The 55,885-nt window shown below is 70.8% G+C and carries 50 protein-coding genes, 1 tRNA gene and 1 other RNA gene; 28 read left to right on the top strand and 24 right to left on the bottom strand.

Annotation, left to right across the window (positions count from 1 at the left end):
• Positions 1-5: 5 nt before the first annotated feature.
• Positions 6-102, bottom strand: an RNA gene (ffs, locus tag ACIQNU_RS42740) — signal recognition particle sRNA small type.
• 71 nt (positions 103-173) lie between these two features.
• Between ffs and ACIQNU_RS42735 the strand changes: the two genes are divergently transcribed.
• From ACIQNU_RS42735 to ACIQNU_RS42710, 6 genes are all read left to right on the top strand, one after another.
• Positions 174-261: transfer RNA gene (locus tag ACIQNU_RS42735), tRNA-Ser, on the top strand.
• A 71-nt stretch (positions 262-332) separates the two neighbouring features.
• Positions 333-497, top strand: a complete 165-nt coding sequence (locus tag ACIQNU_RS42730; RefSeq protein WP_401377841.1) for a hypothetical protein — start codon at positions 333-335, stop codon at positions 495-497.
• Between the two features lie 397 nt (positions 498-894).
• Positions 895-1,926: an ABC transporter substrate-binding protein gene (locus ACIQNU_RS42725; RefSeq protein WP_401377838.1), complete on the top strand. Its 1,032-nt coding sequence runs from the start codon at positions 895-897 to the stop codon at positions 1,924-1,926.
• A 56-nt stretch (positions 1,927-1,982) separates the two neighbouring features.
• On the top strand, positions 1,983-2,951 hold the full coding sequence (locus tag ACIQNU_RS42720) for a FecCD family ABC transporter permease (protein WP_401377854.1): 969 nt from the start codon (positions 1,983-1,985) through the stop codon (positions 2,949-2,951).
• A complete protein-coding gene (locus tag ACIQNU_RS42715) occupies positions 2,948-3,748 on the top strand; it encodes an ABC transporter ATP-binding protein (RefSeq protein WP_401377835.1) in 801 nt (266 codons plus the stop codon). The genes ACIQNU_RS42720 and ACIQNU_RS42715 overlap by 4 nt, the downstream gene beginning before the upstream one ends.
• Before the next feature lie 238 nt (positions 3,749-3,986).
• Positions 3,987-4,280 carry a hypothetical protein gene (locus tag ACIQNU_RS42710; RefSeq protein WP_401377832.1) on the top strand — a complete coding sequence of 98 codons (294 nt, stop codon included), beginning with the start codon at positions 3,987-3,989 and terminating at the stop codon, positions 4,278-4,280.
• A gap of 293 nt (positions 4,281-4,573) precedes the next feature.
• On the opposite strand, the gene ACIQNU_RS42705 is transcribed toward ACIQNU_RS42710, so the two are convergent.
• Together ACIQNU_RS42705 and ACIQNU_RS42700 are read right to left on the bottom strand one after the other, a co-directional pair.
• Complete coding sequence (locus tag ACIQNU_RS42705; RefSeq protein ID WP_401377829.1) at positions 4,574-4,897, bottom strand: hypothetical protein; 324 nt, start codon at positions 4,895-4,897, stop codon at positions 4,574-4,576.
• Positions 4,894-6,261: a Shedu anti-phage system protein SduA domain-containing protein gene (locus tag ACIQNU_RS42700; protein ID WP_401377826.1), complete on the bottom strand. Its 1,368-nt coding sequence runs from the start codon at positions 6,259-6,261 to the stop codon at positions 4,894-4,896. Before ACIQNU_RS42700 ends, ACIQNU_RS42705 begins: the two co-directional genes overlap by 4 nt.
• Here ACIQNU_RS42700 and ACIQNU_RS42695 point away from each other — a divergent pair.
• The 4 genes from ACIQNU_RS42695 (at position 6,260) to ACIQNU_RS42680 (ending at position 11,302) form a co-directional block, all read left to right on the top strand.
• Positions 6,260-8,602 (top strand): McrB family protein, encoded by a 2,343-nt coding sequence (locus ACIQNU_RS42695; protein WP_401377823.1) that lies wholly within the window; start codon positions 6,260-6,262, stop codon positions 8,600-8,602. The genes ACIQNU_RS42700 and ACIQNU_RS42695 overlap by 2 nt on opposite strands.
• 4 nt (positions 8,603-8,606) lie before the next feature.
• Positions 8,607-9,893, top strand: coding sequence for a PE-PGRS family protein (locus ACIQNU_RS42690; RefSeq protein ID WP_401377820.1), 1,287 nt, complete (start codon positions 8,607-8,609; stop codon positions 9,891-9,893).
• A gap of 159 nt (positions 9,894-10,052) precedes the next feature.
• The gene (locus ACIQNU_RS42685) at positions 10,053-10,886 is read left to right on the top strand and encodes a hypothetical protein (protein WP_401377817.1); all 834 of its coding nucleotides are present in this window, start codon (positions 10,053-10,055) and stop codon (positions 10,884-10,886) included.
• 23 nt (positions 10,887-10,909) lie between these two features.
• Positions 10,910-11,302 (top strand): hypothetical protein, encoded by a 393-nt coding sequence (locus ACIQNU_RS42680; RefSeq protein WP_401377815.1) that lies wholly within the window; start codon positions 10,910-10,912, stop codon positions 11,300-11,302.
• Here ACIQNU_RS42680 and ACIQNU_RS42675 read toward each other — a convergent pair.
• Both ACIQNU_RS42675 and ACIQNU_RS42670 read right to left on the bottom strand, forming a co-directional pair.
• Complete coding sequence (locus tag ACIQNU_RS42675; RefSeq protein ID WP_401377813.1) at positions 11,299-12,549, bottom strand: sensor histidine kinase; 1,251 nt, start codon at positions 12,547-12,549, stop codon at positions 11,299-11,301. The genes ACIQNU_RS42680 and ACIQNU_RS42675 overlap by 4 nt on opposite strands.
• Positions 12,540-13,205: a response regulator transcription factor gene (locus ACIQNU_RS42670; RefSeq protein ID WP_401377810.1), complete on the bottom strand. Its 666-nt coding sequence runs from the start codon at positions 13,203-13,205 to the stop codon at positions 12,540-12,542. Before ACIQNU_RS42670 ends, ACIQNU_RS42675 begins: the two co-directional genes overlap by 10 nt.
• Positions 13,206-13,330: 125 nt before the next feature.
• Here ACIQNU_RS42670 and ACIQNU_RS42665 point away from each other — a divergent pair, with 125 nt between their 5' ends.
• From ACIQNU_RS42665 to ACIQNU_RS42635, 7 genes are all read left to right on the top strand, one after another.
• Positions 13,331-14,641, top strand: coding sequence for an ABC transporter permease (locus ACIQNU_RS42665; protein ID WP_401377807.1), 1,311 nt, complete (start codon positions 13,331-13,333; stop codon positions 14,639-14,641).
• A 62-nt stretch (positions 14,642-14,703) separates the two neighbouring features.
• The gene (locus tag ACIQNU_RS42660; RefSeq protein WP_401377805.1) at positions 14,704-16,161 is read left to right on the top strand and encodes an ABC transporter permease; all 1,458 of its coding nucleotides are present in this window, start codon (positions 14,704-14,706) and stop codon (positions 16,159-16,161) included.
• 8 nt (positions 16,162-16,169) lie between these two features.
• Entirely contained in the window at positions 16,170-16,889 is a 720-nt protein-coding gene (locus tag ACIQNU_RS42655; protein WP_401377802.1) for an ABC transporter ATP-binding protein, read from the top strand.
• A gap of 80 nt (positions 16,890-16,969) precedes the next feature.
• Entirely contained in the window at positions 16,970-17,998 is a 1,029-nt protein-coding gene (locus ACIQNU_RS42650; RefSeq protein WP_401377799.1) for an AI-2E family transporter, read from the top strand.
• A 592-nt stretch (positions 17,999-18,590) separates the two neighbouring features.
• Positions 18,591-20,786 carry a SpoIIE family protein phosphatase gene (locus ACIQNU_RS42645; RefSeq protein ID WP_401377796.1) on the top strand — a complete coding sequence of 732 codons (2,196 nt, stop codon included), beginning with the start codon at positions 18,591-18,593 and terminating at the stop codon, positions 20,784-20,786.
• Positions 20,787-20,877: 91 nt separating this feature from the next.
• A complete protein-coding gene (gene aspS / locus ACIQNU_RS42640; protein WP_401377793.1) occupies positions 20,878-22,641 on the top strand; it encodes an aspartate--tRNA ligase in 1,764 nt (587 codons plus the stop codon).
• Positions 22,642-22,797: 156 nt separating this feature from the next.
• Entirely contained in the window at positions 22,798-23,376 is a 579-nt protein-coding gene (locus ACIQNU_RS42635) for a Uma2 family endonuclease (protein WP_401377791.1), read from the top strand.
• A 64-nt stretch (positions 23,377-23,440) separates the two neighbouring features.
• Here the strand turns inward: ACIQNU_RS42635 and metG are convergent, their stop codons facing one another.
• Together metG and ACIQNU_RS42625 are read right to left on the bottom strand one after the other, a co-directional pair.
• On the bottom strand, positions 23,441-25,159 hold the full coding sequence (gene metG / locus ACIQNU_RS42630) for a methionine--tRNA ligase (protein WP_401377788.1): 1,719 nt from the start codon (positions 25,157-25,159) through the stop codon (positions 23,441-23,443).
• Between the two features lie 157 nt (positions 25,160-25,316).
• Positions 25,317-26,429 carry a VWA domain-containing protein gene (locus ACIQNU_RS42625; protein WP_401377785.1) on the bottom strand — a complete coding sequence of 371 codons (1,113 nt, stop codon included), beginning with the start codon at positions 26,427-26,429 and terminating at the stop codon, positions 25,317-25,319.
• Positions 26,430-27,035: 606 nt separating this feature from the next.
• Between ACIQNU_RS42625 and ACIQNU_RS42620 the strand changes: the two genes are divergently transcribed.
• Positions 27,036-29,138 (top strand): PhoX family protein, encoded by a 2,103-nt coding sequence (locus ACIQNU_RS42620; protein WP_401377782.1) that lies wholly within the window; start codon positions 27,036-27,038, stop codon positions 29,136-29,138.
• A 114-nt stretch (positions 29,139-29,252) separates the two neighbouring features.
• Here the strand turns inward: ACIQNU_RS42620 and ACIQNU_RS42615 are convergent, their stop codons facing one another.
• Entirely contained in the window at positions 29,253-30,221 is a 969-nt protein-coding gene (locus ACIQNU_RS42615) for a LysR family transcriptional regulator (protein ID WP_401377779.1), read from the bottom strand.
• 187 nt (positions 30,222-30,408) lie between these two features.
• On the opposite strand from ACIQNU_RS42615, the gene snpA reads away from it, so the two are divergent.
• Positions 30,409-31,098 carry a snapalysin gene (gene snpA, locus ACIQNU_RS42610; protein ID WP_401377776.1) on the top strand — a complete coding sequence of 230 codons (690 nt, stop codon included), beginning with the start codon at positions 30,409-30,411 and terminating at the stop codon, positions 31,096-31,098.
• A gap of 104 nt (positions 31,099-31,202) precedes the next feature.
• Here the strand turns inward: snpA and ACIQNU_RS42605 are convergent, their stop codons facing one another.
• The 6 genes from ACIQNU_RS42605 to ACIQNU_RS42580 all read right to left on the bottom strand — a co-directional run bounded on the left by ACIQNU_RS42605 (position 31,203) and on the right by ACIQNU_RS42580 (position 36,608).
• On the bottom strand, positions 31,203-32,207 hold the full coding sequence (locus ACIQNU_RS42605; protein WP_401377773.1) for an endonuclease/exonuclease/phosphatase family protein: 1,005 nt from the start codon (positions 32,205-32,207) through the stop codon (positions 31,203-31,205).
• 62 nt (positions 32,208-32,269) lie between these two features.
• Positions 32,270-32,815, bottom strand: a complete 546-nt coding sequence (locus ACIQNU_RS42600; protein ID WP_401377770.1) for a hypothetical protein — start codon at positions 32,813-32,815, stop codon at positions 32,270-32,272.
• Between the two features lie 122 nt (positions 32,816-32,937).
• Positions 32,938-33,852, bottom strand: a complete 915-nt coding sequence (locus ACIQNU_RS42595; protein WP_401377767.1) for a hypothetical protein — start codon at positions 33,850-33,852, stop codon at positions 32,938-32,940.
• Between the two features lie 226 nt (positions 33,853-34,078).
• Positions 34,079-34,930: an ABC transporter permease gene (locus tag ACIQNU_RS42590; RefSeq protein WP_401377764.1), complete on the bottom strand. Its 852-nt coding sequence runs from the start codon at positions 34,928-34,930 to the stop codon at positions 34,079-34,081.
• The gene (locus tag ACIQNU_RS42585; RefSeq protein ID WP_401377762.1) at positions 34,927-36,027 is read right to left on the bottom strand and encodes an ATP-binding cassette domain-containing protein; all 1,101 of its coding nucleotides are present in this window, start codon (positions 36,025-36,027) and stop codon (positions 34,927-34,929) included. Before ACIQNU_RS42585 ends, ACIQNU_RS42590 begins: the two co-directional genes overlap by 4 nt.
• Positions 36,028-36,194: 167 nt before the next feature.
• The gene (locus ACIQNU_RS42580) at positions 36,195-36,608 is read right to left on the bottom strand and encodes a hypothetical protein (RefSeq protein WP_401377759.1); all 414 of its coding nucleotides are present in this window, start codon (positions 36,606-36,608) and stop codon (positions 36,195-36,197) included.
• Positions 36,609-36,924: 316 nt separating this feature from the next.
• Here ACIQNU_RS42580 and ACIQNU_RS42575 point away from each other — a divergent pair, with 316 nt between their 5' ends.
• Both ACIQNU_RS42575 and ACIQNU_RS42570 read left to right on the top strand, forming a co-directional pair.
• Positions 36,925-38,118, top strand: a complete 1,194-nt coding sequence (locus tag ACIQNU_RS42575; RefSeq protein ID WP_401377757.1) for a PP2C family protein-serine/threonine phosphatase — start codon at positions 36,925-36,927, stop codon at positions 38,116-38,118.
• A 99-nt stretch (positions 38,119-38,217) separates the two neighbouring features.
• On the top strand, positions 38,218-39,168 hold the full coding sequence (locus ACIQNU_RS42570; RefSeq protein WP_401377754.1) for an SDR family NAD(P)-dependent oxidoreductase: 951 nt from the start codon (positions 38,218-38,220) through the stop codon (positions 39,166-39,168).
• A gap of 21 nt (positions 39,169-39,189) precedes the next feature.
• Here ACIQNU_RS42570 and ACIQNU_RS42565 read toward each other — a convergent pair whose 3' ends face one another.
• Complete coding sequence (locus ACIQNU_RS42565) at positions 39,190-40,491, bottom strand: hypothetical protein (RefSeq protein ID WP_401377851.1); 1,302 nt, start codon at positions 40,489-40,491, stop codon at positions 39,190-39,192.
• 269 nt (positions 40,492-40,760) lie between these two features.
• Here ACIQNU_RS42565 and ACIQNU_RS42560 point away from each other — a divergent pair, with 269 nt between their 5' ends.
• On the top strand, positions 40,761-42,095 hold the full coding sequence (locus ACIQNU_RS42560; protein ID WP_401377751.1) for a molybdopterin-dependent oxidoreductase: 1,335 nt from the start codon (positions 40,761-40,763) through the stop codon (positions 42,093-42,095).
• Between the two features lie 415 nt (positions 42,096-42,510).
• Here the strand turns inward: ACIQNU_RS42560 and ACIQNU_RS42555 are convergent, their stop codons facing one another.
• From ACIQNU_RS42555 to ACIQNU_RS42545, 3 genes are read right to left on the bottom strand one after another with little or no spacing between them, the layout of a single operon-like run.
• Positions 42,511-43,344: a class I SAM-dependent methyltransferase gene (locus tag ACIQNU_RS42555; RefSeq protein WP_401377748.1), complete on the bottom strand. Its 834-nt coding sequence runs from the start codon at positions 43,342-43,344 to the stop codon at positions 42,511-42,513.
• The gene (locus tag ACIQNU_RS42550) at positions 43,341-43,997 is read right to left on the bottom strand and encodes a DUF2064 domain-containing protein (RefSeq protein WP_401377745.1); all 657 of its coding nucleotides are present in this window, start codon (positions 43,995-43,997) and stop codon (positions 43,341-43,343) included. The genes ACIQNU_RS42555 and ACIQNU_RS42550 overlap by 4 nt, the downstream gene beginning before the upstream one ends.
• Positions 43,994-44,737, bottom strand: coding sequence for a glycosyltransferase family 2 protein (locus tag ACIQNU_RS42545; protein WP_401377742.1), 744 nt, complete (start codon positions 44,735-44,737; stop codon positions 43,994-43,996). Before ACIQNU_RS42545 ends, ACIQNU_RS42550 begins: the two co-directional genes overlap by 4 nt.
• Before the next feature lie 124 nt (positions 44,738-44,861).
• On the opposite strand from ACIQNU_RS42545, the gene ACIQNU_RS42540 reads away from it, so the two are divergent.
• Together ACIQNU_RS42540 and ACIQNU_RS42535 are read left to right on the top strand one after the other, a co-directional pair.
• Entirely contained in the window at positions 44,862-45,602 is a 741-nt protein-coding gene (locus ACIQNU_RS42540) for a response regulator transcription factor (protein ID WP_401377739.1), read from the top strand.
• Complete coding sequence (locus tag ACIQNU_RS42535) at positions 45,602-46,699, top strand: sensor histidine kinase (RefSeq protein ID WP_401377849.1); 1,098 nt, start codon at positions 45,602-45,604, stop codon at positions 46,697-46,699. The genes ACIQNU_RS42540 and ACIQNU_RS42535 overlap by 1 nt, the downstream gene beginning before the upstream one ends.
• An 84-nt stretch (positions 46,700-46,783) precedes the next feature.
• On the opposite strand, the gene ACIQNU_RS42530 is transcribed toward ACIQNU_RS42535, so the two are convergent.
• From ACIQNU_RS42530 to ACIQNU_RS42510, 5 genes are all read right to left on the bottom strand, one after another.
• Positions 46,784-47,824, bottom strand: a complete 1,041-nt coding sequence (locus ACIQNU_RS42530) for an NAD-dependent epimerase/dehydratase family protein (protein ID WP_401377737.1) — start codon at positions 47,822-47,824, stop codon at positions 46,784-46,786.
• A 53-nt stretch (positions 47,825-47,877) separates the two neighbouring features.
• On the bottom strand, positions 47,878-49,143 hold the full coding sequence (locus ACIQNU_RS42525; RefSeq protein ID WP_401377734.1) for an RNA polymerase sigma factor: 1,266 nt from the start codon (positions 49,141-49,143) through the stop codon (positions 47,878-47,880).
• The gene (locus ACIQNU_RS42520) at positions 49,140-49,553 is read right to left on the bottom strand and encodes a YciI family protein (RefSeq protein ID WP_401377731.1); all 414 of its coding nucleotides are present in this window, start codon (positions 49,551-49,553) and stop codon (positions 49,140-49,142) included. Before ACIQNU_RS42520 ends, ACIQNU_RS42525 begins: the two co-directional genes overlap by 4 nt.
• Before the next feature lie 182 nt (positions 49,554-49,735).
• Positions 49,736-51,079, bottom strand: coding sequence for an FtsX-like permease family protein (locus ACIQNU_RS42515; RefSeq protein WP_401377729.1), 1,344 nt, complete (start codon positions 51,077-51,079; stop codon positions 49,736-49,738).
• A 6-nt stretch (positions 51,080-51,085) separates the two neighbouring features.
• The gene (locus tag ACIQNU_RS42510) at positions 51,086-51,949 is read right to left on the bottom strand and encodes an ABC transporter ATP-binding protein (protein ID WP_401377726.1); all 864 of its coding nucleotides are present in this window, start codon (positions 51,947-51,949) and stop codon (positions 51,086-51,088) included.
• Positions 51,950-52,225: 276 nt separating this feature from the next.
• On the opposite strand from ACIQNU_RS42510, the gene ACIQNU_RS42505 reads away from it, so the two are divergent.
• From ACIQNU_RS42505 to ACIQNU_RS42495, 3 genes are read left to right on the top strand one after another with little or no spacing between them, the layout of a single operon-like run.
• Positions 52,226-52,633, top strand: coding sequence for a GntR family transcriptional regulator (locus tag ACIQNU_RS42505; protein WP_401377723.1), 408 nt, complete (start codon positions 52,226-52,228; stop codon positions 52,631-52,633).
• Positions 52,630-53,544: an ABC transporter ATP-binding protein gene (locus tag ACIQNU_RS42500; RefSeq protein ID WP_401377720.1), complete on the top strand. Its 915-nt coding sequence runs from the start codon at positions 52,630-52,632 to the stop codon at positions 53,542-53,544. The genes ACIQNU_RS42505 and ACIQNU_RS42500 overlap by 4 nt, the downstream gene beginning before the upstream one ends.
• A complete protein-coding gene (locus ACIQNU_RS42495) occupies positions 53,541-54,620 on the top strand; it encodes an ABC transporter permease (RefSeq protein ID WP_401377718.1) in 1,080 nt (359 codons plus the stop codon). Before ACIQNU_RS42500 ends, ACIQNU_RS42495 begins: the two co-directional genes overlap by 4 nt.
• 378 nt (positions 54,621-54,998) lie before the next feature.
• Here the strand turns inward: ACIQNU_RS42495 and ACIQNU_RS42490 are convergent, their stop codons facing one another.
• Complete coding sequence (locus tag ACIQNU_RS42490) at positions 54,999-55,469, bottom strand: NUDIX hydrolase (protein ID WP_401377715.1); 471 nt, start codon at positions 55,467-55,469, stop codon at positions 54,999-55,001.
• A 113-nt stretch (positions 55,470-55,582) separates the two neighbouring features.
• Here ACIQNU_RS42490 and ACIQNU_RS42485 point away from each other — a divergent pair.
• The coding region (locus ACIQNU_RS42485) for a helix-turn-helix domain-containing protein (protein ID WP_401377712.1) at positions 55,583-55,885 on the top strand (303 nt) is incomplete at its 3' end.

The raw sequence follows: 55,885 nt of genomic DNA, 5'->3' as shown, positions 1-55,885 counted from the left end.
CGAAACACAAGGGCCCCTCACGCACCCGCCAGAGCCGACCTACCCTTGCTGCCTTCCGGCCCTGGGGGAGTTCAGTCAGATAGCGCCACGTGAGGGGCTGCGCATAGGTTACCCGATCCCGGCCCCCTGAACGAGTTCGCACCCACTCCCCGCCGTCATGTAATGTTCCCGGCGGAGGATTCGCCTAGTGGCCTAGGGCGCACGCTTGGAAAGCGTGTTGGGTTCACACCCTCACGAGTTCGAATCTCGTATCCTCCGCCATTGCTCTCACCGGGCAATACGTCGAAGGGCCCCATCGTTCGCGGTGGGGCCCTTCGACGTGCGTGGCGGCCGTGTCCTTGAGGACGGGCGGTGAGGTGTTGGTAGCGGCGGCGCATGCGAGCGGACTGGCCGTCCAGGGCACGACGGTGATCAATGCGCGGGTGGTCGACGACGGCGACCTGATCACCGGGGGCGAGATCATCTCCGGGTTGGAGGTCGCGCTGTGGCTGGTCTAGCGCTACGTGGGTGCGGAACTGGCTCAGCGGGTGGAGACGGTGTTGGAGTACGGGAGGCGCGGCACGGTGTGGCGGCGACCCTGAACCGTGAGATGCGCTGCGGGCGGTCTCGTCAACTGCCCGGCCCCACAACGGTCGCCTCACCGTGACGGAAGCGAAGGACGAACGGAACGGCGCCACCCTGAGCGGTGGCCAACAGGCCGCCGCCGAGAGCTGACTCAAAAGACCTTCCTGAGAGCAATCGGCTGCCCGGTGGGCGCCGTCCGCTCCCGGGGGTCCCGCGCCCGAGGCCGCCTGGTCGGGCTCCTCACCGACGGCGAGTGGGAGGGGAACTGAGGTGGCTTCCGTCCCGACTACTCGGACAGAACATCGGATCAGCCAGTACCAAGGAGCACGCATGTCCAGGAAACGGCCGGTCGCCATCGCGGTCACCGCGCTCTGTCTGCTCGCGGCCGGATGTGCCGACTCCTCGACCGGGACGGCGGGCGGCAAGTCCCCCGGGGCCGGGTCCGGATCGGGCTATCCGGTGACCGTCGAGAACTGCGGTGAGAAGCAGACCTTCACGAAGGCGCCCGAGCGTGTCGTCGTCATGAACGGCATGTCCGTCGCCGAGGTCTCCTCTCTTCTCGCGCTCGGCCTCGGCGACCGGATCATCGCCAACCAGCAGTCGTACGGCAGGTCCGAGGTGGCGGGGCGGGCCGAGGCCATCAAGGCCCTGCCCACCGGCGGCGTCAAACCGAACGAAGCCTTCGACGTCCCCCGCGAGGCGATGCTCGCGCTGCGTCCCGATCTGGTCCTGTCCGTCACCTCGTACGGATTCGACGCGAAGAACGGGTTCGCCACCCGCGCCGACCTCAGCTCGGTGAGCGCGAACAGCTACATCTCGCCGCAGGGCTGCGAAGACGACCCCTCCAAGATGACCGTCGCCGACAGCTACGCACTACTGCGCGATCTCGGCAAGATCTTCGGCGTGAGCGACCGGGCGGAGAAGCTGATCGCCGAGTCCGAGAAACGCATCGGAACGATCTCCGCCGAGGTCGGCGGCGAGGACAAGCCCAAGGTAATGGTGATGTTCTCGAACATGGCCATGGGCGGCAACGAATTCAGCGCGGTCGTCGCCAACGGCATCATCAACGACATCCTCACCAAGGCCGGCGGCTCCAACGCCTTCGCGGACGCCTCCAGGACGACCTTCACCGACCTGAGCAAGGAGAAGGTGGCCGCCACCCCCGTCGACGCGCTCGTCGTCATCAGCTACAACGACCCCCACCCCGAGGCGTACGCCAAGAAACTGCTCAAGGAGTTCCCCCAGTGGCCGGCCGCCAAGAACAACACGTACACCGTCCTGTCGGACTCGATGTACCTCGGGCCGAGCAACGATCTGGCGGTCGACAAGCTCGCACGGACACTCCACCCCGACGCGCTCTGAACCGGCTTCCCCTGCCGCTCCTGCTGACGGTGCTCCTTGCCCTGCTCGCCGTGGTGATGGTGGTGGGCGTCAGTATCGGGGCGGTCACCGTCCCGGTCGCGGAGGTGTGGCGCATCGTCTTCCGTCATCTGACGGGCGGCGGCGTGACGGGCGATCCCGCCACGGACCAGATCGTGTGGAACTTCCGTACGCCGCGGGTCGTACTGGCGGCGCTGGTCGGCACGGGGCTCGCGATCGCCGGGGTGATCCTCCAGGCGGTGGTGGCCAATCCGCTCGCGGACCCGACCGTTCTGGGCTTCTCCTACGGAGCGTCACTCGGTGCCGTACTCGCCATCACCGCGGCCGGCGGCGCGACACTGGGCGGGCTCGGCGTCTCCTCCGCGGCCTTCGTCGGCGCTCTGGCCGCCGGGGCTCTGGTCTTCGTCCTGGGGCAGAAGAGAGGCCGTATGGCACCGACCCGGCTGGTGCTCTCCGGGGTCGCCGTCGGGTACCTCTTCCTCGCGGCCACCAGCTTCTTCCAACTGCGCGCGACGCCGACCGAGTTGCGTACCGTCATGTTCTGGATGCTCGGCAGCGTCTCGGGAGCCAGGTGGGATCAACTGCCCGTGGTCGCCACGGTCGTCCTCGCCGGCACCCTCGCGCTCTCGCTGTTCGGCCGCCGGCTCAACACCCTGCTGGCCGGGGACGAGTCCGCGACGGCGCTCGGCGTCGACGTCCACCGGCTGCGGGGCCTCCTGCTGGTGATGTCCGCCCTCATCACGGGCACGGTCATCGCCGTCGCGGGAGGGATCGGTTTCGTCGGCCTGATGATCCCCCATCTCGTACGCCTCGGCACCGGAGCCGACCACCGCAGACTGATTCCCCTGACGGCCGTGGTCGGCGCCGTCTACCTGGTCCTCGTCGACCTGCTGTCCCGCACGCTCGACCGCCCCGACGAACTACCGATCGGCATCCTCACCGCCCTGCTGGGCGCCCCGTTCTTCCTGTGGCTCCTGCGCCGCGACAAAGGGCTGGACACCGCATGAGACTCACCGTCGAACAGCTCCACATCACCCTCGACCGGCAGCCGATCCTGCGCGATGTGGACCTGGAGGTCCCGCCGGGCGCCGTCGTCGGCCTCGTCGGCCCGAACGGCAGCGGCAAGTCCACCCTCCTGCGCGCCGTCTACCGCTCCCTGCGCCCCAGGTCCGGCGTCGTCCGGGTCGGCGACGACGACATCTGGAAACTCTCCGCCAGGGACGCCGCACGCCGGACCGCCGCCGTACTGCAGGACGGCGGCGGTGTGTCGGGGCTGAGCGTCACCGAGATCGTCGCCCTCGGCCGCACCCCCCATCACGGACTCCTCGGCCGGGACAGCGCCGACGATCACCGTGCCGTGGACGACGCCCTCCTGAGATGCGGCGCGCACCTTCTCGCCGACCGGGACTTCGCCTCCCTGTCCGGGGGCGAACGCCAGCGCGTCCAACTCGCCCGCGCTCTGGCCCAGAACCCGCAGGTCCTCGTCCTCGACGAACTCACCAACCACCTGGACATCCGGGCCCGTTTCGAACTCCTCGAACTGATCCGGTCCACCGGCACCACCACGCTCGCCGTACTGCACGACCTCGACCTCGCGGCCCGGCTCTGCGACCGGATCATCGTCCTGAACGAAGGAGTCGTGGTCGCGGCGGGGGAGGTCCTCGACGTCCTGACGCCCCAGATCCTGGCGAACGTGTTCGGAGTGGCCGCCAGCACGGACCGCCATCCCGACGGAGTGGTACGCATCACCTATGCCGCTCAGCCTCTCGACGTCGGCTGGGAGGGGAGGAGGGCGGATCGGTAGGCGGGGGGCTCAGCTGGTTGACCGATCTGGTCGACGATGCGGTGCCGGGACACGAGCAACATGAGCACGGTGGCTGCCGTGTGCCGGGCGTCGTGCAGCCTCACGCAGTCCGAATCGATCCACAGGTCCAGCAGTCCGGGCAGAGGCATCGGCGATGCCGGCTGGCTCCGTCGTTGGTCTCGTCGACGAGGAAGCCGCGATTCGGCGACAGCCGCCGCGGCGCTCGTAGGATGCCTGGATGCCCAAGCCGAGACGGATGAGCCGCCGCGCGTGGGTTGCCGCGTGGGCGGTGCTGTGCGCGGCCGGCCTCGCCGCCACTGTCCAGCTGAACGCCTCCTCGGTAGCGGACCCGCAGCCCGAGAAGTCCGTCAGTGCCGAGTGCGCCGAGTTGATCGCGGACTTCGAGACGCAGTTGGCCAAGGCGGAGCAGGAAGGCAAGGGCGACGGAGTGCTGGCCTTCTCGCGAGTCCAGGTCGACACCGAGGACGACTGCCGTGCCGATATCCGCAACCACTTCCGTGGTGATCAGTGAGCCGCGGTACCTGGCTCGCCGCGATGGCAGGGCTGACTTTCATCGGCGCCGTGGCGATCATTGCCGCTGGCACCACGTCGGAACCGAAGCCGCATCCCGCGCCGCCACGGGTGTACTCCTCTTGTCTGGCGGCCGACACCAAGCCGGTATCTGCGGACGAAGACCCGTGTGACGGCCGCTGAAGAACGTCCGAGTGACCGTCCGCCGCATGGCAGACCACCCAGGTTCAGGGGCATGCCGCCGATTCGTCTCGAATGGGATGCACTAGCGGTGGCCCGTGCCACTTGCGAGCGTCAGCTACGCCCCGGGCGCAGGTGGCGAGAGGCGGCCAGGCAGGAGGACAGCCATGTCATCTCCGAACGATCGATGATCAGGTCGTCGACGGTGATCAACCCGTCCATGACCCCGTCGACCCGTATCGAATGATCACCGACCCGGAACATCTTCCAGTCCGCGTCGCTGTGCCAGAGCCGGGCAGTCTTCTCACCCCGGCGCTGAGCGAATACGAGTTCCTCTCCGTGCTCGTTCAAGAAGTAGCCGACGTAGTCCTTACTGCTGATCGCGCCACCGCAGAGGCGCGCCAGAAGCGGTTCGATCGCAGGAGGGGTGTCATTCATGCCGTGGGTTCCTCAATCGGTTCCGGGTCCTGCTCTGTCGACGAGAGCGCCAGCATCCGGGCCGCCGACTCCAACAGGGTCTCGTACGTGATCACTTCTATGCGTGCCATGTGCGTGTTGTAGGTCCGCAGCGTCTCCGCGACGTCCTGGGGCGTGATACTTCCACTCACGTACTGCGGGTGCCCGATCACGACTGTCGCCGAGGCCCTGCGCGTATCGATGCCGTACCGCGCGAGGATGGCAGGGCGGTTCTCGTCCAAGGTCCGGAGGTAGTTCTGCGCCTGGGAGACTGCCTGGTGCACTGGTGCACCCAGCATCAGGTGGCCGCTGCGCCGGATGACCAGTTTCTCGATGTTGGCGCGTTTGAGTTCCACCACGTGCAGGGATCCGTCGCCCCGCAGAAGCGGAATGTCGAGAATGGTGTCCGGGGTGTACTGACGGCGGGCCAGTTCGGCCATGTAGGCGCCACCGAAGATCCAATCCTGGTTCTTCAGGCAGGCGTGGAGGGCACCCTCGGAGCTGTCAGGGTCGTTCACCGTGGCGCGAAGCGACGAGAGGCCGGCCCGCCTGGCCCTCATTTCGAGCAGTTGGGCCAGCACGTCGGCGTCAGCGTCCGTGAGGACATCGCTCATCATCCGGGCCGTCTCGGCGGAGGCTGGTCGGGGCAGATTCCGCAGGATCAGCTCCATGTGCCCGTACTCCTGAAGGCGCTTCAGGTACTTGGTGGACAGCCGGATTCCGCTCTCTCCGCTTCCGATACCCAGGTGGTCGGTGGACCGGGCGATGCCTCGGAACAGGGCAAGGGCGTCGGCGGCGCTCGCATCAGGATTCTCGGCGCACAACGCGTCCAGGACGGCCACCGCCCGCTCGGCGCCCAGGGCAGCCATCCGCCGCATGTACTTCTCGCTTCGCTGCCTCGCCTCCTCGTCGTAGTAGTTCTCCACGGTGTCGAGGAAGAGTTCGCCGCCCGCATAACCGGCGAACCTCTGAAAGCGCTGGGCGAGCGGGATGTCCTCGTGCAGGAGAGCCTCTTGAGCGACATCCTCCAGGGCATCCACCAGCGGTCTGCCCTTGCCGTACTTCCCGCCGAAGCCACCCCCCATGATGCCCAGCACCGTGTCAATGCGCTCCCGCACGCTCACGTGCTTGCTGAGCTTCTGCGCCTCTTCGACCATGCGCCGGAGGGTGAAGCTGGATCGGAATGGCGTCATACAGGTGACTCTAGAATCGCGCACTGACAACCACGGCTGGTGGGCTTCAGGGGCGCGAAAGGAGGGGCGCGTCGGGCAGCGAGGCTCGGCCGACAGGAACCGTTTCCTGATGTTGCTGTTCCGGTTCGGCCCGATGCCGAAGAATGCGTACATGGCAGAGGGTGAACAGTTCCGGGAAGGGCTCGCTGCGCGCATCGCGCACTTTGATCGGGAGGGGGCGCAGCAGGCCGCCAACCTGGCGGAGGAAGAGCGGCAGCAAGTGCTGGCCCTGTTTCCGCTGGAGAGCTGGAAAGGGCTGGACCTGGAGCAGTACGCGTTGGGACCCGACGGCCGCAGGAGCGGGCTCTCCTTCTGCCGGCTGATGGAGTACGGCACCGACAACTTCGGCAGTATCCGCGGCGGCAGCGCGGCGAAGCACATCATCTACCAGCACCGGTCGCGCCAGTGGCGAGTGGTGCCCATCGGGTTGCGCGGGCTTGAGGTGGAAGCGGCGTGGGCCCAGGTGCGCTCCGAGTTCGTGACGGCCTTCGACTCGGCGCGGGAGGGGGCGTACGAACTCCTGGACGACCTGGAATCGCTGTCGTACGGACAGGCACTGACCACCAAGGCACTGGCGGTCTACTTCCCCGGTGAGTTCCTGCCCATCTTCTCAGCCGCACACGTCCGCCACTTCACCGCGCTTCTGGGCGGCAGGCCGCGTGCGTACTCCTCCGGTGTGCGTACGTGGCGGGCCAACCGCGAGCTGCTCGAACTCTTGGGTGAGTACGAGGAGTTCGAGGGATGGAGTCCGCATGAGGCGATGGAATTCCTGTACGCCTTCCACGATCCGCGTCCGCATGACCGCGTGATCTGGAAGATCGCGCCCGGGGAACGCGCGAGACTCTGGGACGAGTGCCTCCAGCACCGTCGTATCCGGATCGGCTGGGACGAGGTCGGCAGTCTGACGCAGTACGAGAGCGACCAGGAGCTGAGGGCCGCACTGGATCAGCAGTGGCCGAGGAGCACCGGGGGAAACCTGCGGCTCGCCCGGCAGATGCTGGCCTTCCGTGACTTGGAGCACGGCGATCTCATCGTCGCCAACCGAGGAAAGTCGGAGGTGCTGGCCGTGGGCACCGTCAGGGGAGGGTACGCGTACGATCCCGGCGAAAAGACGCACCAGCACACCGTGGACGTGGACTGGGACACTTCGTACGCCCAAACCTTCGATGCGCCCCGGCACGCCTGGCAGCAGACGCTCGCCAAGGTGCCTGGCACCTTGATGCGGGAGATCCGGCGCGGGCGGGCCCAGCGCGACTCCGACGAGCACCTCGGCCTGGTCGGGGATGCCGAGGGGGCCGGTAACGCCAGTGTCGTGGAGAAGACAGCGGCGGTGGAGGGCGCCGGGCTGCCCGACAAGGAGTTGCCCGACGAGGAGCTTCCGGACGACGTACGGAAAGTACTGGATCTGCTGGAGCACAAGGGGCAGGTCGTGCTTCAGGGGCCTCCCGGCACCGGCAAGACCCGGCTGGCGCTCAATGTCGCCCTCGCCATTGCGGGACGGGCGGACCTGATCGAGGCGACTCCGGGGGAACGGGCCGCAGCTCTCGCAGACCTTTCCGCAGTGCCCGAGATGGTGAAAGGGGCCGCGAAGGCGGAAAGCGCCGATAAGACGGAAGGGGTCGAGATAGCAGAAGGCTCTAAGGAGCCGGGGGCTGCACGGCTCACGATGGTGACCTTCCATCCGTCCTACGGATACGAGGACTTCGTCGAGGGTTTCAGGCCGGACACAGCAGCGGACGGGGCTGGGCTCCATCTGCAGATGAAGGACGGGGTCTTCCTCCGGGTCTGCACGGCGGCCGAGAAGGATGAGAAGGGCGACATCTTCCTGATAATCGTGGACGAGATCAATCGCGGTGATCTGCCGCGCATTCTCGGCGAGTTGATCACCTTGCTGGAACTCGACAAGCGAGGATCGGTCTCCATCACCCTGCCGACCAGCGGGCGGCAGCAGACCGTGCCGCCCAACGTCCGCATTATCGGCACCATGAACTCCGCCGACCGCAGCGTGGGCCACATCGACTCCGCGATTCGGCGCAGGTTCGCGTTCCTCGACGTACCGCCGGACCTGGACTCTCTGGACGGCGAGGTCGAAGGGCTTGGGCTGGCAGCCTTGCTGGAGGGTCTGAACGAGCGGCTCGACGCACAATTCGGCCCGAATCATCTGCTCGGCCAGGCATACCTCCTCGCCGACGACCGACCACTCGTCACCTCGGAGCAGCTCTCTCACGCCTTCCACAACGAGATCGTGCCGCTCGTGACGGACTACTGCCTCGGCCGCCCCGAAATGCTGCGGGCCGTGCTGGGCGAGCTGGTGGACGACAGGACGGGACGGGTCGTTCAGACGAATCCGACGGACCTTCCGGGCATGCTGGCGAAGGTCTTCGTCACCGCCCGGACCGTCGACACCGCCGACGAGGACGGCGCGTTCGCCGAGTCCGAATGGAGCGAGGGGTAGCCGAGTGCCGCGAGGAGCCGCCAAGCGGGAAGTGACGCTCGACGAGTACAAGTCCGACACGGTACCGAAATCTGATCTGAGCTCCGCCGATCTCCACAGGCTCCGTGAGCTCAAAGCCGTCGGCGTGGTCGAAAAGCAGGACCACTGCGTCCTCACCGCGCGGACGACCACCGGGGTACTGGAGCTCAGCCGTATCCGGCTGGTGCTCCGCCCCAAGTTCCCGATCGCGGGCAAGCGACTGATCGACTGGGTCTCGTACGCCAACGGGCAGAACAGCACCATCGACGAGGGGCTGCGCAATTGGCCCATCGGCAGGGACGGGTACGCGGGGCTGGTACCCGCCGCCTTGCTGTACGAGTGTCGTCTGCTGTCGCGCCGCGGTCTGCGCAGGGACTACGTACGCCGACAGCGTGTAGACACCGCACTGCGGGGTCGACTGAACGTAGAGGCACAGTCCACCCGGTGTTTCGGCGCGGTCGACCGGCTGCACGTCGGAACCTTCGAGTACGAGGACGGGGGCTGGGAGAACCTGGTGTGCGGAGCCGCCCTGACTGCCGCGGCCAGCCAGGTGAGCGATCCGCTCCTCAAGCACCAACTGGCCGCCACGGCAGCGGACTTCCCGGCCTCTCCCCGGATCCCGGACGCGTTGTCGCTACTCGCCAGTGGGCGATACTCCGTACTCAACGACCACTATCGGCCCGCCCACGCGTGGGCACGCATGGTGCTCGGCGGCGGCGGACCCAACGATCTACTGAACCCGTACGGCTTCGGGGCGCATGGGCTGCTGCTCAAGCTGGACGATCTCTGGGAGAGCGTCGTCCAGCGGATGGCGGTCGAAGCAGCGGCTGCTGTGGGTGGCCGCTGGGCCCGGGATGCGGGCCACCACATCGAGACGCACGGAAGGCACGGGAGCAGAGCCCCGCATTTTCCCCCCGACGTACTCCTGACCTTCGACCCGCCTGCCGCACCCCCCGGAACCACGCCCTACCTCGTCGTGGACGCGAAGTACAAGAACTACGCGAAGAAGAACGTCTCGCGTGAGGATCGCCACCAGCTCCTCACCTACATCGCCGGCTACACCGACCCGGACAACCCACTCGCTCTGGTGGTCCACCCCGATCCGAAAGGACCGTCCGACCACCAGCTGGAAATCCGTGGGCCCCGCGGACTGGTGGGGCGCATTCTGGTGCTCGGCCTGGACACCCGCACCGATCCGAAGACCGCGGCCGAACCGCTGCGGAAGGTGATCGCCGACTTCGCCGCATCCGTGCCGAGCGCGACCAAGTTCTGACCGGGAAAGTGCGCGGCTGAGCCTTCGTACTTCGGTATCCGCCGCCTGTCGTCACCCGCCCGATGCAGAACCCTCGGGTCGATGGCCTGAGGCCTGCGGGCACGAACTCGTCAGATAGGCTGCCGCCTCTTGTGTCGGCATCCTCCTGAAGCGGTGTGAATGAAGACAGGCAGACAAAGACGAACCGTCGCGGTGGCCGCGCTCGTGGGAGCGTTGGCGCTCTCGGTGCTGAACGCGCCCGCGGCTCAGGCGGCGGACACCGGTATCACCGTGTCGGACATCGTCATCAACGACGGCAAGCCGATCGTCGTCGGCACGTCGAAGGTGGTGGAGCCGCCCCTGCGTTTCCGCATCGCGCTGCCTCCCGGGTACAGCACCGACGACCCCTTCGGCTACGACGCGCACCCCTTCCTCTACCGCGGCAGCATCAAGGCGGCGGCCGACACCGGAGAGGACTTCATCGGGCCGGGCGGCTACACCTGCTACGAGATCGACTCCAAGCACGCCCACTGCGAGGGCGCCCTCTACATCGACCCGCACCCGACCCAGGATCACGTCGACTCCAACAGCGACGCCACGACCTGGAAGGTCGGTGTCTCGCTGCGGCTGTGGAAGGCCGACGGCGGCCTCAAGGCCGGGGAACTGGAGACGCGGTCCATGACCGCCCAGCTCAAACGCGCGGCCAAGGCCACCACCAACGCGTCGCCGGAGCCGGTCACCAAGGGCAAGTCGATCACCGTCACGGGCAAGGTGACTCGGGCGAACTGGGGCACGAAGAAGTACAACGCCTACAGCGGCCGTACGGTCAGCCTCCAGTTCCGTGCCAAGGGCACCGACACCTTCAAGACGGTCAAGAAGGCCACCACCAGCAGCACCGGAGCGCTGAAGGCCACGGTCACCGCCTCGGTCGACGGCTCCTACCGCTGGGTGTACTACGGCAACTCCACGACCGGCGTCGCCACCAGCCCGGCCGACTACGTCGACGTACGCTGACGCCGTCGCCGTACAGTGCCGACATGTTCGAGACGATCCGGTGGCGCTGTCACGTGCACGTAGGCGATCGCCGCGGTGCCGGACGGGTGGTCGGGCGCATGGAGAAGCTGTTGCCCTGTCCCCTTGAGATCACGGGGTACGAGCGGTACTGGAAGTTCCCGGAGCTTGCGGAGTTGCAGCTCGTCTCTCCTCTCGCCTCGGCCACCCCTGAGCACGCGCTGCTGACCACTCTTCAGCGCGCCTGGCAGATTGCCACGCCGTGGAGTCTCCTCAGCTCCGGAGCGAGCACGCACCACGAGTTCAACGGCATCGCGTCCGCCAACTCCGGGGCCAGTTTCAGCGTCCCCGGCGTCGAGTGGATGGAGTTCACCCTCACCGATCGCCAAGAGGGCACCTTCATGGATGTTCAGGTCTAAGGGCCTTCTATTCGTACCTTCAGGCCGCCCGATGGGCCCGGTTCCGCGTGTACCGGGGTGTTGTGGGCCTCTGCTATCGAGCGGACTATCGACAGGCCGAGGCCGTGGCCCGTGGTGCCTGTTCGGTCCTGGCCCAGGCGGCGGAACGGTTCGAAGAGGGTGGGGATGCGGGCCGGGTCCACCGGTCCGCCCGTGTTCGTCACCGTCAAAGCGCGGTCCCGCAGGGTTACGTCCACCGTGCCGCCGGGGTGGTTGTATTGGATGGCGTTGCGGACCAGGTTGCCGATGAGGTGGCGTACCAGTACCGGGTCGCCCAGTATTTTCAGTGGACCGTCCGCCGTCACCCGTAGGCCTACGCCACGTTCCTTCGCCAGCCCCGCCAGCTCCGCCACCGCCAGCCGCGCGGTCTCCGCCAGTTCAACCGGCTCCGGGTCCTCCACTCCCCGGTCGCTGCGGGCGAGCAGCAGCAGGGCGTCGATCAGCTGTTCCGCCTCGCGGTTGGTGGTCAGCAGGTCCTCGCGGACCTCGGCCAGGCCCTCCGGGAGGGGGTCGGCGAGGCCGACCTCAAGGCTGGTGCGCTGTACGGCGAGAGGGGTGCGCAGTTCGTGCGATGCGTTGGCGACGAAACGCCGCTGACTCTCGAAGGACCCCTCCAGCCGGTCCAGCATCGAGTCGAAGGTGTCGGCCAGCTTGTGCAGTTCGTCGTCCGGGCCGGTCAGGGCGAGCCGTTCGTGCAGGGTGTGGTCGCTGATCCGGCGGGCGGTGTCGGTCATCGCGGAGATGGGCCGCAGCGCACGGCCCGCCAGCCACCAGCCCATCAGCCCGGCCAGCAGCGCCATCACCGCCAGGCCGACCGCCGACCAGAGCAGCATCTGCCGCAGGGCCGCGTCCTGGACCGCCTGGACGGTCTGGTCCACCAAACGGATCGCGACGGCCTCCGGCGGAAGCCGGACCGTGCCGCCACCCGGCCTCGCCTCCGACGGCTGCGCCCCCCGACCCGTCCCGCCCCACGCATCGGGGCTCACCGGCGAAGCCCCACCGCTCGGAACGGACTCCGGAACCACCCGAGTGATCTCCTGCGTCCGCACCTCCTGCGCCGTCCCGTACCGCGCCAGGACGACGACGAACGCCAGCAGCACCACCCCGGCCAGCAGGAACAGCCCGCTGAAGGCCGCGGCGAGCCGGACCCGGAAGGGGAGGCGGGTCAGCAGGCCGGCCGGGTCCAGCGGCGAGCGAGTCAGTCGCACAGCCGGTAGCCCTGTCCCGTATCCGCGAGGATCGCCCCCGGATCCCCCAGCTTCGCGCGCAGCCGGCTGACGGTGGCGCGGACAGCGCTGGTACGCGGGTCCAGATGCTCGTCCCAGACGGTCCGTACCAGCTCCCTGTGCGGCACCGCCGCGCCCCGTGCCTCCATCAGCGTCCGCAGTACGGCGAACTCCTTCGGGGTCAGCTCCACGAGGTGTTCGTCCACCCGTACCTCGCGCCGGGCCCGGTCCAGGGTGATGCCCTGGTGGTGCAGGACGACGGGTGGCGGGGGCTTGGCGGTGCGCCGGGCCAGGGAGCGGATACGGGCCAGCAGTTCGGCGAAGTCGAACGGCTTGGTCAGATAGTCGTCGGCGCCCAGGTGGTCGAGGCCGTACACCTTGTCCTCGATGGTCCCGGCGGCCGTCAGCATCAGAATGCGGGGCGGATCCGCCCGTTCGCGCAGCCGCCGGCAGACCTCGTCGCCCGTCATCACCGGCAGATCGCGGTCCAGGACCAGCACGTCGTACTCGGTGAGCAGACACCGCTGTTCGGCCTCGTCGCCCGAGCCGACGACATCGACGGCCAGGGACGCGCGGCGCAGTCCGGTGGCGATCGTGCGCGCCAGCACCCGGTGGTCTTCGGCAACCAGAACCCTCATGAGCCAAAGGGAATCAGGCCGCCCATTGCACGGACGTAAAGACGTACGCGTTCCCGTGCCGTTTTCTTATGTCCCCGTAACGGCCTTATCTCCGTGCACACCGTCGCCTGTTCTTCTCTCGTCCCATGAACTTCGTCAAACGGGCCGGCCTGAGTCTCGTCGCCCGCCGGGGCAGGACCGCGATCCTGCTGGGGATCTTCCTCGTGGTGTGCACGCTGCTGCTGGGCGGCTTCATGCTGCGGGGCGCCACGGACCGGCAGGAGGCCGAGGCGCAGCGCAGGATCGGCGTGGACGTCACCGTGAAGGGCGACAGGCTCACGGCGGACGCCGCGGCGAAGCTGGGGGCGTCGCCGCTGGTGGAGCGGTACAACCCGCTGCTGTACGTGGATTCCCGGGCGCCCGGTCTGAAGCTGGTCGCGTCCGACGCGCCCCGGCCGCCGGACAGCGGGCCCGCCGACGACGGGCCGGGGCTGACCGGAATCCGCGAGTCGGCGATGCTGCTCGACTTCGCCACCGGCCACGCCTCCGTGGTCGAGGGGCGGCCGATCACCGCGAGGGACGCCGGCCGCCGGGTCGTGATGATCGATCAGCGACTGGCGCGGAAGAACGGTCTCGGGGTCGGGGACACGATCGAGCTGACGGCCGCGCCGGAAGGGAAGGGACCCAGGGGGCTTCCGAGGGAGGGGGCCTCGTACGACATCGTCGGCGTCTTCCGGGACACCCGGTCCGGCACAGCGCCCGGATGGCAGGAACCGGCTCAGCTCCCCGCGAACCAGATCTACGCCCCCCTCGGCGCCGTGTCCACGCTGGTCACCCCGTCCTCGCCGGGTGCCGGAGAGGGCGGCCCGCTCGCCGAAGCCGTCTACAAGCTCGCGTCGCCCGAGCGGGCCCAGGCCCTGCACGCCGATGTGAAGCGGCTGTTGGGCGGTGACGGCCTTCGGTTCGACGTCAACGACAAGGCGTACCGCGACCAGGTGGAGCCGCTGCGGAAGGTCGGCGCCTTCGCCGGGGTTCTCGTGTGGCTGATCGCCGGCGCGGGCACCGTGATCCTCGGCCTCGTCGTCACGCTGACCATCCGGGAGCGCCGCGCCGAACTGGGCATGCTGCTCGCCCTCGGTGAGCGGAAAGGGAAGCTCATCGGCCAGCACACGGTGGAGGTCGCCGCCGTCGCGGTGCCCGCGGTGGCCTTGGCGGCGCTGGCCGGGGCCGTGCTCGGACCGGTGGCCGGGCAGCGGTTGCCGGCGACCGGGGAGGTCGCGGCTCGTCCTGGGCGCCCCCAGGTGGAGCCGCTGCCGGCGCCGGACATGGCAATGCGGGCCGCCGATCTCGGCAAGGTCGCCGGTATCGGCCTCGGTATCTCGCTGGTCGCCACGGTTCTGCCCGGCATCGGCATTCTCCGCCTGCACCCCCGATCGATCCTCACCGACAGCGAATAGCCAATGACGGACAGCCAATGACGGACGGCGAATGACGGACAGCGAGTTAGGTGATTGGCGGCATGAATTTCCTTAAACGCGCGGGGCTCAGTCTCTGGTCCCGCAAAGGCAAGACCTTGATCATGCTGGGGACGTTCCTCGTCATCTCGGCGATGGTGCTCGGCGGTGTCCTGATCGAGGACGCCACGGCGCGAGCCGGTGACGCGGCCAAGCGGAAGATCGGCGCCGAGGTCACCCTGGCCATCGACTTCGACAAGTTGACGGCGGACGGCGGCTCCGGCCTTTCGGCGCCGCAGATGGCCACCGCGACGATCGACCAGATAGGTAAGTCGCCGCTGGTCAAGCATTACAACTACGAGGGCATCCAGTTCACGGATCTGGCCGACCCGCTGACCTACGAAGGCAAGCCGACGGAGAAGGATAAAGATAGGGACAGGGATAGGGATAGGGAAAGGCACCCTGACGGCATTCCCCCCATGTCTCAACTGCCCCTGGTCAAGGGCGTACTGGAGTCCGGGGCGATGCCCGGGTTCAGCAGTGGGCGGTGGAAGCTGCTGGACGGGGAGCCGATCACCCTGGCCGACCGGGATCGCGAGGTCGTCCTCATCGAGGAGCGTCTGGCCAAGCTGAACGCACTCAAGGTCGGCGACAGGATCAAGCTCGGTCGGATCAAGACGGACCCGTCCACCGAGAAGCAGACGGTCGACGGGTACACCGAGTTCACCGTCGGCGGCATCTACCGCGACCCGGGCGACCAGGACCCGGACTACCTCGTACCGGCCGGGAACCGCCTCATCGCCCCGATCGCCGCCGCCGCCGAGGCGCTCGGCGAGGACGGGAAGGTGCCCGCTCAGGTCGGCGGGGCGACGTTCACGCTCAACGACCCGGGCGATTTCCCGGCGTTCAAAAAGCACGCCGAGGACGTCGCCGGTGCCCAGCTCGACCCCTTCGCCCTCCAGATCAACGACAAGGCCATCAAGCAGATGACCGGCCCACTGTCGGCCGTCACCTCGTCCGCGGGGCTGGCGATGTGGCTGATCGGTGTCGCGGGCGCCGCGGTACTCGCCCTGCTCACCACACTGGCGGTCAAGCAGCGCCGCAAGGAGTTCGGCGTACTGCTGTCGATGGGTGAGCCGCCATGGAAACTCGTCGCCCAGCAGGTCACCGAGATCGTGGTGGTCGCCGCGCTGGCCGTCGGCCTCAGCGCGCTGTTCACCGAAGCGCTCACCCAGAAGGCCGCGGGGTCCCTGGTCAGCGGCGAAGCCGATTCCGCGCGGGCCGAGCTGGCCGCCTGGGAGCCGCCGCCGCCCGGCTCGACCGGGCTCGGCCAGGGCATCGACCCCGGCAGCGAACCCGTGGAAGGCGCCGACCCCATCGACAAGATCACCGTACGGCTCGACAACGGCGCCCTGGCCACCGTGGCCGGCGTGGGCCTGGGCATCGGCCTGCTCGCCACGGTCATGCCCGCCGCATCCGTACTGCGCCTGTCCCCCCGCACCATCCTCTCGAAGGGCGAGTGACCCCCTCCATGGACGCCATCACCCCCGACACCCACGCTCCAGCCACCAATCCCCGTAGCACCGCCCCCGTCCTCCAACTCACCGGTCTCAGCCACACCTACGCAGGTCAGCGACGCAGGACCACCGTGCTCAAGCAGATCGACTACAGCTTCGAACGCGGTGTCTTCTACGCGATCCTGGGCCCCTCCGGCAGCGGCAAGACCACGCTGCTCTCCCTGGCCTCAGGGCTCGACGCCCCGACCAAGGGTTCCGTCCGCTTCGACGGCCGGGACCTCACGGCGATCGGCCTGGGCCGGTACCGCAACAAGCACGCCGCCACCGTCTTCCAGCAGTACAACCTGCTCACCTACATGACCGCGGTACGCAACGTCACCACCGCCATGGAGATCACCGGCGTCAAGGTCCGCAACAAGAAGGCCCGCGCCATCGAACTGCTCGCCGAGGTCGGCCTGGACAGGCAGGACTCCACCCGCAACGTCATGCGGCTCTCCGGCGGCCAGCAGCAACGCGTCGCCATCGCCCGCGCCCTGGCCTGCGACGTCGACATCCTCTTCGCCGACGAACCCACCGGCAACCTCGACGAGGACACCGCCCAGGGCATCATCCGCGTCTTCCGGGAACTCGCGCACGACCAGAACAAATGCGTGGTGGTCGTCACCCACTCCCAGCGACTCGCCGCCCAGTCCGACCGCACCCTCACCCTCCGCAAGGGCAGAATCGCCGCCTGAACCAGACCGGACGGTGACCGGCCTCCCCCACTCGGCCCCGCCACCAGGCGCCCCCGCACCCCCCGTGATCCGCTGGGGCGATGCATGACCTGTTGCCCCGAGCTGTTGTGCGGACCGCTGCCTGGTGTGCGGTGGTGTTGCTGGTCAGTGGGGTCGCCGCGGTCGGGATCTGGTTGTGCGTGACCTTCAAGACGGCGGTCACGCCCGTACTGCTCGCCCTGCTCGGTACCGCGCTGCTCGGACCCCTGTACCGCCGGCTCGTCGCGGCGAAGGTCAACGCCTCGCTGGCGGCGGGGCTGACCTGCGCCGCGGTGGTCGCCGTCGTCGGCGGTGCCGGGTACATCGTCGTCACCGCGCTGATCGACAGCGGGGACCAGATCGTCGCCTCGCTCAAGCAGGCCGCGAAGTCGTTCACCGCGCACTTCGGGGCGGCCGGGACCTCGCTCGACGATCTCGCCACCAACGCGAAGGACCTGCTCGGCAGGTTCGGCTCGACCGCCGCGTCCGGGGTGCTCAGCGGCATCAGCGTCGTCGGGGAGCTGATCGCCACCGCCGTGCTCGCCCTGCTGCTCGTCTTCTTCTTCCTACGGGACTCCGGGCGGGCCATCACCGCCCTGCACGCCCTTGCCCCGCGCGGCAGGGGCGAGACCCTGGAGGCCATGGCGCGGCGGGCCTTCGAGGCCGTCGAGGGATTCATGCGCGGCACCACCGTGATCGCCTTCATCGACGCCGTCTGCATCACCGTCGGGCTGCTCGTGCTGCGCGTGCCGGGGGCCGTGGGGCTGGGGGCGCTCGTCTTCGTCGGCGCGTACATCCCCTACCTCGGCGCCTTCATCTCCGGCGCCGTCGCCGTGCTCGTCGCGCTCGCCGACCGGGGGTTCGCCATCGCGCTGTGGGCCCTGGGCGTCGTCCTCGCCGTCCAGCTCCTCGAAGGACACGTGCTCCAGCCCATGATCCAGAGCCGCACCGTCCAGATGCACCCGGCGGTCATCCTCCTCGCGATCACGGCCGGCGCCTCCGTCGCGGGCATCCTGGGCATGCTCCTCGCGGTACCGGTGACAGCGGCGGCCTTCGGCGTTCTGACAGAACTACGAGCCAGATACGGGTGACCTGCGGTCGGCTGACCAGGGGCGTGCGGTTCGCTGTCGGCCGCGGGCCGGCCGTGGCTGGTTGCGCAGTTCCCCGCGCCCCTGAGAGCGCGCTCCGCGCACCCCGGCGACGACCAATGGCGTGCGGCTCGCTGCCGGTCGCGGGCCGGTCGCGCAGTTCCCCGCGCCCCTGAGGAAGCGCTCCGCGCACCCCGGCGACGACCAACGGCGTGCGGTCCGCTGTCCGCCGCGGGCCTGCCGCTGGCCGGCCGCGCAGTTCCCCGCGCCCCTGAGAATGCGCTCCGCGCACCCCGGCGACGACCAACGGCGTGCGGCTCGCTGTCCGCCGCGGGCCTGCCGTGGCTGGTCGCGCAGTTCCCCGCGTCCCTGAGAGCGCGCTCCGCGCACCCCGGCAGTGACGCCGCGGGCCGGTCGCGCGGTTCCCCGCGCCCCTGAGGAAGCGCTCCACGCACCCCGGCGGACCTGCGGCCGGTCGGTCGGGCCCTTCCCCTCGCCTCTGAAGGTTGCGCTTTGCGCACCCCCCATGACCCCGGTCAGGCAGGGCGCCGGCCCATAGTGGGCGTTTCGGCTCGGATATTCCTACAGTGGGGCAATGCGCACCGAAGATCCCCCGCCATCCGTAGGGACCTCGTCCCTGCCCCCGGTGGGCGAGGTGCTGTCCGCGCTCGCGACCGGGATGTGGCACTGGGACACCGCCGCCGGCACCGTCGCGCTCGACGCGGAGGCCGCCCGGCTCGTCGGGCTGCCCGCCGGCGCGGTCACCCTGACGGAGTCCGCCGTACGGGCCCGCTTCCACCCCGTCGACTGGAACGAGATCGACGGCATCGTCGGCCTCGCCGTCGCCGAGAACACCCTCGCCGAGGCCCGCCTGCGGATCATGGACGACCAGGGCCGGGTCATCCGTACCGTCCGCAGCCGCTCGAAACCCACGTACCACCGCGACAAGCACTCGTTCGAGCTGATCGGGACGCTTCAGGAGGTCACCGAGCAGCCGCCCGGCGCCGCCGCCCGCTCCCCGGTCACCGGGGACTGGCGGCGCTCCCGCGAGGCGTTCCTGCTGGACGCCGGGCGGGCGCTCGCCGAGGCGCGGTCCACGGCCGAGGTGCTGAGGGTGGCCGCCGGGCTCTCGATGCCCGGGTTCTCGCCGGACGGGCTCGCCGTCTTCGGCGTCGAAGGCGACCATCTCGACGTCGTCGGGCACCACGGGCACGCCCCCGGCGAGGAGAGCCCGTTCATGGCGATGCCGCTGGACACCGACTACCCGGCCGCCGAGGTGTGCCGTACGGGACGGGCGGTGTACCTGTCGTCACCGAACGAGTACCGCTCCCGCTACCCGGCCGCCTGGCCGCTCGCCCAGCGGTTCGGACGGCAGTCCTGGGCGTTCCTCCCGCTGATCGTGGCGGGCCGCACCATGGGCGCCTGGATGGCCGCCTTCGCCTACCGCGTCACCTTCACGCCCGACGAGCGGTCCGTCCTGACGACCGTGGCGCGGATGCTCGCACAGGCGCTGTCGCGCGCCGGGGCCGCCGAGACCGAGCGGGAGCTGACGGAAGGGCTCCAGCGCTCGATGCTGCCGACGCTCGCCCCGCAGATCCCGGGCATGAGTGTCGCCGCGCGCTATGTCCCCACCGGCGGCGGCCTCCAGGTCGGCGGCGACTGGTACGACATGATCCCGCTGCCGTCGGGCCGGATCGCGCTGGTCATCGGCGATGTGCAGGGGCACGACGTACGGGCCGCCGGGCTGATGGGCCAGCTACGGATCGCGCTGCGCGCCTACGCCTCCGAGGGGCACCGGCCCGACGCGGTCCTGTCCCGCGCCAGCCGCTTCCTGACCGGGGTCACCGACTCCATCCCGTACGGATCCGCCGGGCGCCACCTGGCGGGCGCCGATTCCCCGACCGAACCCCGCTTCGCGACCTGCCTCTACGTGGAGGCGGACCCGCGCACCGGCGTCCTGGAGATCGCCCGCGCCGGGCACCCCGATCCGGCGATACGGATGGACGACGGCACCGTCCTGATGCGGCCCACGGCGGGCGGGCTGCCGCTGGGCATCGACCCGGACGCGGACTATCCGACCACCCGGATCGTCCTGGAGCCCGGCGAGACCATGCTGATCTGCACGGACGGCCTGATCGAGACGGGCGGCCATGACCTGGACACCGGCTGGTCCCGGATCCGTACGACCCTGGAGGCGCACCGCGGCGAAAGCCTGGAGGAGCTGGCCGACTCGCTGGTCCAGGCCGTGCACGGGCCGTCGTCCCACTACACCACCGGGCCGCTCGCCGACCGCCGCGAGGACGACATCGCGGTGCTGCTGCTGCGCCGCAGCGGCCGTCCGGACGCGGCCGGGTCCGCCCGCCGTACCGTCTTCACGGTCCCGCAGGCCGAGCCGCAGCGCATCGCCGCAGGCCGCCAGCAGCTACGGGAGCTGCTGCACGACTGGACGGACCCGGACCAGGTCGACTCGGCGGTCCTGATGGTCTCGGAGATGGCGACGAACGTCCTCGTCCACACCGACGGCGACGCCCTCATGGTCGCCGAGGTCACCGGCGTACCCGGCCACCGCACCCTCCGCGTCGAGGTCGCCGACAGCAGCGACGACCTCCCCCACAAACGGGAGCCCGGCGAACTCGCCTCGTCGGGCCGCGGCCTGGTCCTGATGGAACTCCTCGCGGACGCGTGGGGCGTCGATCCGCGCGGCGAGGGCAAGAGCATCTGGTTCGAGGAGTACGAGCGGGCCCCCGAGGCGGAGACACCCCGGCACGAGCGGCCCCCGGCCGGGCCGTAATACCGGAAAGCGATCTTGGGGCGGACGGTAACCTTGGTGGGTCTCGGCCCACCACTCGGTCCACCACCCGCGAAGACTGGATGAAACGACGATGCATCGGTACAGGTCCCACACCTGCGGAGAGCTGCGCGCCACTGACGTCGGCACCGACGTCCGGCTGAGCGGCTGGCTGCACAATCGCCGAGACCTGGGCGGCATCCTCTTCATCGATCTGCGCGACCACTACGGCATCACGCAGCTCGTCGCCCGCCCCGGCACGGCGGCGGCGGAGGCGCTGGACAAGCTGACCAAGGAGACGGTCGTACGGGTCGACGGCCGGGTCGTGTCGCGCGGCGCCGAGAACGTCAACGCGGAGCTGCCCACCGGTGAGATCGAGATCGAGGCCGCCGAGGTCGAGGTCCTGGGCGCGGCCCAGCAGATCCCGTTCACGATCAACGCCGAGGACGGGGTCAACGAGGAGCGGCGCCTGGAGTACCGCTTCCTGGACCTGCGCCGCGAGCGCATGCACCGCAACATCATGCTGCGGACCGCCGTGATCTCGGCGATCCGGCACAAGATGACGGCGCTCGGGTTCAACGAGATGGCGACCCCGATCCTGACGGCGACCTCGCCGGAGGGCGCCCGTGACTTCGTGGTGCCCTCGCGCCTCAACCCGGGCAAGTTCTACGCCCTTCCGCAGGCCCCGCAGCAGTTCAAGCAGTTGCTGATGATCTCGGGCTTCGACCGGTACTTCCAGATCGCGCCCTGCTTCCGCGACGAGGACGCCCGCGCCGACCGCTCGCCCGGCGAGTTCTACCAGCTCGACGTGGAGATGTCCTTCGTCGAGCAGGAGGACGTGTTCCGGCCGATCGAGCGGCTGATGACGGAACTCTTCGAGGAGTTCGGCGGCGGCCGGCACGTCACCTCGCCGTTCCCGCGCATCCCGTTCCGTGAGGCGATGGCGAAGTACGGCTCGGACAAGCCGGATCTGCGGGCCCAGCTCGAACTGGTCGACATCACCGACGTGTTCGAGGGTTCGGAGTTCAAGGCGTTCGCGGGCAAGCACGTGCGCGCGCTGCCGGTGCCGGACGTCTCGGCGCAGCCCCGCAAGTTCTTCGACCAGCTCGGGGACTACGCGGTGGAGCAGGGCGCGAAGGGGCTGGCCTGGGTGAGGGTGGCGGAGGACGGTTCCCTGTCGGGCCCGATCGCGAAGTTCCTGACGGAGGACAATGTCGCGGAGCTGACGAAGCGCCTCTCCCTTGCCCCCGGTCACGCGGTGTTCTTCGGCGCCGGGGAGTACGGAGAGGTCTCGAAGATCATGGGCGCGGTGCGGGTCGAGGCCGCGAAGCGCTCCGGGCACTTCGAAGAGGGCGTCTTCCGGTTCTGCTGGATCGTGGACTTCCCGATGTACGAGCGGGACGAGGAGACCGGGAAGATCGACTTCTCGCACAACCCGTTCTCGATGCCCCAGGGCGGCATGGCCGACCTGGAGGAGAAGGACCCGCTCGACATCCTGGCGTGGCAGTACGACATCGTGTGCAACGGTACGGAGCTGTCGTCGGGCGCCATCCGTAACCACGAGCCGGACATCATGCTGAAGGCGTTCGAGATCGCCGGGTACGACCGGGAGACCGTCGAGGCCGAGTTCGCGGGCATGCTCCGCGCCTTCCGCTTCGGCGCCCCGCCGCACGGCGGCATCGCCCCCGGCGTCGACCGCATCGTGATGCTCCTCGCCGACGAGCCCAACATCCGCGAAACCATCGCGTTCCCCCTGAACGGCAACGCCCAGGACCTGATGATGGGCGCCCCGACAGAGTTGGACCCGGCCCGCCTGAGGGAACTCAACATCACGGTGAACAAGCCCCAGCCGAAGTAACCCACACGAGTGACGGGCCCGGGATCAGGAGATCCCGGGCCCTTTGCCGTGCCTAGGCTCCCGATCATGGCAAAACTCGAAATGAAACCGGCCGCACAGTCCGGTGGCCACTTACCCTGGGAGTCACCACCGATCCGGGAGGAGACCGCCGTGGGCATGACCGACGAGCGTCACAGCGTCCTGAGCCAGGAACAGTTCGAGGAGCTGGCTCATCTGGGTGCCCGCGTGGACGAGTCCCTGCGTTTGGAGTTCATCAACGGAAGGATCGGGGAAAAGGCAGTGCCGGACGGAGTTCACGGACGAATCATCGTCTGGCTGATTCAGATTTGCTCGTCACTCCCCGGAATGTGGCTCTTCGGAGACCAGGGGCTTCGCATCGAGACCTACCGTAAGAGCAACGCTCGCCCCGATGGCGTGCTCGCACCGATCGATCACTTCATCGGAGCGGGCGAATGGGCCAGTGTGGACGGGGTGCGCATGGTCGTCGAGGTCACCTCCCGTGACTCAGACACACACAGGCGGGACCGACAGGACAAGCCCCGCGCCTACGCCGAGTCCGGCATCCCCGTCTTCCTCCTCATCGACCGCGACACCCACGAGGTCAAGGTCCACTCCCAGCCGGACGGAGTCCGCTACGAGACCGTGGTCACGGTCCCCTTCGGCAAGACGGTGACCTTGCCGGACCCGGTGGGAATCGACCTGGACACCGAGCCGCTCAAGGACTGGGTGCACTGACAACAGGACGGAGGGCCCGGAACCGTCGTGCGGTTTCGGGCCCTCCGTCCTGCGTGAGCAAAGGTCACGCCTCCGCCCCGAACCTCTCCCGATAAGCCTCCAAGTCCTCTTCCGTGATCTTGGCGAAGAGGACCGGGGGGACCGTGAACGGGGTGCCCGGGGGGAGCGTCGTCAGGGTGGTCGCCTGGGCCGGGGTGGCCCAGGTCGCCGTGTCGTCGGGGAGCGCGAACGCGTTCCGCATCGCCCTCGCCGACGCCGGGATGAAGGGCTCCGAGACGATCGCGTACAGGTGGATCAGGTTCATCGCCGTGCGGAGCGTCAGCGCCGCGCCGTCCGCGTTCGTCTTGATCTCCAGCCAGGGGGCCTTCTCCTCCAGATAGGAGTTGCCCGCCGACCACAGCGCCCGCAGGGCCGCCGCCGCCTTGCGGAACTGGAGGGCCTCCATGTGCTCCTCGTACTCGGAGAGGAGGCGCGCGATCTCCACGCCCAGCCTCTCCTCCGCCTCGCCCGCCTCCGCGCCCGCCGGGACCTCCTCGCCGAACCGCTTCTTCGAGAAGGACAGGACACGGTTGACGAAGTTGCCGAGGGTGTCCGCCAGGTCCTTGTTCACCGTGGCCGCGAAGTGCTCCCAGGTGAACGACGAGTCGTCGGACTCGGGGGCGTTGGCGATCAGGAAGTACCGCCAGTAGTCCGCGGGCAGCAGATCGAGCGCCGCGTCCGTGAACACGCCCCGCTTCTGCGACGTGGAGAACTTGCCGCCGTAGTACGTCAGCCAGTTGAACGCCTTGACGTAGTCGACCTTCTTCCACGGCTCCCGTACGCCCAGCTCCGTCGCCGGGAACATCACCGTGTGGAACGGGACGTTGTCCTTGGCCATGAACTCCGTGTACCGGACGGTGTCATCGGCCTCGTACCACCACGACTTCCAGTCGCGGACCTCGCCCGCGGGCGCCGCGTCGGCCCACTCCTTCGTCGCGCCGATGTACTCGATCGGGGCGTCGAACCACACGTAGAAGACCTTGCCGTCGGCCGCCAGCTCCGGCCAGGTGTCGGCCGGGACCGGCACGCCCCAGTCCAGGTCACGCGTGATCGCGCGGTCGTGCAGGCCCTCGGTCAGCCACTTGCGGGCGATCGACGACGCGAGCTGCGGCCACTCGCCGCCGACCTCGTCGATCCACGCCTCGACCTCGCCCTGAAGCTTCGACTGCAACAGGAACAGATGCGTGGTTTCGCGGACCTCAAGATCCGTGGAGCCGGAGATCGCGCTGCGCGGGTTGATCAGGTCCGTCGGGTCCAGGACCCGCGTGCAGTTCTCGCACTGGTCGCCGCGCGCCTTGTCGTACCCGCAGTGCGGACACGTGCCCTCGACATAGCGGTCCGGCAGGAAGCGCTCGTCGGCCGGCGAGTACACCTGGCGGATCGACCGCTCCTCGATGAACCCGTTCTCGTGGAGCCGGCGGGCGAAGTGCTGCGTGATCTCCCGGTTCTGCGGCGACGAGCTGCGGCCGAAGTAGTCGAAGGCCAGCTCGAAACCGTCGTACACCGCCTTCTGCGCGTCGTGCGCCTGCGCGCAGAACACGTCCACCGGCAGACCGTTCTCCTTGGCCGCCAGCTCGGCCGGGGTGCCGTGCTCGTCGGTGGCGCAGATGTAGAGGACGTCGTGACCGCGCTGGCGGAGGTACCGGGAGTACACGTCCGCCGGAAGCATGGACCCCACCATGTTGCCCAGGTGCTTGATCCCGTTGATGTACGGAAGGGCGCTGGTGATGAGGTGTCGAGCCATCGCGGGCTGCTCCCAAGTCGCTACGTGCGGTGAGAAGGTCGGTGTCCGAGAGCCGGGTGGGTCACGCGGCCGGAATCCTCACAGCGTATCCGACACGGCGGGGCGCCCCGCGCGGCAATTTCCGCCCGGGACGCCCCATGGGACCAGGTGTGCGAGGTCAGCCGTTACGGGCCGCCAGCCACTCGGGGAACGCCCCGAGCAGACCCTCGTACAGCTCGGCGTCCGTCAGCTCGCGGGGGGTCGGGCCCGCGTGGAAGAAGGCGGCGTTCTCCGCCTTGAGCTTACGGAGGTAGTCGAAGCCCTTGGCCTCGTGCTCACCGAACGCGACGAACTGGAAGAAGACCGGGTGCGGGGTCGCGTCCGCGAGGGCCTGGGTCGCGGCGCCCTTGACGTCCGGGGGGCCGTCGGTCTGGAACACGACGAGGGTCGGGGCGGTCGTCCCCGCCTTCTTGTCCTTCTCGTACTGGGCGACGACCTCCGCGACGGCGTGGTGGTAGCCGGTGCGGCCCATGTGCCCGAGGGACGCGTGCAGCTCGTCGATCCGGTCCTCGTAGCTGTCGAGGGTCAGCTCGCCGGAGCCGTCGATGTCGGTCGAGAAGAACACGACGGACACGGTCGCGGCGGGATCGGTGTGCGCGGCCAGCGCGAGCACCTGCTCCCCAAGACTCTGCGCGGACCCGTCCTTGTAGTACGGCCGCATGGAACCGGAACGGTCGAGGACGAGGACGATCCGGACGGGGGTTCCGGTGAGCGCCCGCGCGGCGAGCGCGTCACCGGCAGCCTTGTACGCACCGGCCAGCCCGACCGCAACGGCGAGCTGGGGTTCGGCGGGAGGGGAGGTGGGGGCGGAGGTGGGGGTGGAGACGGGTTCGGGCTGGGGCTCGGATTCCACGACGGCGACGGGCTCGGGCTCCACGACAGCCACCGGCTCCACGACAGGCTCCGGTTCCACAATGGCGACGGGCTCCGGCTCGGGCTCCACGACGGGCTCAGGCTCAGCGACGGCGACGGGCTCCGGCTCGGGCTCCACGACGGGCTCCGGCTCCGCGACAGCCACCGGCTTCGGCTCCACGGCCGGCTCAGGCTCAGCGACAGCCACCGGCTCCGGCTCAGCGGCAGCGACTGGCTCCGGCTCCACGACAGCCACCGGCTCCGGCTCCACGACCGGTTCCGGCTCCACGACCGGCTCGGGCTCCACGACAGCGACCGGCTCCGGCACAGCGACCGCGACCGGCTCCGGCTCAGCGGCAGCGACTGGCTCCGACTCCACGACAGCCACCGGCTCGGCCTCCCCCTCCGATTCCCGTTGTGGGCGAGTGTCCCGCTGGGCGGGACGGGCGGGCACAACCCCAGGCGCGGGGTCCTCGGAGGCAACGGCAACAGAGTCAACGGTGTCGTCCGCCGGCCGCGAAGGCCGAGGCACGGACACATTGTCGAACGCCGCCGAAACCAACTCCTCCACCACCGAAGGCTGCGCCGGCACGGAGACGCCCCCCGCAGGGGCCACCGACTCACCGGCGGACGGTGCCGGCACCGGCACCGACGCCTCCACCCGGTCAGCCTCCTGCACAGGACCCCGCTTGCGCGACCGCCCCAACACATCCCGCAACCGACTCAGAATGCCCATGTGCGCGACCCTTCGCGTGAGTTGATTCCGTCAATCCCTGGCCAGGACGGACACGTAAGGTTAGCCGCCGCCCTACGCGATCTTGGGGAGGGTCGACAAACCCTCCACCAACCCCCCGGGCCCATTCAGAGGCCACCATCTCCCCACCCCGTCCGCCACGGGTTCACCCCCAGTTCACCTCGCCGCCCTCCCGCTGCGGCCCGACCCTCGTACGGTCGCGCCGAACTCACGTAAAGGGGAGGAAAAGAAATGCCCAAAATGCTGCCGCTGATCAGCTCGCACCAAGGCAGCCGGTCCGCCATGACCTGCCGGTTCCGCTGCGGTGACGCCTGTTTCCACGAGGTGCCGAACACGAGCGCCAACGAGTACGTCGGCGATGTCATCGCCGGTGTCCTCAGCCGCCGTTCCATGATGCGGGCCGCCGCCGTCGTCACCGTCGCCGCGACGGCGGGTGGCGCGCTCATCGGCACCGGCAGCCAGACCGCCACCGCGGCCCCCGCCACCGGCACCGGCACCCCCGCCGACTCGCTGAAGCACGGACGTGGAAAGGCGGCGCGCGGCCTCCGCTTCACGCCGGTCGCGCCCAACACGCACGACGCGGTCACCATCCCCGAGGGCCACGCCCAGAACGTCGTCATCCGCTGGGGCGACCCGATCCTGCGCGGCGCCCCGGCCTTCGACCCGGAGAAGCAGACCGCGAAGGCGCAGGCGGGCCAGTTCGGTTACAACACCGACTTCCTCAGCCTCCTCCCGCTGCCCGGCGAGCGCGGCCGGCAGGTCCTCGTCGCGAACCACGAGTACACCGACGAGATCCTGATGTTCCGCGGCTACGACGCCGCGAACCCGACCCGCGAGCAGGCCGAGATCGCCTGGGCCGCGCACGGCCTGTCGGTCGTCGTGGTCGAGGAGGACCGCCGCAGCGGCAAGCTGACGGCCGTACCGCGCCACCACCTCAACCGCCGCCTCACCGTGACCAGCGAGTTCGAGCTGACCGGCCCGGCCGCGGGCAGCGCTTTCGTCCGTACGAAGGCGGACCCGCGCGGCACCACCGTGCTCGGCACGCTCAACAACTGCGCCGGCGGCGAGACCCCCTGGGGCACCACGCTGCACGGCGAGGAGAACTTCAACCAGTACTTCGCGAACGTCGACAAGGTCACCGACCCGGTCACCCTGGCCCGACTCAAGCGGTACGGCGTGACGGCCGGCGCGTCCGAGCGCAAGTGGGAGCGGTTCGACGAGCGCTTCGACGTCACCAAGGAGCCCAACGAGGTCAACCGCCACGGCTGGGTCGTCGAACTCGACCCGTACGACCCGGAGTCGACCCCGCGCAAGCGGACCGCCCTGGGCCGTTTCAAGCACGAGGCCGCGCAGCCCCGCCTCACCGACGACGGCCGTCCCGTCGTCTACATGGGCGACGACGAGCGCTTCGACTACTTCTACAAGTTCGTCTCGTCCAAGCGCCGGATGCGCGGCAACAGCCGTACCGCGCACGCGCACAACATGACGCTCCTGGACGAGGGCACCCTGTACGTCGCCAAGCTCACGGGTGACTCGCCCGCCGAGGAGATCGACGGCACGGGCAAGCTGCCCGCCGACGGCGAGTTCGACGGCAGCGGCGTGTGGATACCGCTCGCCACGGCGGGCCCGCGCGGGCGCGCCGAGTCGCACGTCAAGGGCATGACCGCCGAGGAGGTCTACGTCTTCACGCGGCAGGCCGCCGACCTGGTGGGCGCCACCAAGATGGACCGCCCCGAGGACATCGAGCCGTCGCCGCGCTCCGGCAAGGTGTACATCGCGCTGACGAACAACACCGACCGCGGCAAGGCCGGCAAGGCCCCGGCGGACGAGGCGAACCCGCGCAACCTCAACAAGCACGGGCAGATCCTGGAGCTGACGGAGAGCCGCAATCGGCCGGAGTCGCTGACCTTCGCGTGGAGCCTGTTCCTCGTCGCGGGCGACCCGAACGACCCGTCGACCTACTTCGCGGGCTTCCCGAAGGACAAGGTCTCGCCGATCTCCTGCCCGGACAACGTCGCCTTCGACCCGCACGGCAACCTGTGGATCGCGACGGACGGCAACGCCCTCGGCACCCACGACGGACTGTTCGGCGTGGCCACCAGCGGCGACCGGCGCGGTGAGCTGAAGCAGTTCCTCACCATGCCGAAGGGCGCCGAGACCTGCGGCCCGATCATCCAGGACCGCCGGGTCCTGGTCGCCGTGCAGCACCCGGGCGAGGTCGACGGCGCGTCGGTCGAGAAGCCCGCGAGCGCGTGGCCGGACGGCCCCGGCCGTATCGTCCGCCCGTCGGTCGTGTCGGTGTGGCGCACGGACGGCTGCGACATCGGCGTCTGAGCGGAAGCCGCACCCCGCGTACGGAGGGACCGACCGTACGCAGAGACCAACGGGCGCCCTCTGACCGCGGAGGGCGCCCGTTGCCTTTCCGGTGTCCGACGGTGTCTCGGTGACTCACGCCGGGTCGCGGGTCAGCGCCCCCAACTCCTCGAACCGGACCGCCCCGTTCAGCCACTCCCGGTACTCGGGCGCCTCCTCGGCGACCTCCCAGTACGCCTCCTCCAGATCCCCGTACACCTCGTCCAGCTCGGCCTCCGTACGGGCCGCGAGGAGCAGGCGGACGCCGAGCGGGTCGCCGGCCAGGGGGCGGACCGCCGTGTCGGGGCGGGGCCGGGCCGTGGGCTGGCAGACCGTGACGACCTCGGCCGTCGCGACGAGCGAGTACGCCGTGAGGTAGTCGCCGCGCAGCACCCGGGGGCTGATGCCGGCCGCGCGCAGCACCCGGCAGACCGCGTCCCACTCGCCGTCCACCGTCGGATCGACCATCCACCGGTCGCCCGCGAGGTCGGCCAGGGTCACCACCGGGCGGGCCGCCGCCGGGTGGTCGGCGGAGAGGGACACGAACTGGGGTTCCCGCTCCAGGAGGACCCGATGGCGGACCCCGGCCGGGAACCGCAGCGGGCTGCCCTCGACCTCGTGCACGAACGCCACGTCGAGCTGTCCGGCGGCGACCATGCCGAGGAGCGCGTTCGCGGAGACGTTCATCTGGAGCGACGGTTCGGTGCGGGGGCGGCGTACCCGCAACCGGCGCAGCCAGCCGGGGATGGCGCGGCTCGCCGTCGACCCGATCAGCAGATGGGTGCCGTCGGCCGCGCGGGCGGCGGCGGCCCGGGTCTCGGTGACCAGGTCCCGCATCTCGGCGATCAGCGGCCGGGCCCGGCCGAGCAGCGCGCTGCCGAGCGGCGTCGGCCGGCAGCCGCCGCGGCCCCGGGTGAACAGCTCGCCGCCCAGGGCGTGTTCGATACGCTTCAGCTGCGTGCTCAACGTGGGCTGGGCGACGCCGAGTTCACGGGCCGCCTTGTGCAGACTGCCGCTGTCGGCGATGGCGCACAGTGCGCGAAGATGCCGCACCTCTAGGTCCATGGGAGACGAGCGTAGAACCGCTCAAGGCACGGACACCAGATGCCCAAATCCCCATGTATCGGCACGAGTTGACGGGTGATAGCCCGAGGCTATCCCCACTTGCCATCATCCCGGGCGGCGCGAGTTCCCTGACACTCCCTTTACCGAACGTTCTAACCCCACCATGAACCAGTAGGAGCCCCCCATCATGAAGCCCCCCACCCGCTTCCTGTCCGCGGCGATCGGTCTCGGTCTCGCCGGCGCGCTCGGCGCCGCGGTTCCCGCGTCCGCCGCTCCCACCGCCACCGACACGGCCCCGGCGAGCACGGCCGCGTCGATCGCGCGGTACGAGGGTTCGGCCGAGGACAAGGCGGCCACCAAGGCGTTCTTCGACGCGGTCGTGAAGGCGGTCGCCGAGAAGCGCGCCGCCAACCCGGGCGCCGCTGTCGTCACCGTCAACTACAGCACGGCGAACGCGCCCTCGTTCCGCTCGCAGATAGCCAGCTCCACCTCGATCTGGAACAGCTCGGTGAGCAACGTCCGCCTCCAGGAGGGTGGCAGCGCCAGCTTCCAGTACTACGAGGGCAATGACTCGCGCGGTTCGTACGCGTCGACCGACGGGCACGGCCGTGGCTACATCTTCCTCGACTACCGGCAGAACCAGCAGTACAACTCGACCCGCGTGACCGCCCACGAGACCGGGCACGTCCTCGGTCTGCCGGACCACTACTCGGGTCCGTGCAGCGAGCTGATGTCCGGCGGCGGCCCCGGCACGTCCTGCACGAACGCCTACCCGAACGCCGCCGAGCGCTCCCGCGTGAACCAGCTCTGGGCGAACGGTCTGGCGAAGGCGCTCGCGCAGGTCAACAAGGCGGACACCCTGGCCAAGACCGGCTGATTCTCTTCGGGGCGGGGGTACTTCCCTGACTACTCCCCGCGTCCCCTGCCCCACCCCCCACCGGTGCGGGCCGCCCCTCTCGCCGGGCGGCCCGCACCGTCATGTCAGCGGGGGCGGTGCAGGGTCAGGTCGGTGAGGACGGCCCGGTGGTCCGTGTCGGGGAGGTCGAGGAAGCGGGCGGTGTGGGCCGTGAAGTCCTCGGAGACGAGGACGTGGTCGATCTGGGCGCCGATGACGCGGGCCGAGCGGGACGGCCAGGTCGGGGTGCGGGCCTCCCCGGCCAGGCGGGAGCTGTCGCGCAGGCCGGTGTCGAGGATGCGGCGGAACGCGGCGTGGTCCTGGGTGGCGTTGAAGTCGCCGGCGATGATCGTCGGTATGTCCGGTTCGGCGGCGGCGAAGTCGCGCAGGGCGCCGAGTTCACGGCGCCAGACGCCGACCGTGTCGGGCAGCGGAGGCATCGGGTGCGCGAGCTGGAGCCGGATCTTCTGGCCCTTCACCTCGGCGACGGCGCCGGGCATCCCGAGCGTGCCGGGTATGCCCCCGGTGGCCGTGAACGGGGTGCGGCCCAGAATGACGGACCCCTCGGAGCCGTACTTCTCGACGGCACTGCGGTACGGATAGTCGTCCGCGAGCACCTTCAGCGCCTCGGTGCAGCGCTGTTCGCACTCCGGGACGAAGACGAGGTCGGGGCGCTCCCGGCGTACGGCGGTGACCAGGGCGTCCGATGCCTGGCCGAGCAGGACGTTCGCGGTGAGGACGCGCAGGTCGGCGAGCGGGGGGCCCGACGGGTCGGACGTCTTGCCGTAGGGCTCCATGAACCAGGCGACGGCGGCGAGCGCGGCGACGCCCCAGACGAGTCCGGTGCGCCAGCGGGTGAGCAGGGCGAGCAGCAGCGCGAGCGCGGTGGGCGCGAGAAGCCACGGCAGGAACGCCAGCAACTGGGGTACGGGGGTGAGGGCGTCGGTGTCGGCGATCCGGCACCCGACGACCACGCTCACGCCGAGAAGCAACAGCCCGGCGAACCAGGCCCCCGGCCCACCCCGCCTCCGCCGCACCCCGCCGTCGACCGCACCCGGCTCCCGTACCCCCACATCCGTGGCAATCCCCAAGACGCCCCCCACTTCCGTCAGACACCTGCCCTTACGTGCCCTTACTTGCCCCGCCGGTGGTCCTAGGCCGATGTGGCCTCGCCCACCCACCCCTTCAGCAGCGCTTCCCGCTCCGGCCCCCGGGGCGATCCGCCCTCCCAGGCGCGGCCCCACTCCGCCATCGCCGCCAGTGTGGTGGCCATCGTCGCGGCGCCCTCCGTGAGGTGGGACAGGAGGGTGCGGGAGAGGTCGATCTCCGCCGGGGAGTAGCCGACGGCCGCCGCGACGTAGGCCGTCAGTTCGTGGTCGCCGTCGTGGGTCTCCACGTGCACCGTCAGCATCGGCGGGGCCTCGTCCCCGGGGCCGGAACCCATGGTGGCCAGAGCCAAGCTCATCACCGTCTCGACGGCGACGTCCTTGACCGCGCCGACCTTCCGCTTCAGGGACTTCACGGGGACGTCCGCCACCGTCAGGCCCCGTATGTCCTCCCAGAGGTGGAGGCTGGACTGTCCGTCGCCGAGAGCCACCACGCCATCGGGCGTCAGGCGCACCCCGGGAGCCAGGCCGGACGGCTTCGCGCCCACGTACACATCGCCCTCGGCGATCCAGAACAGGCCCACCATGGCCATGGGTTGCTCACTTCCCCCCGACGACGGCGGTGTCGCAGCCGTCGTACCACTCACACATCAAACGCACAGGTCAGGTCATCTTCCGCAACGCGCGAAGGAGCCGGGAAGTTCCCCCGGCTCTCTCAGGCCCGGACCTGGGGGCGCGGCGGGGTCGTCGGCTGGGTGGGCTCCGTGGGTGGTGGCGGTGGGGGGTCCGTGGGGTCGGGGGTCGCGCGGCGGCGGAGTACGAGGGTGGTGATCCAGGTGGCCGCCGCCACCGTGACCCCCAGGGCGATGATGATCCACGCGGCGGTCCGCAGGGAGTCGGTCAGCGCGTCGTAGACGGCTCCGGCGGCATCCCGCGACACATCCGGCGGCAGGTCGTCGAGGGTGAGGCCGCGCCCGACCACGATGGCGACGGCGAGCAGTCCGGCGCTGAGCGCCATGCCGAGCGCCGTCATGGCGACGGCATGGCGCCGCCGTAGCGCCACGAGGATGCCGCCGACGGCGAGCAGCACGGACGCGACGGGGAGCCAGAGACCGGCGATCTGGAACATATGGAACCCTTTCCGCAGTTTCTCGGGGTCCCGGGCCTGGAGCACGGTCACCTCGGTGTGCTCGACCGGGATACGGCCGGCGAAGGACGCGCCGTCTTCCACGAGCCGCTGCTTCAGCTGCTCGGTGATCGGCGCCAGATCGATGCTGACCTCACGGCTGCTGCCGGAGCGGAGGGCCCGCATCACGGCGTGGTGGGCGGCCCGGTTCGCGGCGGTCCACGCGACGCGGAACGCGTCGGTCCCGGTGAAGGACCCCACCGCCTCGCGGACGAAGCCCCGTACCCGGTCCTGGAGCGGCCCGGCCCGCACCTCGTGCATGATCCCGTCCGTGACGGCGTCGGCGATGGCGTCCCGCACGGCGGGGTCTCCGGCGAGCGGGGCCATCGTCGCGACGTACGCGTCGGTGTCGCCGATCTCGTACGTCGTCCAGGCCGACAGGGTCCCCAGCGGTACGAGCGCGCAGGCGGCGAAGATCAGCCACGCCGACAGCACGTTCCGCACGCGGACGGACACTGCTCCGCGCGCGCGGAGGGGCACGTGCGGGGGCACGCGCCGGAACCCGCTGGGGGACACGCTTCGGGACACGGTTCCCACGCAAAGCCCCGGCCGCGTCGACCGCGACCGGGGCGCCTGCATACGGCCCTGTGGAACACCCCCTAGGGGGACGGTTCCGCCAGGTCAGGAGGGTTCCTTACGGGTTGCTGCCTGCAGTTGCTACTTACGGTTGCTACTTGCGGTTGTACAGCCGCATCGTCACCGGCCCGAACACCGCGACCAGGACCGCCGCCCACCCCAGCGTCCACGCCACCGACGAGCCCGCGCCCGAGCCGTCCATCAGGCCGCGCACTCCGGAGGCGACATGCGTCACGGGGTTGTTGTTGACGAACGCCTGGAGCCAGCCCGGCATGGTCTCCGGCTTGACGAAGATGTCGCTGAGGAAGGTGAGCGGGAAGATCACCATCATGCTGACGCCCATCACGGACTTCTCGGTACGCAGCAGCAGCCCGAACATCGTCCAGACCCACGAGAAGGCGAAGGCGAACACCAGCAGCAGCGCGACACCGGCGACGACGCCGACGAAGCCACCGGCCGGGCGGAAGCCCATGATCAGGCCGACGCCGATCATCACGATCGACGCGATGGTGTAGCGGAGGCCGTCGCCCAGGAGGTAGCCGACCATCACGGCGGGCCGCCAGATCGGCAGCGTACGGAACCGGTCGAAGACGCCTTTGTCGATGTCGGTGTTGACCGAGACACCCGTGTACATCGTGATCATGACGACGGACATCACCAGGATGCCCGGCAGCAGGTACTGGATGTACTCGCTCGGCGACCCGGCGAGCGCGCCCCCGAAGAGGTACGTGTACATCAGCACCATCATGATCGGGAACGCCGTTACGTCGAACAGCTGTTCAGGGACGTGCTTGATCTTCAGGATCGACCGCCAGCCGAACGTCAGGGAGGCCGACAGCGGGCCAGGACGCGGCGGGCGCTCCCGCGAGATGAGCAGTTCGGCGAGCGATTCCGTGCTGACCGGCGCGAGATCCTGGGCGTCGGTGGTGGTGGTCGCGGTGCTCATGCGGCTGCCTCTTCCTCGGTGCCGGTCCTGGCGTCGGTCTCGGTGCCGGTCTCTGTCGCCGGGCGGTCGGTGAGGGCGAGGAACACCTCGTCCAGGCTGGGCTGCCCCAGCGAGAAGTTGTCCACGGTGATCCCGGCGCGGGCCAGCTCCGCGAGCGCGCGCGACGCACGCTCGGCGGCGCCCCTGCCGTTCGCCGAGCCCTGTCCGACCCGCGCGGTCAGCGCGACCGGGTCCGGTTCCAGTTGGACGTGCGCGTCGAGCGTGAGCCGCAGCAGCTCCTGGGCCTCGGGCCGCCGGTCCGCGTCCCGCAGCCGTACGTGCACCGCGCCCGCGCCGACCGACGCCTTCAGCTCGCCCTTGGTGCCCTCGGCGATCACCCGGCCCTTGTCGATCACGGCGATCCGGGCCGCGAGCTGGTCGGCCTCGTCCAGGTACTGCGTGGTCAGCAGCACGGTCGTGCCCTGGGCGACGACCGCGCGCACGATGTCCCAGACCTGGTTGCGGCTGCGCGGGTCGAGGCCCGTCGTGGGCTCGTCGAGGAAGAGCAGGTCGGGGGTGTTGAGGATGGACGCGGCGATGTCGATACGGCGCCGCATGCCGCCCGAGTAGTTCTTCACCTGCCGCCCGGCCGCCTCCTCCAGGCCGAACGCGGCGAGCAACTGCTCCGCCCGCCCGTACGCCGCCTTCTTGGCGTGGCCCGTCAGCCGGGCGAGCAGTACCAGGTTCTCGGCGCCGGTCAGGTCCTCGTCGACGGACGCGTACTGCCCGGTCAGACTGACCCTGCTGCGGACCGCGTCCGCCTCACGGACCACGTCGCGCCCGAAGACGCGGGCCTCGCCGCCGTCGGGGCGGAGCAGGGTCGCCAGCATTTTGACGGTGGTCGTCTTGCCCGCGCCGTTGGGTCCCAGTACGCCGTAGACCGTGCCGGCCGGGACGGTGAGGTCGACGCCGTCGACCGCGCGGTTGTCGCCGAACGTCTTCACCAGGCCGGCCGTCTCGATGGCCGGCCCGGACGAGTGCCCCGCCGAGTGCCCCTTCGACTGCCCCCTGGGCCCCTTGGCCGCGTCGTCGTCCGGCTGTCGTGTGCCGCTGTTCATGTCCGCCCCGTCCGCTCTTTCGTATGCCTGTGCGGCCTTGTCTTGAAAGCAGACCTCGGGGCGGCCGGAAAATCATCGGGCCATGGTCGGATTTCTTTTCCCGCTCTTGACCTAGGCTTGATCGCTGCTTGATTCGCTACGTGACGACAGGCAACGATCGCTGCCTGTCACTTCTCGGACGTGTAGAAGCGGTAGAACGTCGCCAGGCCCACCGCGACCGTGACCGCGAGCGCCATCCCCACGGAACGCAGGATCGTCGCGTCGGTCAGGCTGTAGAGATAGCCGAACGCGATCCCGGCGAAGGCGGCCCAGGCGGCGGCCCGCAGCTCGCGGGGCAGCCGGTGGCTCACGCGGTGCAGCACGAAGCAGATGACACCGACGATGATGCCGGTGACGACGCCGAACAGGACGTCCCAGCCGGTGATGCCGCGGCCGACGCTGTTGCGGCGGATCTCGGCCGCCCACAGGCCGTAGACGACGGCCAGCACGGCGGGCAGCCAGACGCCCGGGGAGCGGAGGTCGATCGACGGGCCGCGGTGGGTCCGTCGTGAGGGTTCGATCGCGGGTGCCGCATGAGCCATGACGGCGCTCCTTTCCTGCCTTCGTCCTGCCTGCGTCCTGCTTGCGCCCCCGATTCCAGAGCACACCCGGGGGCCCGGCCCGGCAAGTGGGGCGGCCGGGGAAAATCCAGGGAAAATCAGCGGCGAATCGGGTGGCGCCGCAGGTGGGGACATGGGAGTACGGTCGGTGCAGAATCAGATGCGTGGGCCACCCCCGCGTGCTTCGCTGGACGCGATCACCGGTGGCGGCCAGGAGCGAAGGAGCGAACGTCATGAAGACAGTCGTATTCCTCCGGACCGCGGTCACGGTCGCGGTCGCGCGCTGACGGGCGGTCCGATGGGCTCCTCACCCGCACCGCAGCCGGAGAACCTGGGCCAGGACGTGGATGTCCCGCCCCGGCAGAATCTGTTGCGTATCGGCGGCCGGAGCGTGGCGTGGGTGCCGCCGCTGCTGCTGCTCCTCGTGATCGCCGTCATCGACGTGAACACGTCGCGCGAGTTCCGCGTCATCTCCTGGATAGTCATGGTCCCCGGTATCGCCGCCGCGCTCTGCGGGGTGTGGACGACGGCGGCGTTCGCGGTGCTGGCCATCGCGACGTACGCGAGTGTGGACCAGGCGTGGCCCGACCAGTTCCAGACCGGTTTGCCCGACTTCATCCTGGTCGCCGTGGGAGGGGTGCTCGCGGTCGGCGCGTGCTGGGTGCGGGTGCGGGGCGAGGGGCGGATGCTGCACATGCGGGACATCGCCGAGACCACCCGGCGCACGGTGCTGCGCCCCTTGCCACCGCGCTGGGGCGGCCTCGACCACGCGGCCGTGTATCTGGCGGCCGACAGCGTCGCGAAGGTCGGCGGCGACTTCTACGACATCCAGCCGAGCCGGTTCGGTACGAGGGTGCTGCTCGGGGACGTCCAGGGCAAGGGGCTGGGTGCGGTGGACGCGGCGGCGATGCTGCTCAGTTCGTTCCGCGAGTCCGGGTACCACACCGGGGACCTGGCGCAGGTCGCCGAACGCCTGGAGATAGGTATGCGGCGCCACCGCTTCTACCGGGTGCAGGTGGGCCGCGACGACGGCGACCGTTTCGCGACGGCCGTACTCATCGGCTTCCCGCCGCCCGACGGCGACACCGGCCATGTCGACGTCATCAACTTCGGGCACCAGCCGCCCCTGATCGTCGGACACGGCGGCGTACGGGAGCTGCCGTCCGGGGAGGGGCTGCCGCTCGGCCTCGGCGATCTGACCGACCGGCCGCCGCAGGTGCAGCGAGTCACCCTCGCCGATGACGAGACACTGCTCCTGGTCACCGACGGGGTGACCGAGGCCCGGGACGCGGGCGGCATGTTCTTCCCGCTCAACGCGACGGTGGCCGACGCGGTACGGACCGACCCGGCCGCCGCACAGCCCGAACACCTGGTCCGCCTGGTCCGCGACGCGACCCTCGACCACTGCGGCGGCCACCTGGCCGACGACACGACGGTGTTCGCGGTACGGAATGTGGACGGCGGGGCATCGGCGACGGCGACGTTTCTCTGAGGGCTCCGATGCCTGTGTCAGGGGTCTGTCGGGGGTCTGTCGGTGGGGGGTGCGAGCTTGGGTGGGCACGTTGTCCCTGAGCGCGAGGAGTCTGTTGTCATGCCTTCCCTGTCTTCGAGGCGATCGTGGGACGTTCATCGGCTGCCATCCGCCGAGGGCAGGATCTTCCTCGTCACCGGGGGTAACGCCGGGATCGGTTACTTTGTCGCGGAGCAGCTTGCCGGTGCCGGTGCCCTCGTCGTACTCGGCAGCCGCGACCGCGCCAAGGCCGACGCCGCCATCGCCTCGATCCGTTCGCGCGTCTCCGGCGCGCGGGTGCGGCACCTTCCGCTGGACCTCGCCGACCTGTCGTCCCTGAAGGCCGCCGCGGACGGGTTGGGCAGTGATCGTCTCGACGCTGTCGTCCACAACGCCGGGGTCGCGCTCGACGATCCCCCGCGGCGCGAGACCACCGACGGCCACGAGTTGATGTTCGGCACCAATCATCTCGGCCACTTCGCGCTGACCCAGTGGCTGGCCCCTCTGCTGTCCGCGGCGCCGGCGGGACGCGTCGTGACGGTGGGGAGCTTCGCGGCGCGGTCCGAGCGGCTGGACCTCGGCGATCTTCAGTCGACCCGGGACTACCAGCCCAAGCGCACCTATGGCCGGTCGAAGCTGGCTCAGATGTGTTTCGGCTTCGAGTTGGACCGCCGTCTGCGCGCCGCCGGCAGCACGGTGCTCAGTGTGGTGGCCCACCCCGGAGGCGCACTGGACTCCCTCACCCCGTCCCGCCCGCCGGTCACCGTGACGACCGCCGGCGAGCGGCTGCGCGCCCTGCCCTCCGCGCTGTTGGTGCAGGGCAAGGACGCCGGAGCATGGCCCGTCGTCCGTGCCGTCCTCGACCCGGAGGTGCGGGGAGGGCAGTTGTGGGGGCCGAGAGTCTTCGGCCTGCGCGGCCTACCCCGCCGTGAGCCCGTCCCCTCCCACATGGCCGACCCGGCCGTCGCCGCCCGCCTCTGGAGCCTCAGCGGTGAGCTGGCCGGCACTGATCCGCACCTCGGCTTCCGGTAGGTACGGAGCCCCCCATGACGGCTACCAGCCCGTCAGTAGCAAGTGGTTCACCAGCAGGGCCACCGTCGCCTGGGCCGCCAGCCAGCCACGTTGCCGCCGCTTCGGCAGCAGTGCCGTGGCCGCCAGCAGCCACACCGTGAACGGGAGCCAGATCCTCTCCGTCTCCGCCTTGCTCATCGCCGAGACATCGGCCGCCAGCACCGCAATCGCCACCGCCGCGACCAGCGCGATCATCAGGTCCGGGTGCTGCTCCCGGTGTCGTTTGAGGCGCACGGCCACGCCCGGCGTTCCTGCCCCCGCCCGCCGCAGACCCGCGACCCCCGCCAGACCCACCGTGAACACCTGGCAGGCCAGGTTCGCCCAGATCCAGTAGGACTGCGGGCGGATGCCGCCCACGCCCTCGTGGTAGCGGTCGACCAGGAGGCGGTACCCCTCCCACCAGTCGAAGCCCGCGAGGGTGAAGACGACGGGCACCACGGCCGTTCCCAGGAGCAGCCAGGGAACGGGGCGGAGCGTGCGGGTGAGGAGGAGGACCGCCGCCAGGACCACGACGAACAGGGTCAGGCCGTAGGACAAGTACGCGGTGAGGCCCAGGAGTACGCCCGCGCCCAGTGCCGCCGCCCACGGCGCCCGTACCCGACCGGTCGCCGCCAGGGCCAGGAGCGCCACCGTCCAGGCCGCGACGCCCGCGAAGTAGCCGTCGGCCGAGACGCCGACCCAGACGACGAGGGGGGCGAGGGCCAGGAAGGGGGCGGCGCGGCGGGCGGTCTCCTCACCCGCGAGTGCCCGTACCGCGACCAGGACCGCGAGCACCGCCGTCGTGCCCGTCGTGATCACCCAGGCCGCCGCCCAGCCGCCGCCCCCGAGCCCGATCCGGTCCAGGCCCACGAAGGTGAGGGTCGCGGCGGGCGGGTGCCCGGCGACATGCGCCGGCCACGGGTCGGGCGAGGCGCTGAGGATGTGGTGCGTGAAGTCCCGGAGCGTGGCGCCGACGTCGTGGAAGCGGTCGATGACGGTCAGATACTCGTTACGGACGGTCAGCCGGCCCGCGACTCCTCGCTGCCAGCCGTCCACCAGGGCCAGCGACCACGTCCACGCCATCGCCGTCGCCCAGGCCGCGCCGAGCAGCGCCCGCCAGGGGAGCCGCGCCGCGAGCCCGGGACCGTACGCGACCGTGGCGGCGGCGACGGCCAGGGCGGCCGGGGTGCCGGGACCGACGTGGGGGTCCCACCGTGCGAACAGCGGGGGCCAGCGGACGAAGAGGGTGCCGTGCGCGTGTTCGATCGCCACGCCCACCACGACGGCGGCGACGACGAGCAGCACGGCCGCGCCCGCCGCGACGAGATCCCACCGGGTTCCGTCGCCGGAGCCGTTCGTACCGGTCGTGCCGGTCGCGCGGGTCGTACCGGTCGTGCCGTTCGTGCTCTTCGCGCCTTGATCAGAAGTCACACCCGCACGCTAGGCGCGCGCCGCCCGATTCCGGCGCCACCCCGCCCCCACGTCACCGAACGGTCAGATCCCCGACCGGACGTCAGCCTTTCGTCATGCGTCGCGTCCCGGTCCATGCCACCCCCGCCGCTTACGGTCGGGACATGGCCGACGATGACGACGTCCGGCGCCCGGTCCCGCCCGCAGCCCGCCGGGGCCCCGCCCTGCTCGCCCCCCTCTCCTCCGCCCTCGCCACCGCCCTCACCTCGCCCCGCTCCCCCACATCGCCCGCCTTCTGGCGCAGCCCCCTGCGCGGCCCCTGGTTCACCTCACTGCTCGGGGTCGTCCTGCTGGTCGGGATCACCGTCGTGTCCGTCACGGGGCTCGTGTCGTACGCCGCGTACAACCCGAACCTGACCCCGGTCAACGACCAGACCCCCGACAAGGGCCTGCTCGGGTTCTATCTCTTCGAGTGGCCCACCGAGCCGTACTGGCTCTACCGGCTCACGCAGGGCGTGCACGTCACCCTCGGCCTTGCCCTGATTCCCGTACTGCTCGCGAAGCTGTGGTCGGTGGTGCCGAAGCTCTTCGCGCTGCCCCCGGCCCGCTCGCTCGGCCACGCGCTGGAGCGGATCTCGCTGCTGCTCCTGGTCGGCGGCGTCCTCTTCGAGTTCGCGACGGGCGTCCTCAACGTCCAGCTCGACTACCTCTTCCCCGGCTCCTTCTACCCCCTCCACTTCTACGGCGCCTGGGTGTTCCTGGCGGGTTTCGTGGTCCATCTCGCGCTGCGCGCACCCATGGCCTTCCGGGTGCTGCGCAGTGGTGAACTCCGTTCCAGGGAGCGGGAGTTGGTGTCACCCGACCCGCGCCCGTCGACTCTCTCGCGGCGCGGCGCGCTCGGCGTCGTCGGCGCGGGCTCCCTGCTGATACTGGTCACTTCGGCGGGCCAGAGCATCGGCGGCTCCCTGCGCCGCACCGCGCTCCTCGCCCCGCACGGCGGCCGGGAGCCACAGCAGGGGCCCGGCGGAAACTTCCAGGTCAACAAGACGGCGGCGTCCGTCGGGGTCGGCCCCGACGAGACCGGCGACACCTGGCGGCTCACCGTGGACGGCCCCGGCGGACGCGTCGTCCTCAGCCGCGCCGACCTCCTCGGCATGCCGCAGCACACGTCCGCCCTGCCGATCGCCTGCGTCGAGGGCTGGTCGACGGACGACCAGCACTGGACCGGCGTACGCCTCCGCGACCTCGCCGCCCTCGTCGGCTACGCGCACACCCCCGCCCCGGACGTCTTCGTGGAGTCGATCCAGCGCGCCGGCGCCTTCCGCGCCGCCGGTCTGACGGCCACTCAAGTACGCGACGAACGCTCCCTGCTGGCGCTGCGCGTGAACGGCTTCGACCTGACCCTCGACCACGGATACCCGGCCCGCGTGATCGTCCCGGCGGCCCCCGGCGTCATGAACACGAAATGGGTGACACGGATGAGGTTCGAGAAGCTGTGAGCAGCCCGCGAGAAACCGTGAGGGAGCGGCTGGTCTCCCTGCGCGCCGCATCCGCCCGCACCGCCACCGCCACCGCCGCCGCCCTCGCCCGCCACTTCCACCGCTGGTACGGCGAGTCCCCCTGGCAACTCCTGCTCCTCGCCGCGTCCTTCGCCCTCGCGGGCTACGCGGGCGTACGGCTGTTCGCCGGGGACTGGTTCGGCGTCGCCGTCTGGTTCGTCGGCGCGGCGCTGCTGCACGACCTGGTCCTCGTACCGCTGTACGGGCTCGCGGACCAAGCAATGACCCGGGCGGTACCGGCCACCGCGAACCGGGCGCTGCCCGGCGCCGTCAACCACCTCCGCGTCCCCGCGATGCTCTCCGTGCTGCTCCTGCTGGTGTGGTGGCCGCTGATCACCCGCCACGCCCGGGACCACTACGAGTCGGCGACCGGGCTGCCGGTGGATGTCTTCCTCGGCCACTGGCTGCTGATCACGGCGGCGCTGTTCGCGCTGTCGGCGCTGTGGCTCCTGGTCCGTACGGGAGCGGCGCTCGGCGCGGCCGTCGGCGGCGCGGTGCGGCGGCGCAGGGCGACGAAGGGGCGGCCGTCCGCCGACCACTGAGCGACAGGGTGCCAGCCGGTGCGGCGCGCGTGCCGAAGGAGGGCGCGCGTGCCGATCCGGGCCCAGGGGAAGGAGCCGTCGGGGGCGCCCGTGCCGAGCCCGTCGTCGATGCGTACGCGCACCCGCTCATCGATGTCGACGGGTGCCGTCTCGGCGAGCAACAGGCCGTCGGGGGCGAGGAGTTGGGCGACCCGGTCGAGGAGTGCGGGCGGGTCGCCGCCGATACCGACGTTGCCGTCGATGAGCAGCGCGGTGTCCCAGCGGCCCTCGCCCGGCAGCGGCTCGAACACCGAGCGGCGCAGCGCCTGCCCGCCGACACGGACGGTGTGCGCGACGGCCTCCGCGCTGACGTCGACCCCGAGCGCGCGGTGCCCCCGCGCCGCCAGCGCCGCGACCAGCCGTCCGGGCCCGCACCCGATGTCGAGTACGGCACCCTCGCAACGCCGTAACGCCGACAGATCCGCCGCGTCGGCCACCGCGCACCACCGCTCCACGTCCAGCGGCAGCAGCCATCCGTCGCCCCGCCGCAGATAGAGCGGCCCGCGCCCGGCCCGCAGCGCGAGCGCGTACGGGTCGCCCGACCAGGTGGGGCGGGGGCTCTCCTGAGCGGGGTGCTCCGGGGCGGGGCGTTCCTGGGCGGTGGTCATCGGACGCCTGCCCGGGACAGACGGGACACGGTGGTCGCGAAACGGGTGTGCGGGCAGAGTGCGGCCACCTGGGTGGCGTCCGCCGCCGTGTCCACGTCCCGCAGGCGCGGCAGCTCGCGTACGCGCAGGCCCGCGCCGGTGAGCCGGGCGTACTGGTCGGCGCCCGTCGTCGGCGTCGACATCGGCACGCCCCGCAGCAGCGCCGGATCGGGTACGGCCAGGCCCAGCGCCCAGAAACCGCCGTCCTCGGCCGGGCCGAACCAGGCGTCCGTGGTGCGCCAGGCGTCCGGGGCGAGGGCGGGGGCCAGCAGTTCGGGGGTGAGCTGCGGGGTGTCCATGCCGATCAGCAGCGCAGGGCCCGTACAGCCCGCGAAGGCGGCGGCGAGGCGTTCGTCCAGGCCGCCGCCGGACTGCGGCACGACCTCGATCCCGTCGGGCAGCCAGGGGCCCGGCGCCCCGTCGAGCACCAGGACCCGGCGGGCGGCGGGCGCCGCGCACACCACGGCGAGGGTGTCGCGCAGCGATGCCTCGGCGAGGGCGGCGGCCTCGGTGGGGGTGTAGGGCGGGGTCAGCCGGGTTTTCACACGGCCGGGGAGTGGTTCTTTCGCCAGGACCAGCAAGGTGGTCGTCGGGGGCGCGGTCGCCACAGTCATCGGGACGCGACCCCCGTTCCCGTACCGGCACCCGTCCCCGCATCCGTCCCGTACGACGCCTCCCGCGCCGGTTCCGTGAGGACCTTGCGCATGTCGCGGACCGCGTGCCACGTGCCGCGCCAGGTGCCGGTGACCTTGGAGCGGCCGGTCCGCGGCAGGTACGGCACGTCGTACTCCTCGACCCGCCAGCCCGCGTCGGCGGCCCGTACCACCATCTCCAGCGGATAGCCGCTGCGCCGATCGGTGAGGGCGAGCCCGGTCAGGGCCGCGCGCCGGGCGACCCGGAGGGGGCCGAGGTCGTGGAGGGAGAGGCCGGTACGGCTCCGGAGCATCCGGGCCAGCGCGAGATTGCCCGCGCGGGCGTGCGGCGGCCAGGCGCCCCTGGCCTGCGGGCGGCGCCGCCCGAGGACGAGGTCGGCGTGCCCGTCGGCGACCCGTTCGGCGAAGGGCACGGCGTCCCGGGGGTCGAGCGAGCCGTCGCAGTCGCAGAAGCAGACGAGCGGGGCGTCCGCCGCCGCCAGGCCCGCCTGGCAGGCGGCGCCGAAGCCGCGCCGGGGCTCGGGCACGACGGTCGCGCCGAGGGCGCGGGCGACCTCGGCGGAGCCGTCCGTGGAGCCGTTGTCCACGACGAGGGCCCGCCAGCCGGCGGGGAGGCGGGCCAGGACCCAGGGGAGCGCGGCGGCCTCGTCGAGGCAGGGCAGTACGAGGTCGACGCCGCCTCGGTACGCGGAGGAGTTCACACCTCTCACCCTACGAGCGCAAACGCGACATAGCGGACTCGGCGACCTTACGAAACAAGGACGCCGGGTCCCGCACAAGGGCTCGAAGGCGCCGTCCCGCCGGTCGCGGTGCGACCCTGAGCGCATGGAGCAGCAACCCCCATCGGCCCGCGTTCTCGTCGTGGACGACGATCCCACCGTCGCGGAGGTGGTCTCCGGATATCTCCTCCGCGCCGGTCACACCGTGGACCACGCGCCCGACGGCCCCACCGCCCTCGCGCAGGCCACCGCGCACCGCCCCGACCTGGTCGTCCTCGATCTGATGCTGCCGGGCATGGACGGTCTGGAGGTCTGCCGCAGGCTGCGCGCGCACGGCCCGGTGCCCGTCATCATGCTCACCGCCCGGGGCGACGAGGACGACCGGATCCTCGGCCTGGAGGTCGGCGCCGACGACTACGTAACCAAGCCGTTCAGCCCCCGCGAACTCGTCCTGCGCGTCGAGTCGGTCCTCCGCCGCAGCCGCGCGCTCGCCGGACCCCGCCCGCCCGGGGCGCCGATCGGCGCGGCCGGACTCACCCTCGACCCGGCGGCCCGTACCGTCACCAAGAAGGGCGCCCGACTCGCCCTGACGGTACGGGAGTTCGACCTCCTCGCCCATTTCTTGCGGCACCCCGGGCGGGCGTTCGGGCGCGAGGAACTCATGCGGGACGTGTGGGGCTGGGACTTCGGCGACCTGTCGACGGTGACGGTCCACGTCCGCCGACTGCGCGGCAAGATCGAGGACGACCCGGCGCGGCCCCGGCTGATCAGGACGGTGTGGGGAGTGGGGTACCGGCTCGACACGGACACCTCTGAGGGGAGTGCGCCTTGTACGACGTCTTCCTGATGGCCCTGTTCGCCTTCCTGGGCGCCGCGGGCGCCGGGCTGCTCGGTGCGGGGGCGCTGCTCCTGCTCCGCCACCGTTCCCTCACGGTGTCCCTGACCGTGGTCAGCGCGGTCGCCGTGACGGCGATGCTCGCGGGCACGCTCGCGGTGGCCTGGGCGATGTTCCTGTCCCCGCACGACCTGACCGTAGTGACGACGGTCGTGGCGATGGCGGCCGTCGTGTCGCTCGCGACGGCGCTGCTTCTCGGCCGCTGGGTGGTGGCCCGCAGCCGTGCCCTCACCCTCGCGGCCCGTTCGTTCGGCGACGGCGGCAGCTTCGCCGCCCCCACCGCCCCCGCGACCGCCGAACTGGCCGCCCTGGCAAGCGAGTTGGAGGCGACCAGCCGGAAACTCGCCGCGTCCCGCGACCGTGAACGCGCCCTGGAGACCTCACGGCGCGAACTCGTCGCCTGGATCTCGCACGACCTGCGCACCCCGCTCGCCGGACTGCGCGCCATGTCCGAGGCGCTGGAGGACGGCATGGCCGCCGACCCGGACCGCTACCTCCGCCAGATCCGTACCGAGGTCGAACGCCTCAACGGCATGGTCGGCGACCTCTTCGAACTCTCCCGTATCCACGCGGGCGCGCTGGCCCTCACGCCGTCACGGATGTCCGTGTACGACCTCGTCGGCGACGCCATCGCCGGGGCGGACGCGCTTGCCCGGGAGCACGGGGTACGGCTCGTGGGGGACCGGATCGACGCGGTGCCCGTCGACGTCGACGGCAAGGAGATGAGCCGGGTGCTGGGGAATCTCCTGGTCAACGCGATTCGGCGGACGCCGGCCGATGGGACCGTGGCGGTCGCTGCGCGGCTGGACGGGGAGGGGGTCGTGGTGTCGGTGACGGATGGGTGCGGGGGGATTCCTGAGGAGGATTTGGGGCGGGTGTTCGATACGGGGTGGAGGGGGACCTCAGCGAGGACGCCTCCGGCGGGGGCGGGGTTGGGGCTCGCGATTGTTCGGGGGATTGTTGAGGCTCATCGGGGGCGGGCTTCTGTGCGGAATGTTGTGGGTGGGTGTCGGTTCGAGGTGCTGCTGCCGTTGGCTGCGCCGGCGTGACCTTCGGGGTGGGGGTCGGATCGGGTTGTGCCCACCCGTTCCGCCGTGCGGAACGCCTGCCCACAACGGGTCACGGGTGACGGGTCACCTCAACTTTCCGCTGGCGAAAGTCCGTACGCCCTCCTCGAACCCCACCCCCGCCTCCCATCCCATCTCCTTCCGCGCCCTCGTCGAATCCGCCGTGATGTGGCGGACATCCCCCAAGCGGTACTCGCCTGTTACCACCGGGGCCGGGCCCTCCATGGCCTTGGCGAGGGACTGGGCCATGTCTCCTACCGTTCTCGGGGTGCCCGTGCCGATGTTGTACGGGCGGAACGTGCCCTCCGGGCGGGGGAGTTCCAGGGCCGTCGTGTTGGCGGTGGCGACATCGCGTACCTCGATGAAGTCGCGGCGCTGGGCGCCGTCCTCGAAGACGCGGGGCGGCTCGCCGTGTTCCAGGGCCGAGCGGAAGAAGGAGGCGACGCCCGCGTAGGGGGTGTCGCGGGGCATCCGGGGGCCGTAGACGTTGTGGTAGCGGAGAGACACCGCCGTGGAACCGGTGGAGCGGGCCCAGGCCGCGGCCAGGTGTTCCTGGGCGAGTTTCGTCGTGGCGTACACATTGCGCGGGTCGGCCGGCGCGTCCTCGTCCACCAGGCCGGGGGCGAGGTCCGCGCCGCAGATCGGGCACGTCGGCTCGAAGCGGCCCGCCGCCAGGTCGTGCGCGGCGCGCGGGCCGGGTCGTACGGTGCCGTGCAGTGCGCAGTCGTAGCGCCCCTCGCCGTACACCACCATCGAACCGGCGAGCACGAGCCGCCGTACCCGCGCGGTCGCCATCGCGGTGAGGAGGACCGCCGTACCGAGGTCGTTGGCGCCGACATAGGCGGGCGCGTCCGCGAAGCCCGTGCCGAGGCCGACCATCGCGGCCTGGTGGCAGACGGCGTCGACCCCGGTGAGCGCGTCCGCGAGCGTTTCGGTGTCGCGGACGTCGGCGACGATCCGGGGGATGCCGGGGGGCGCGAGGGGCGGTACGGGGTGGGCGGCCGGGAGCAGGGCGTCGTACACGACCGGTTCGTGTCCGCGCTCCGCCAGCGCCTCGACGATCCAGGACCCGATGAAGCCGGCACCGCCGGTGACCAGTACACGCATACCCCGCACGCTAGGCGCGCGGCGCCCCCGGCACCCGTACCCCGGCCGTCACGTCACCGTTCGGTAAGGCGCGCGGCGCGCATGCGCAGGTACTGGATCTCCGGCTCGCTCAAAGTGAGCCGCGCCGCCGTCCGGTACGCGGCGCGCGCCCCCGCCAGGTCCCCGGACCGCTCCAGCAGATGGGCCCGTACCGCTTCGAGGCGGTGGTGGTCCTTGAGCCGGTCCTCCAGGGCCGTGAGCCGGGCGAGTCCGGCGGCGGGACCGTGCACCATGGCGACGGCGACCGCGCGGCCCAGCTCGGCCATCGGCTCGGGCGCGACCGCGACGAGCACGTCGTACAGGGCGAGGATCTGCGGCCAGTCGGTGGCGTCGGGGGTCCGCGCCTCGTCGTGCAGGGCGGCGATCACGGCCTGCAACTGGTAGGCCCCGACCGGGCGTTGACCTAGGGACTCCTCGACCAGCGCGGTGCCCTCCTCGATGGCGGCGCGGTCCCAGCGGGTGCGGTCCTGCTCGTCGAGCGGGACGAGTTCGCCGTGCGGTCCGGTACGGGCGGCCCGGCGCGCGTCGGTCAGCAGCATCAGCGCGAGCAGCCCGGTCACCGCGCCCTCGGACGGCAGCAGCTCCCGCACCGCGCGGGTCAGGCGGATCGCCTCGGCCGCGAGGTCGGAGCGGACGAGGAGGCGCCCGGAAGTCGCGGTGTAGCCCTCGTTGAAGATGACGTACAGGACTTGCAGCACGGCCGCGAGCCGCCGGTCGCGCTCGCCGGGGCCCGGCTGACGGAACGGCAGGCCCCGGATCTTCTGCTTGGCGCGGCTGACGCGCTGCGCCATCGTCGCCTCCGACACCAGATGGGCGCGGGCGATCTCGGCGGTGGTCAGACCGCCGACGGCGCGCAGCGTGAGCGCGATCTGCGCGGCGGGCGGCAGCTCCGGGTGGCAGCAGAGGAACAGCAGCGTCAGCGTGTCGTCGGCGGAGGGCGCGCGGTCCTCGCCGGGCGGCGGGGCCGTGAACGTGTCCCGGGGCGCGAGCCGCGCGGCGGTCTCCTCGCGCCGCCGCCGCGCCTCGTCCGCGCGCAGCAGATCGGTGAGCCGCCGCGCCGCGACCCGGATCAGCCAGCCCCGCGGATTCTCCGGAACCCCGCCCTCCGGCCACTGCCGCGCGGCGGCGAGCAGCGCCTCCTGTACGGAGTCCTCGGCGAGGTCGAAGTGGCCGTACCGGCGGACCAGCGCGCCGAGGACCTGCGGGGCGTGCAGCCGCAGCAGGTCCTCGACGGTGGGCGGGCCCTCCGGAACCGGGCGGCGCCCCTGGACGGCTGTCACACATCGCCTCCCATACTGAGGATGGGCTGGATCACCACGGGGTAGGTCGGCACACCGTCCGGCTCCGGGCACGCGGCGACCCGGGCGGCGATCTCCGTGACCCGGTCCAGGCTCGCGCAGTCGAGGATCCAGTACCCGGCGAGTACTTCCTTCGTCTCGCCGTAGGGGCCGTCGGTGATCACGGGCCGCCCGTCCTTGCCGGCGGTGACGTGCCGGATGTGGGCGGGCTCGGCGAGACCGTTGGCCTCGACCAGCTCACCGGACTCGGCGAGGTCGTTGTTGATCTCGCCCATGTGGGTCATCATCGCCGCCATGTCCTTCTCGGTCCAGACCGGGCCGCCCGGGGACCCGTTGCCGCGCATGGCCTCGTAGTCCGCCTGTGCGCCGAGGACCATCACCAGGTACTTCATGTCTCGCTCCCTGAGTGTTCGCTGTGCGGAGCCGCACTCTCCGGCGGCTTTCACAGGGGACGTCGGAGCGGGTTCCGCGTCCTCGACAGTTCCTGAGAAGTTTCTTCCGCGCATTTTTTCCGCGCATTTTTCCGGGCATGTTTCCGCGCGTTGTTTCGGAGTTCGGACGGTGACCGGCTGCCTCAGGCCGCCGCCGCCACCGCCATGACCGCCGGTACCCGCAGGGTGCGGCGGGTCGTGGCCAGGCTGGTGATCAGGGTCGCGGCGGCGGCCATCGCCGAGATCCCCAGCCAGATCACCGGGAGCTGGTCGGGCAGGGCGAGGTCGCCGTCGGTGCGGACGAGCGCGAAGGGCACGATCCCCGCGAGCCCGGCCACCGTCCCGAAGAACACCCCCGTCAGCGTGAGCACGAGCCCTTCCGCGCCGACCGTCCCGAGGACCTGCCCCGGTGTCGCACCCGCGAGCCGCTGGCCGCCGAACTCACGGGTGCGGTACGAGGTCGCCGCGTACAGGCTGTTGATCAGCATCACGCAGGCGAAGACGACGATGATGCCGACGGCGACGAGGTTGAGGGTTTCCAGGTTCTTGGACTCGACGTCCTTCGTGAGCCCGGACGCCTTGAGCGCGTCGTTCTCCACGGCCTGCATGCTCAGGGTCGCGATGGCCACACCCGTGAACACGATGAGGGGCATGAGGATGCCCGCCAACTGGTCGGCGCGGCGCCGCATGTTGTGCGCCGCGAGATAGCCGCTCGCACCCCCGAACACCGTGAGGAGCCGCCCGGTCCGGCGGAGCAGGCCCCGCAGCAGCGCGGGCGACAGGGCGGCGAACCCGAGCGACAGCAGGATCGAGCCGTACGCGGGCGCCGCCATCAGCGCGGGTTCCGTCGCGTCGATCGCGAACGTCGAGCTGAGGCTGCCCACGCCGCCGACCAGCGCGGCGACCCCGCCGACGGTCCGCAGCCGGCCGCGCGGCGCCCGCGCGCCGGCCTGCGCCCGGGTCGCCCGGCGCACCGCGAGGAACGCCGCGCCGACCGAGGCGAGCAGCGTCACACAGATCCCGGACATCAGGGCGACGGGCCCGAAGACGTGGTCGACGGAGTCCGCGACCTGCCCGGTGTCGTGGAACATCCCCACCAGGGCCCGCCCGCCGAGCAGCGCGGGCCCCATCGCGAGCAGGGTGCCCACGAGCCCGACGACGGCCGCCTCACCGACGACCATCCGCTTGATCTGCGCGGGCGTCGCGCCGGTGCAGCGCAGCAGTTGGATCTCGTCGGCGCGCTGGCGGACGTTGACGGTCAGCGTCGACGCGATGGCGAAGAAGACGAGGAGCGTGCCGTAGCCGCCGACCACGCCGCCCGTGAGGCCCAGGGTCTCCGCGCTGGTGTCGTCCACGCCGGGCGCGGCTGCGGTGTCGTGCAGCGAGTTGAAGGTCATGGTGATGGTCGCGCCGAGGAACGCGGCGAGGAGGGTCGCGACGAAGCGGCCGGGGCGGTGGCGTACGGAGCGCAGGGCTAGCGAGAACATGGCGGCTCAGGCCCCCATTCGCAGGTCGTGGGTCCGGGTGCTGTGGGTCGAGTGGGTCGCCGGTTCGGTGACGGTGGTGAGGGTGTCGCCGAGGTGGGCGAGGCGTTCGGCGATCGCGTCCACGGACGGCGAGGTCATCTCGCCCGCGAGGCGCCCGTCGGCGAGGAACACGACGGAGTCGGCGTAGGAGGCGGCGACCGGGTCGTGCGTCACCATGACGACGGTCCGCCCGTGCACCCGTACCGTCTCCTGGAGCAGCCCCAGGACCTCACGGGCGCTGCGCAGGTCGAGGGCGCCGGTCGGTTCGTCGGCGAAGATCACGCTCGGCTCCGTGATCAGCGCGCGGGCGATGGCCACGCGCTGGCGCTGGCCGCCGGACAGTTCGTCGGGCAGGTGCCCGAGCCGGTCGCCGAGACCGACCTGCGTCAGGATCTCGCGGGCCCGGTTCCGGTCCGTACGGCGGCCCGCGAGCTTCAGCGGGAGCGTGGTGTTCTGCGCCACGGTCAGCGTCGGCAGCAGGTTGTACTGCTGGAACACGAACCCGATCCGGCGCCGCCGGAACTTGGTGAGCGCGGCCTCGCTGCCGCCCGTCATCTCCTCGCCGTCCACCGCGACGAGACCGCTGTCCGGCCGGTCGAGCCCGGCGGCGCACTGGAGCAGCGTCGACTTCCCCGACCCCGACGGGCCCATCACGGCGGTGAAGCTGCCGGCGGGCAGGCTGAGGGTGACGTCGTCGAGCGCCGTGACGGCGTTGTCGGCGCTCCCGTACACCTTGCTGACCTTGACGAGCCGCAGCGCCTCGGCACCGCGCGCGGCCCGCGCCCCGTGCCGGCCCCCACTCGCTTTCTGAGCACGTCCAAACATGGTCATCGTCCCTTCCCCGGACCGCCGTTCGATCCCACCGATGACGCTACGGAGGCGGGAGTGGCGGCACATGGGGCCCACACACCGGATCGGGGGGTGGTGCTGAGTACACCGGGGAGTGCATCGGGGTACGGCGGGGGGTTCGCTCCGGCTCCGGCTCCGGCTTCGGGCATCGGCTTGCTTCGGCTTGTTCCGGCCCCTTCGAGCCGCTTGACTAGTGTTCTACATAACCAGCACAATCGAAGGGTCGAGCCGAGCAGTCTCTGCCGAGGGGGAACCGATGTGATCGACTTCCATGTGGACAAGGGCGGTGCCGAACCGGCGTACGCGCAGTTGGTGCGTCAGGTGCGCGAAGGGATGCGGCTCGGGCTGCTGGTGGCGGGCGACCAACTGCCGACCGTGCGTGAGGTCGTGGCCTCCTGCGTGGTGAATCCGAGCACCGTGCTCAAGGCGTACCGGGAGCTGGAACTCTCCGGCCTGGTCGAGGCGCGGCAGGGCGCCGGCACCTTCGTCTCCGGCTCGCTCGGCTCCGCCGACCCGCACGCCATGGCCCGGTTGCGACTGCGGCTGGCGAACTGGCTCGCGGAGGCGCGTGAGGCGGGGCTCGAAGCGGAGGACATGCAGGCGCTGTTCGGGTCGGTGGTCGCCGAGTCATCGATGACGGAGCGCGGCAGGGGGGCGAGCGCGTGAGTGCGATCGAGGCGCACGGTCTGGGCAAGCGGTACCGGGGGACCTGGGCCCTGAAGGACTGCGAATTCTCGCTCCCGGAACACCGGGTGATCGCCCTCGCCGGGGCGAACGGCGCCGGCAAGTCCACGCTGATGGCCATCGCGGTGGGGCTGCTGCCGCAGACCGAGGGCGAGATCACGGTGGGCGGGGTGCCGGCGGGGCGGCTGCGGGGTGGGGGCGTACGGGACGACAGTGTGCGGGTGGTCCTCCTCGCGCAGGACAAGCCCCTCTACCGGGGTTTCACGGTCGCGGGGATGCTCGACTTCGGGCGCCATCTCAACCGGGTCTGGGACCAGGCGCGGGCGGTGGCATGGCTGGAGCGGTTCGGTATTCCGCTCGACCGGCCGTGCGGGAAGCTGTCCGGCGGCCAGCAGGCACAGGTCGCGCTCGCCGTGGCGCTCGGCGCCCGCCCGTCGCTGCTGCTGCTCGACGAACCCCTCGCCAACCTGGACCCGCTCGCACGCCACGACGTGATGGGCGAACTCCTCGCCGAGGTGGCCGACTCGGGGATGACGGTGATCCTCTCCACGCATGTCGTCGCCGAACTCGACGGTGTGGGCGACCATTTGCTGCTGCTCGCGCAGGGCCGTTCGGTACTCGACGGTGACGTGGAGGATCTGCTCGCGGGGCACGCCCGGCTGACGGGGCCGCGTGCGGAGCGGCCACCGGGGGGTGGGGATGTCGTACGGGTGACGCATGCGGCGCGGCAGTCGACGTTCCTGGTGCGGTCCGGGGCCGGGTCCGGGGCCGCGCTGTCGACGGTGGCGCCGGGTTGGCGCGCGGAGCCGGTGACGCTGGAGGAGTTGATCCTGGCGTACCTGAAAGGCCAGGACCTGGCATCCGTATCCGCATCCGAGGGGGCGCTGCGATGACTGGCGGAATTCTTACGTCCGAGACCTCGGAGGCTTCTCCCCGCCGTCCTGCCGTACCTCCGCGCTCAGGCGCGGGCTTCGCCGACCTGGCGTGGCTGACGTGGCGGCAGCACCGGGGCACGATCGTGGCGGCCGTGGCGCTGACTCTCGTACTGGTCGGCTGGATGCTGGTGACGTACTACCGGATCAGCGATCTGGTCGACCAGTGCGGGAACGCGATCTGTGCCGAAGGGTCGCTCCAGCACGGCCAGTTGACGAGCGGCTTCGGCCCGGTGGCGCAGGCCGGGTACGCCCTGTCCGCGCTGACGTTCCTGCCGCTCATCCTCGGCCTGTTCTGGGGCGCTCCGCTGCTGGCCCGCGAACACGAGCAGCGCACCCTCGCCCTGGCGTGGTCGCAGGATGTGAGCCCGACGCGCTGGCTGTTCGGGAAGCTGGCGGTGCTCGGCGGTCTCGCGGTCGTCCTCACGGGCCTCGGGTGCGCGGTGGGCAACGCGCTCGCGGAGGTCGTCCATACGGGGACGGGTGACAGCCTCTTCGAGGGCACGTACTTCCAGGCAACGGGCTGGCTGCCGCTGGCGCTCGCGGTGGCGTGGTTCGCGCTGGGGGCGGCGGCCGGGGCGGTGACGCGGCGGACGACGACGGCGTTCGGCCTGGTACTGGCCCTGTTCATCGCGCGGAACCTCCTCATGGAGAACCTGCGCCCGATGTTCATGACCCCGCTGACGGTGCTGCGCGGACACGGCGCGGATGTCCCCGGCCCGTCCGAACTCGCCGCCGGCAGCAACGCCTTGGTCGTCAACGGTGACGTGACGTTCGTGGACACGTCGGGCGGACACCATGCGGCGTCCACGGTCCTGGGCGAGTGGTGCCCGATGCCACCGGGCCGCGTCTCCTTCGGCGACAGATTCGAGGCGTGCCTGACCGACCACGACATCGCGGGCACCCTGATCCGCTACCACCCGGGTTCCCGGCTCCCCACCTTCCACCTGATCGAGGCGGGCAGCTCGCTGACGTTGGCGGTCGTGTGCGTCGCCCTGACGTGGTGGGCAGTCCGCCGCACGAAGCTCACCGGCTGACGGCATGGGGCGTGGCTGGTGAGAGGGGTACGGGGGTATCGGCCGAACTGTCGGGGCGAGGTCGTACTGGCCCGCCGGCGGGCGGCTCGATCGCCTGGCGGTTCTCGCTGGTCAGGGGGGTGTTACGACCGGGGAGATCGTCCGGGTGGGTGTGTTGCGGCATGTAGCGCTGCCGTGCACGGCGGTGAGGCGGCTGCACCGGGAAACGTGGCGCCCGGTGCTGGGGCAGTCTGGTCGGCCGGGTGGTGGGTGCTCGGCTGACGCCGACGCGCTGGTCCCGCTCCCCAGGGACCCTCTCCCCAAAAGTGGCCACATGCTTGCGGATGCCGCCGATCTGGCCAATCGGCGGGGAGGGGTACCGGGAGAGCCGACGGCTGCTCACCCGAGATACGGAGTGGGCCGGTGCTCCAAATAGTGGCGTAGCCGGAGTCGTTGGGTGTGGTGCATGGGCAGGGCGTCGAGGTCGCCGGGGGCGATCCAGCGCAGGTCTGTCGACTCGTCCGAGAGGGCCAGTTCGCCGCCGGTCACCCGGGCGCGGAAGCAGATGTTGAACTGCCTGCGAACCTCCCCGTCGCGGTACTCGATGAGGTGCCGGGGATCGGTGTACGTGCCGACGAGACCGGTGATCTCGACGTCGAGCCCGGTCTCCTCCCTGACCTCGCGAACCGCCGCGCCCGGCAGCGACTCGCCCAGCTCCATCCCGCCACCCGGCAGCGCCCACAGGTCGTTGTCCCGCCGACGCTGGAGAAGGATGCGCCCGTCGTCATCGGTGACGACGGCGGACGCCGCCACCACCATGCTGTTGGGCTCGGGCGCGGCAGGGTCGTCGTAGTACTCGGTCCGGCTCACGCGGTCAATCCTCCATGGGCGGGGGCCTTCTTGTGGCTCGTATCGGGAATACGACGATGTCCTGCGCCGTAGCCTTGTAGGCGCGACTTTTCAGGCGGATACGGAGCGGGGACATGCCCGATCGGAGTATCGACAGCACCCACGCGGCACCGCACAACGCCGTGGGACGGCTCATCGCGGAATTACGCGACGCGGCCGGATGGTCTCAGGCCCGGCTCGCCGACGAGCTGAGCCGCGTCACCGGCCAGGCGTACACGCGGCAGGACATCTCCCGGTGGGAATGTGGGCAGCGCAAGCCCCGGCCCCACACACTGCGTGCGCTCGCCGCCGCCCTTCAAGTCCCCGTGCAGATGCTGGAGTCGCCCGTGCACCGCCGCCGGTTCGTCACCGACCTCGCCGCCACAGCCATAGCCCCC

This window comes from Streptomyces sp. NPDC091292 (assembly GCF_044757265.1).
In the GTDB taxonomy this organism is placed as follows: domain Bacteria; phylum Actinomycetota; class Actinomycetes; order Streptomycetales; family Streptomycetaceae; genus Streptomyces.
This window is presented reverse-complemented; position numbering and strand designations above follow the sequence as displayed.

What these genes read in the sequence shown, in the direction of transcription:
- ACIQNU_RS42725 (WP_401377838.1), top strand. Translation starts at nt 895, where the DNA reads ATGTCCAGGAAACGGCCGGTCGCCATCGCGGTCACCGCGCTCTGTCTG.
- ACIQNU_RS42720 (WP_401377854.1), top strand. Translation starts at nt 1,983, where the DNA reads ATGGTGGTGGGCGTCAGTATCGGGGCGGTCACCGTCCCGGTCGCGGAG.
- ACIQNU_RS42715 (WP_401377835.1), top strand. Translation starts at nt 2,948, where the DNA reads ATGAGACTCACCGTCGAACAGCTCCACATCACCCTCGACCGGCAGCCG.
- ACIQNU_RS42710 (WP_401377832.1), top strand. Translation starts at nt 3,987, where the DNA reads ATGCCCAAGCCGAGACGGATGAGCCGCCGCGCGTGGGTTGCCGCGTGG.
- ACIQNU_RS42705 (WP_401377829.1), bottom strand. Translation starts at nt 4,897, where the DNA reads ATGAATGACACCCCTCCTGCGATCGAACCGCTTCTGGCGCGCCTCTGC.
- ACIQNU_RS42695 (WP_401377823.1), top strand. Translation starts at nt 6,260, where the DNA reads ATGGCAGAGGGTGAACAGTTCCGGGAAGGGCTCGCTGCGCGCATCGCG.
- ACIQNU_RS42700 (WP_401377826.1), bottom strand. Translation starts at nt 6,261, where the DNA reads ATGTACGCATTCTTCGGCATCGGGCCGAACCGGAACAGCAACATCAGG.
- ACIQNU_RS42685 (WP_401377817.1), top strand. Translation starts at nt 10,053, where the DNA reads ATGAAGACAGGCAGACAAAGACGAACCGTCGCGGTGGCCGCGCTCGTG.
- ACIQNU_RS42680 (WP_401377815.1), top strand. Translation starts at nt 10,910, where the DNA reads ATGTTCGAGACGATCCGGTGGCGCTGTCACGTGCACGTAGGCGATCGC.
- ACIQNU_RS42670 (WP_401377810.1), bottom strand. Translation starts at nt 13,205, where the DNA reads ATGAGGGTTCTGGTTGCCGAAGACCACCGGGTGCTGGCGCGCACGATC.
- ACIQNU_RS42665 (WP_401377807.1), top strand. Translation starts at nt 13,331, where the DNA reads ATGAACTTCGTCAAACGGGCCGGCCTGAGTCTCGTCGCCCGCCGGGGC.
- ACIQNU_RS42660 (WP_401377805.1), top strand. Translation starts at nt 14,704, where the DNA reads ATGAATTTCCTTAAACGCGCGGGGCTCAGTCTCTGGTCCCGCAAAGGC.
- ACIQNU_RS42655 (WP_401377802.1), top strand. Translation starts at nt 16,170, where the DNA reads ATGGACGCCATCACCCCCGACACCCACGCTCCAGCCACCAATCCCCGT.
- ACIQNU_RS42650 (WP_401377799.1), top strand. Translation starts at nt 16,970, where the DNA reads ATGCATGACCTGTTGCCCCGAGCTGTTGTGCGGACCGCTGCCTGGTGT.
- ACIQNU_RS42645 (WP_401377796.1), top strand. Translation starts at nt 18,591, where the DNA reads ATGCGCACCGAAGATCCCCCGCCATCCGTAGGGACCTCGTCCCTGCCC.
- aspS (WP_401377793.1), top strand. Translation starts at nt 20,878, where the DNA reads ATGCATCGGTACAGGTCCCACACCTGCGGAGAGCTGCGCGCCACTGAC.
- ACIQNU_RS42635 (WP_401377791.1), top strand. Translation starts at nt 22,798, where the DNA reads ATGACCGACGAGCGTCACAGCGTCCTGAGCCAGGAACAGTTCGAGGAG.
- metG (WP_401377788.1), bottom strand. Translation starts at nt 25,159, where the DNA reads ATGGCTCGACACCTCATCACCAGCGCCCTTCCGTACATCAACGGGATC.
- ACIQNU_RS42620 (WP_401377782.1), top strand. Translation starts at nt 27,036, where the DNA reads ATGCCCAAAATGCTGCCGCTGATCAGCTCGCACCAAGGCAGCCGGTCC.
- ACIQNU_RS42615 (WP_401377779.1), bottom strand. Translation starts at nt 30,221, where the DNA reads ATGGACCTAGAGGTGCGGCATCTTCGCGCACTGTGCGCCATCGCCGAC.
- snpA (WP_401377776.1), top strand. Translation starts at nt 30,409, where the DNA reads ATGAAGCCCCCCACCCGCTTCCTGTCCGCGGCGATCGGTCTCGGTCTC.
- ACIQNU_RS42600 (WP_401377770.1), bottom strand. Translation starts at nt 32,815, where the DNA reads ATGGCCATGGTGGGCCTGTTCTGGATCGCCGAGGGCGATGTGTACGTG.
- ACIQNU_RS42590 (WP_401377764.1), bottom strand. Translation starts at nt 34,930, where the DNA reads ATGAGCACCGCGACCACCACCACCGACGCCCAGGATCTCGCGCCGGTC.
- ACIQNU_RS42585 (WP_401377762.1), bottom strand. Translation starts at nt 36,027, where the DNA reads ATGAACAGCGGCACACGACAGCCGGACGACGACGCGGCCAAGGGGCCC.
- ACIQNU_RS42580 (WP_401377759.1), bottom strand. Translation starts at nt 36,608, where the DNA reads ATGGCTCATGCGGCACCCGCGATCGAACCCTCACGACGGACCCACCGC.
- ACIQNU_RS42575 (WP_401377757.1), top strand. Translation starts at nt 36,925, where the DNA reads ATGGGCTCCTCACCCGCACCGCAGCCGGAGAACCTGGGCCAGGACGTG.
- ACIQNU_RS42570 (WP_401377754.1), top strand. Translation starts at nt 38,218, where the DNA reads ATGCCTTCCCTGTCTTCGAGGCGATCGTGGGACGTTCATCGGCTGCCA.
- ACIQNU_RS42560 (WP_401377751.1), top strand. Translation starts at nt 40,761, where the DNA reads ATGGCCGACGATGACGACGTCCGGCGCCCGGTCCCGCCCGCAGCCCGC.
- ACIQNU_RS42555 (WP_401377748.1), bottom strand. Translation starts at nt 43,344, where the DNA reads ATGACCACCGCCCAGGAACGCCCCGCCCCGGAGCACCCCGCTCAGGAG.
- ACIQNU_RS42550 (WP_401377745.1), bottom strand. Translation starts at nt 43,997, where the DNA reads ATGACTGTGGCGACCGCGCCCCCGACGACCACCTTGCTGGTCCTGGCG.
- ACIQNU_RS42540 (WP_401377739.1), top strand. Translation starts at nt 44,862, where the DNA reads ATGGAGCAGCAACCCCCATCGGCCCGCGTTCTCGTCGTGGACGACGAT.
- ACIQNU_RS42535 (WP_401377849.1), top strand. Translation starts at nt 45,602, where the DNA reads ATGGCCCTGTTCGCCTTCCTGGGCGCCGCGGGCGCCGGGCTGCTCGGT.
- ACIQNU_RS42530 (WP_401377737.1), bottom strand. Translation starts at nt 47,824, where the DNA reads ATGCGTGTACTGGTCACCGGCGGTGCCGGCTTCATCGGGTCCTGGATC.
- ACIQNU_RS42520 (WP_401377731.1), bottom strand. Translation starts at nt 49,553, where the DNA reads ATGAAGTACCTGGTGATGGTCCTCGGCGCACAGGCGGACTACGAGGCC.
- ACIQNU_RS42515 (WP_401377729.1), bottom strand. Translation starts at nt 51,079, where the DNA reads ATGTTCTCGCTAGCCCTGCGCTCCGTACGCCACCGCCCCGGCCGCTTC.
- ACIQNU_RS42510 (WP_401377726.1), bottom strand. Translation starts at nt 51,949, where the DNA reads ATGACCATGTTTGGACGTGCTCAGAAAGCGAGTGGGGGCCGGCACGGG.
- ACIQNU_RS42495 (WP_401377718.1), top strand. Translation starts at nt 53,541, where the DNA reads ATGACTGGCGGAATTCTTACGTCCGAGACCTCGGAGGCTTCTCCCCGC.